This is a genomic window from Thalassotalea sp. PLHSN55, from assembly GCF_052030545.1.
In the GTDB taxonomy this organism is placed as follows: Bacteria; Pseudomonadota; Gammaproteobacteria; order Enterobacterales; family Alteromonadaceae; genus CANMXU01.
Genome location: NZ_JBPDIH010000001.1, coordinates 232,780 through 290,450, shown reverse-complemented (window position 1 = coordinate 290,450; position 57,671 = coordinate 232,780). Strand labels below are relative to the sequence as shown.

Genomic DNA, 57,671 nt, shown 5'->3' with positions numbered 1-57,671 from the left:
GCCAAATCAGCACGCGCTAATAAGCGACCTAAGTTTTTATAGGCGACTAAATCATGACTCATCACCATATATTTGTAATGGCTATGAAAGGTCATTAACTTATGTTTTGTGATCCCTTCTTCAACCAATATTTGCCAATGTCGATAAGCAAAAACACGGGCGACAAAATTTTCGCGAATAATAGGGTCATTTAAACGGCCATTTTCTTCACAAGGTAGTAGAGGGTTGGCTTTCATGATCTCTTGCGCAAACACCCCAACGCCTGTGGCGACCAAAGGATTTCCTTCAGGTGAATATACTTTTACTCGCTCCATGCCGCAGCTTGGACTTTTTGCACAAAAGACATAACCGCTTAAATTGCTCGATAACGCTGCTATTTTTTTGCCGTAGGCTTGCAACGCCTCGGTTACGTCGCCAGAGCCGTCTGGACGTGATACATGAATAACATCGTCTTTTTTAATTTGTCTAATGGTTGGTCTGGGTATTGGCATACCTATCGCCACTTCAGGGCAATAAGCTTTGTAAGTAACATGTTGGCCAAGCTCGTTGATGCAAAAATTTGACGGTTTATTGCTGGCATCAAATCGAACTTTTTCGCCGATTAAACATGCACTAATACCAATCACAATATTTTCTTTATTTATTAGCTTTTCCATAAGTTCACCTACCTTTTTAAACAAAAAACAAACGTTTTGTAGCGTGTTTGCAAAGCGATTTTCGCTATTGCATATTGAGCTTTAGTAAATAAAACTACCAATAGGGTTAAGCAGCTTATTGATCCCTTGCGTAAAATGCAGTGCATCGTTAGCAACGGTAAAACACAAACAGCCTTTTTCTGATACGGGGTGATGGGTATGGTTGCCATCAAGCATAATAAAATCACCAGCGACATACTCACCACTATCATCACTAAAGCTCCCTGCGAGTAACACGGTCAGCTCAAACCCTTTATGGGTATGCTCTGGCACTGAACCACCAGGAGAAATATGCAGTAAACTTGAATGAATTTCACCTTCATTAAGTTGACAGCGTGCACGGGTTAATTTGCCAATGTTAGCAGAGCCGGCTAATTCCACATGGGTAAGCGCTTTAGGTAAGGTGTATTGTTCGCCGCCTAAACTCACTTGTTTAAGAGGTTTAGCCACCACAGCATCTTGCTGATCAGACTCAGTAATTTCGGCAAGCATTTGCTCAAAATCTGGCTCTGCTACTTGTGCTATGTCGTCACCGTCTTCAACGGCAAAGGTATGTAAAAATGCTTGTTCAAAACTTGCTGATGCCATTTGTTCAGTAAGCTGAGCAATTTTTTCTTGGCAAACAGGACACATATCCGCATGAATTGCGATACCTGCCGATAATGAAGCGGGTAATTCGCCATCAACAAATGATTGAATTAAGGCTAACTTAGGGTGATGCTTAATCATGTTGATCTCCTAACTGCGATTTTAATTTAGCGAGCGCTAACCGTAAACGCGATTTAACGGTACCTAAAGGTAAGTTTAAATGCTTTGCCAATTGCTCTTGAGACATTTCTTGAAAGTAAAATCCTTTCACCACTTGTTGTTGGTTTTCAGGCAACTGCTCAATAATGCCTTTCATTTTACTTTGCTCAAGGTGGTCACTAAAAACTTCAGTGTCACTGGCTGCGCTTTCAGCTAACGGCCAAATATCATCACTAAGGTTATCTTCTCTGTTAGCTTGCACTTTACGCAGCATATCGAAGGTAACATTACGCATAACGGTATAAACCCAAGTTGTCGCAGCGCCTTTGTTTTCATCAAACAAGTGGGCTTTGCGCCAAACATTGCTCATGGTTTCTTGCACCACTTCGTTTGCTTGGCTAGCGTTGTTTAATTTTGCTGTAGCGATGCGCTGAATTTTTTCAGCAAAGAATTTAAACAAGTGAGTAAATGCTTGTTTGTCTCTTTCCTTTGCTACCGCATTAAGCCATTGGCAGAGTTGGGTATGGTCAACAGAATTTGTCATAGTGCTAGATTTAGCAGCTAGCGTACCGTTTGACAAGGCTGTTTGTGCACTTAACATAGTAAAAAACCTAAAATTGGCTTCAATTAATAGGTATTACGCAGTAGGGAAATAAAAGGATCACAATTAATGTAAATTTTTTTGAATTATTTTTGATTTACTGATTAACTCTCGACAGCTTTGCTTTTCAAATACCTTAGAAAGGTTTAATCGACGCATTGATTCACTTGCTGCTCACTTACAATGCTGGTTAAAAATTTAATCGCATTTTCATAGCTATTCGGCTGGAAAAATAACGCCTTACTTGCTAACTCAACCGGTAAAATTTCTAACCAACGGGCGACAACCCACGAGCTTTGGTCAATAAATTTATCTTGGTATAGCCTTGATAACTGATGATTTTTTTCAAAAACACTCAATAACTCTTGAGTTAACTCGTCTTGGTCTAAACAACTAATATCGCTGGTCCAATGGGGTTGCTCTGTCACCAAAGCATAAGCGAGTTTGTCGTTATCAACGGTTTTTTTACCAATGGTCACTAACGACTTGCATTTAACATCAACAATTAAAATGCCATCGTCACCTTGATCAAAGTTAATCACATCGACCCAACTGCCCCACGCTTGTGAATCAGTCACACTAGCGGTTAACTCAATAACAAAGCCGTGAGACTGGGTCGCTATGCTTATCATTTTCAAATACCTCGGTTCAAAAATACGGAGTCGTGTGATCCCGCCAGGTAGCAAAAATACGGGTAATGGGAAAATAGGTAACTGCATGATGCTCTTCTAGTACTTTATAAGTGTGATATTAACTAATACGTACTAAGCAACAAGAAAGTTCAATGCCAGTGCAATTAAAAAACGCCTTATCTGACATGATAAGGCGTTTACATTATGCTTGGTAACAAGCCAAATTAGTCAGTAATTACGGTGTCAATAACATGAATAATACCATTGGCAGTGTAGATATCTGTGGTGGTAATATTTGAGCCGTTAACTTGCAAGCTCACTTGTTCTTGCTCCACAACCCACCACATATCGTTAAGTCCTTGCCCTGTCATATCGCCAGCATTAGTGTCGCCAACGTAAAAGTACAACGGGCGGCCCAAATAAGTTGCCTGCATGGTATTGTCATCACGGGTGATCATGCCAAGCCCAGGAATATTGTCGACTTCGCCATCGCTAACAAGCACAGGTGGCCAGTTTATCGCACAGTCACTATTACAGGTACTTGTCGACGTACCTAAGTCGCCATCAAATACATATAAGGTATTGCCAGCATGGTCTGAATTCATTCCACCGACGAGCTGCTGGTACATGCTGTTATAGGCAACTTCATCATTATCACCGTTCATGGTTTGGATAAAATTCACTAAATTCAAGCTAATGCTGTCTTCACTAGCGGTTTCAATATCGGTATTAAGCGCCCCAAAGGCTGACAAACTATTCACTTGGGCGCCACTAACAACATGTGTTAACAATATATTGGTTAACGCAATCGTATCGGCTAATAAACTTTCAAGCACACTGCTATCAATTTTAGCAAATGCATCGTTAGTGGGTGCAAATACGGTAAATTGTGCGTTTTCATCATCAAGCGTACCCACTAAGTTGGCTGCTGTTAACGCCGACACTAAGGTAGTAAAGCGCTCATCTGCTGCTGCAACGTCAGCAATGGTCATACTCGAGTCGGCAGCCATTGCAGGTGGTAAAATCACTTGGTCAAGCACATGAATAACACCGTTATTAGCCATGATATTAGTTGATGATACCGCAGATTTATTCACATACAACTGGCTATCGCTTAATGAAACCGTCGCCATTTGTTCATTGGCCATTGTTGCCATTGGCATGTCAGATTTGGCTAAATTTAGCGCGCCATCTTGTAAAACACTTGCGCCAGAGATGACATGATAAAGTAGGATATTTGATAAGGTGTCAGTATCAGCTAGCAAAGCTGCGATAGTGTCTGCGCCTAATAAGGCAAATGCTTCATCGGTTGGCGCAAAAACCGTGAAATTACCATCAGCATTGGCCAAAACGCTATCTAATTCTGTCGCTTGCAGCGCTGCCACTAAAGTGTCAAACGTTCCCGCAGCAACAGCGATATCAACGATAGTAGACTCTGGTTCAGGCAAGGCTACTTGGTCAATAATCACGGTGTCGATAACATGAATAATGCCGTTACTGGTTTTGATATCTGTGCTGGTGATTGTTGCACCGGCAATATTAAGGGTGTCATTTTTAGGGTCAATAAAAAGCTCAAGCATCACCTCTGACAAGGTTTGTGCACTTTGACCATTTAAGCTAAATGCAGTGACCGCTGGCACCTCTCCCTCGACAACGTGTTGTAATAAAATACTGGATAAAGTGTCGGTATTTTCAAGCAATGATGAAATAGTTGCTGCGTTGATGGCGGCAAATGCTGCATCGGTAGGCGCAAAAACAGTAAAACTGCTTTCTGGATCAGCTAAGGCCGCGTCAAGTCCAGTTGCCTGTAACGTCGCGACTAAGGTGGTAAAATTCCCTGCTGCAATCGCTGTTTCAACGATATTCATGGTTGGCATTTCTTCAGCCATTGCTGGCGGTAATAAAACTGCATCGATGACATGAATAATGCCATTATCGGTTTCAATATCGGTCATGGTCACCGTTGCCGTATTGACCAGCAGCATCTCTCCTGACAATGATAATCCTACTGAATCGCCATTAGCGGTTTCAACGGTAGTTCCGGCACTCGCAATCGCCGCTGCCGCATTAACTTCTGAGCTAAGAACATGGTATAGCAAAATATTACTGAGCGTATCTGTGTCAGCCAGCAGCGCGTCTATTGTCTTTTGACCTAACAAGGCAAAGGCCGCATCGGTGGGAGCAAAAACTGTATATGATTTGCTAGTATCATCTAAGGTGGCATCTAAGCCCGTTGCTTGTAAGGCAGCAACTAACGTAGTGAAGCCACCATTAGCCACAGCCGCATCAACTATCGATGTCATTTCAACAGGTGGGGTTGGTGTTTCAACCACGTCATCATTGTCGTTATCGTTACAGGCTTGTAGTAAGAACAAGCTGACTGAGGTTATTACTATTTTCTTTATAATGTTCACTTGCTGTTCCTCAATTTAATTTTAGTATTGTGTCTTTCAAATCGAGTTACGGTGAAAAATCATACAAGGTTCACAAAAAGTCGTTAAAATAAAAATAAAGTTTTATTGGTGATCTTTGCCTTTAAGAGCTTCGTATCAATAGGGTTAAACTTAACAATAGCGAATGGTTATCAACTAGGATCTTTTGATCTTTAGAAGTTAAATTTTGTTTAGGCTCTCGCTTTAACGTTAGTAAAAGGACAGATAATGAAAATACTTATTACCGGAGCAACAGGTCTTATTGGTCAGGCACTTGTGCAGGCGCTTAACGCAAAATCAGGAGCGGAGATCACGGTATTTTCGCGCAGCGCAAAACGCGCCGAGACGATTTTTACCGACTCCGTCAAAATAGTCACTCAGTTAAATGTATCCTTAATTGATCAACAAGAGGTTATTATTAACCTTGCTGGTGAGCCAATTGCGGATAAGCGTTGGAGCAAAAAACAAAAAGATAAAATTTGCCAAAGCCGGTGGCAAATTACGCAAACATTAACCACGTTAATTGAGCAAGCGTCAACACCGCCCAAACTTTTTATTTCAGGTAGCGCAATTGGTTATTATGGACGACAAGGCGAGCAAAAAATTGATGAGTCTTTTACTGAAGTTTTTCCTGAATTTTCCCATCATATTTGCCAAAAATGGGAATCCATTGCCTTAAGTGCACATTCAGAAAATACCCGCGTCGCCTTGCTAAGAACAGGCATAGTATTGTCGCCTAATGGTGGCGCACTCAAGAAAATGCTATTGCCTTTTAAACTCGGCGGCGGCGGTTATATGGCAAGCGGCAAGCAAATGATGTCGTGGATCCACTTAGGCGATATGGTGAACGCTATTTTACATATTATTAAGGAAGACGGCCTTAGTGGCGCGATTAACCTAACAGCGCCCAATGCGGTGACCAATCGAGAATTTAGCCAACAACTAGCGACAAGCCTTAACCGACCTTGTTTATTATTGACACCAACTTGGTTATTGAAACTGTTGTTTGGTGAAATGGCTGATTTATTAATTTACGGACAAAATGTTCGCCCTAAAAAGTTACTCGATAGTGGCTTTGACTTTACTTACCCAGAATTAACACCAGCATTAACGCAGTTATTAAAGCACAAAAATTAGCTTTTAGCGGCAGCGCGTTTGCGGACTTTGCTTATCAAAAAACAAGGTAACTTCTGCCACCGTCAGCCCCAATTTTTTCATGGCGGTGCGATTAACGACTCGGTGCTCATCTAACTGATACATCCAATCGTCCATCATAAATTGATAGCTGCTATCCCCCACGGGCACAATAAGCTGATATTGCCAATGAAAAGCAAAACCTTGCTGCTGACCATAAGCACTGCCAACAACATCTTCTGCAGTGCCTTGATAATAGCCATTTTCAAGTTTAGTCAACTGCCAATTTCGGTAACTTATCTCGCCGTCATTAAAATAAAAGGTTTCTGCCAGCAGGCCTTGATTACCCTGCCATGAGCCATTAATTTCAACACAAAACCGCCGTGTTACTTTGTGCTGATAATCTTGCACCATGCCATAGGCGATAACATCACCCTGAAAATATGTTTTCACATCAAACTTTGGTTGAGCATCTTGGTAGTGATTAATATCAGTTGAGCAACTACTCACCAGCAAGGTTAAACTAAAAGCAGTGAGTAATTTTTTATCTTCAATAAAAATTTTCATCTTACAGCTCCTAACAATTGCTGACGTAATTTAGGTTGGCTGGTGTTGGGCGAAAGCCAAATATCGAGAAAAACACGACCAAAGCTACCATTAGGCCCTTGCCCTAGGAATTGGTCATTATAATAAAAGGTGCTGCTTTGGCTATCGAGTAATAGTGCCAAGGAATCTCCTGCTTGAATATTTGGCCACAGCTTTGCTAACGCTTTGGTATAATCGGCAACATCAGCCGATTCAATACCAAGGTGTTGCCATTGCTCTGCGGTGCGCTCGATAAGTTCATCTTTACTAATATCTTTTAAATAATTAATTTTTAGCATTACCGGCTGATTGTGGTCGAAATATGTATACTCCTGCCCTTTCGCAAACAAGGTGCTTTGATAAATATCCCAAAACAAAACGCTAAACTTAGCCTTACCGATTTCATTAAATTGATAATGTTCAACCACGTCAGCAACATTGTGCAAAGTTTCCAATGTTTCAGCGCCGCCAAGTGTATCAAGCCTCTGGTTCATTGATGAGGTCTTAATAGCTAAATTTGCAGAAGCCTCGCTAAAGTCGCCAGTATTGCCTGATTGCACAATTGCTTGCGCACTCAAGGTTTTAGCAAGCGCAATTAATACCAAGCATAAAATGAGTTTAAACATGAGTTTTTTCCTGTTGAAAAATAATGCCTAATAAAGCAAAAAACAGACACATTAATGGTGCCCAAACTAGGCTAAGTAACAGCACGGTCACTATGTTTGAATAGCCAAAATCAACCGCACCTAAGTGGTGCCCGGCAAGGTAACTTAGTGGCGCAAAAACGCCGCCAGCAATAAATTGCCAAGCTGTTTTATGGTGTAAGAACTTAAGACTGTGGGCAATAGTGGCTGAAAAGCACAGCCATAAGGCCATTAGCCAAATTGGCGTATCAATGCCAACCGACGTTAAAAAAGCGTTTAGTGTATTAAAGTGCTCGCCACGATTACTGTCTGAAAAATTAAAAACAGCAAGATCAGTCAATAGGTTATCTAAGCCAATACCAATGGCGCTGACGCTTAGTATCAACAGAGTTTCCGCTTTAGCCTGACCAGAAAAATACAGATGCGCAACTAGCCAAACCAAGGCAGGAATAACAAAGGTATTGCCCAATAACACCAGCGCAAACCAAATCAAATTAAATGCGATTAAATTTAACCACAATGCGTGGTTTATCGTCATAAAGCCCCACTAAACCAATCAACTGCTATGTTAGTAATACGGGAACATGGTCAATCTTGGATCAATTGCAGTTAAAAATTCAGCATAATTTACATGTTCACACCTCTTAATATTGGTGAAAATCAACAATTAAGTGGTTAGATTGACATATTTACTGACATTAATTTTTAGCTAGCGACTAGACCTTTACCCTAAAAACAAAGTAACACCACCAAAGGTATGATGTATAAAAAGGTAGTACCCCAGGGCAAAGGTTTTTAAAAAATAGTTACCCAGTAACAATAACTCAACAAAAAAAATTCAATGAAAAGACCAAGCAGAAGATGAGCATAATGGACAATTTATGGAAAAAAGATTTTCCAGTATTTTCTTTACCAGAACAAAGAAATCTACATTATTTTGATAGTGCGGCTACCTGCTTAGTACCTGAAATTGTGGCACAAAGTAGCTATCAATACTTAACAACCTGCCATGCGAACAGCCATCGTGGTTTATATCAACTGAGTCAACAAGCCACAAACAATATTGAAGAAGCGCGAGTTCAAGTTAAACACTTTATCGGCGCACAGTCAGCAGACGAAATTTGCTTCTGCTCAGGAACAAGCCAAGCGATCAACTTTATCGCACAAGGCTTTATCAAACAAAAATTAACAGCAAACAATACGATTATTATTAGCCAAGCCGAACATCATGCTAACTTTTTACCTTGGCAACAACTCTGTCAGCAAACAGGAGCTAGTTTACAAATAATTGGATTAAACAATGAACGTACCCTCGATATGCAGGCGTTTGAACAAGCCCTAACACCCAATATTAGCCTAATCGCCATCAACCATGTATCAAATGTTCTCGGCACCACGAATCCCGTAAAACAAATTTGCAAGCTTGCCCAACAGTATCATATTCCAGTTCTCGTTGATGGCGCGCAAGCAGCGGCGCACCAGCACATTGATGTGCAAGATATCGGATGTGATTTTTACGCATTTTCAGGTCATAAAATTTATGCGGGTACCGGTTGCGGGGTGTTATACGTCAATAAGCAACATATCGCAGAAATCTCGCCCGTTGTGCTCGGTGGTGGCATTGTAGAAAAAGTCACGGAGCAATCGTGCAATTATATCAATACATTGAAAAAATTAGAGGCAGGCAGCTTATCAAGTGCAAGCATTGCTGCATTGTCCAGTGCCATTAATTATTTAGAGGCGATAGGAAAAAGTGCGATTACGCAACATATCGAAGTACTTAGCGAATACTTACATCAACAACTCGTTAGCTTACCTTTTATCGAGTTGATCTCACCAGCAAGGCAAACCAGCATTGTCAGCTTTAGCGTTAAAGGTATTCATAGCCACGATGTAGCAACCCTGCTCGATGAGTACAATATTGCTGTTCGTGTCGGCCACCATTGTGCACAGCCACTACACCAATACCTAGGAATAAAAAGCTCAGTGCGGGTATCGCTCGGACTTTATAACGACAAAAATGATATCGACGCGCTAATCTCAGCACTTAAACAATGCCAACTGTTTTGGTCGTTAGGAAAATTATGACAACAACAGAAAGTAAAGCCTCAACCACAGCGCTATACCAACAAGCGATGTTAACGCATCATCAAACCCCAATAGGGTTTGAAAAGGTAATTAAAGTCGACCAACAACAATTGGGCGAAAACGCTTTTTGCGGCGACGAAATTAACCTGATGATCAGCTGCGATCACCAACATATTTCTGATATCGCCTTTTCAGGTGACAGCTGTGCCATATGTCGTGCGTCGGCGTCGATATTATGTCAAAGCATTTTAGGGCTATCATTTCACCAAGCATTTAATTTTATCAAGCAAACAAGCCAAGCACTTATTAATAAAGACACCTTAGTGAACAGCCTCGCGCCGTTAAATGGCGTTAAACAGTACCCCGTGCGTTTACAATGCGCCCTTTTACCTTGGCAAACGTTAACTACGCTAATTGAGTCAAAATTTTTTAATTCAGACAGCCCCAAAATAAAGGAATTAGGCTAATGCAAGAAAACTGGTTAGCACTTGCTAAGGCATTTAATTGCCAACAATCATTTATTTTGGCAACCATTATTAAAACGCAGGGTCCGACGTATCGTAAAGCAGGCACCATGATGTTAATTTCAGAGCAAGGTGAATGCACTGGCTTATTAAGCGGTGGCTGTTTAGAAGCCGATATTGCTCTGCATGCCAAAAACGTATTACAACAAAATAAAGTACAGTTACTGCATTACGATTTAAAAGCTGATGCAGAATTATTGTGGGGCCTAGGTTTAGGCTGCGACGGAATTATCACCTTACTATTACAGCCATTAACGGTTGAGAATAATCACCTTGAGTTTGGACAATTACTCGCCGCCATCAACAAAAGAGAAAGTGGGGTTTATCGACAAAGTATTCCAAACAACTTCCATCTTGAAGATACTGCTGCTGAGCTTAGCGTTGAATGTGGAATTGGCTTTGGACAATTTATTCCTCAAGAAGCACTGAGCATAAGTAACAATCAAAAAAGCAATAACCTAAAAAACTCAACCGTTAAAGATCTTAGCGCAGAAAAACATCACCCCGTATCAATCACTGATCAATACATCGATATTAAGGTCACCCCTCCTATTAGCGTAACAATATGCGGCGCGGGCCCTGACGCCCAGCCGTTAGTCGCAATAGCAGCTGAGTTAGGTTGGCGCATTCATTTAATTGATCACAGAAATCAATACTTAAACCAAGACTGTTTCAAGCAGTGTCAGCACAAGCAAAAACTCCGTGCAGAGCATTTGAGTAATGACGATTTAGCGCAAACCGACGCACTCGTTATCATGAGCCACAATCTCGTGTTTGATAGCCAATTTTTAGCAAACGGCTTACGCGCAAATATCTCCTATATTGGTTTACTTGGCCCAGCAAGTCGCCGCGACAAAATATTTAAAGAGCTAGGCATTTGTCATAGCGATGTACAAGGACAAGTGTACGGACCTATTGGTTTAGCAATTGGCGGGAGAAGCCCACAAGCAATAGCTTTATCGATTGTCGCGCAAATTCAGCAGCACTTTCATCTAGATCATCATCCCGACCTTCAATCTAAATAAGGCAAGATAAAGATGCTGCAAGAAAATAAAGATAAACGTATTGCGCTGGTATTACTGGCGGCGGGCGAGTCAAAACGCTTAGGGCAACCTAAGCAGCTCATTGATGTTGCTGGTGAAAGTTTGCTCACGGTGCAAGCAAATTCGTTAGTTAACACAGGTTTTGCTAGTCACTGCGTATTAGGCTTTCGTGCTAAAACCATGGCACAGGAGCTTAAGCAACTACCAATCACCTTGCACATCAATGCAGCTTTTAAACAAGGTTTAGCAAGTTCAATTGCTTATGCCACTCAGCAGCTTGAAAACGATTACCAAGCGCTATTGTTTATGCAAGTCGATCAATGGCGGTTAACAAGTCATGATTTAATCGCGTTGATCAATTGTTGGCAAAATGCCCCAGACAAAATTCACCTGTGCCAAGACAATGATGAGAATTTCGGACCGCCGGTTATTTTCCCAAAAACCTACTTTAGCCAATTAACTCAGCTCTCTGGTAAACAAGGGGCAAAATCAATTATCAAACAAGCCATAGACAATTGTCAGTTTCATTCATTGGCCAAAGCTTTTGACGACATAGATACACCACAACAATTACAAAAATTTAATCAACAATTAATTAAAACAAGCAACTAATACAAGCAACTAATACCTGCAACTAACAACAAGCGGAGACAGACATGATCACCTTAAACATTAATGGTATAACCCATCAAGTTGATGAAGATGGCGACATGCCACTACTTTGGGTTCTTAGAGATATTTTAAAATATACCGGTACCAAATATGGCTGTGGCAAAGGTTTGTGTGGTGCTTGCACCGTTCATATCGATGGCATGGCAACGCGGTCATGTTTATTACCCATTTCAAGCTTAGCTGACAGCAAAATTACTACCATTGAAGGTTTATCTGAGCATGGCGATCACCCAGTGCAGCAAGCATGGCAATCGTTAAATGTACCGCAATGTGGTTATTGTCAATCAGGACAAATGATGAGCGCTGCAGCTTTATTAGCCAGTAATGCCAGTCCTAACGACAGTGATATAACACAAGCGATGAGTGGCAATATATGCCGCTGCGGTACCTATCCGCGTATCAAACAAGCGATTCATTTAGCTACCGAAATTAGCGGAGAGAAATAATGAATAATAAAAAAATTAATAATGTGAGCCGCCGTAAATTTTTAAAGGGTCTAGGTATTTCCTCTTCTGCTTTGGTGTTGAGCATTAATTTACCGCAACTTTCTTTATTGCCAAAAGCAATTGCTCAAACCGTGCCCGCTGAAAAGTTTTCACCCAGTGTCTACTTGGAAATTAACCACGATAATAGCGTTGCTGTAATAGTGCACCGCTCGGAAATGGGGCAAGGTATTCGTACCAGTATTCCAATGGTTGTTGCCGATGAACTTGAAGCCAATTGGCAACAAATTAAGGTAATACAAGGTTTAGGTGATAAAAAATATGGCAGCCAAAATACCGATGGTTCACGTTCTATTCGCGACTTTTATCAACCATTAAGAGAAGCAGGCGCTACCGCGAAGCTTATGCTAGAGCAAGCTGCGGCGCAATTATGGCAAGTGCCGGTAAAAGAATGCCAAGCAAAAGCAGGAAATATTCATCATATACCGAGTGAGAAGATAGTCAGTTTTGGCGAACTCGTTGATATTGCTGCCAAGCTGCCCTTGCCTGACAAGTCGACGTTAACCTTAAAAAACAAAGAAGACTATAATTTTATTGGCAATAAAAACATTAAGTTAGTTGATAACTACGACATAGCCACAGGCAAAGCTGTTTACGGTTTTGACGTTGAACGAGAAAATATGCTTTATGCCGTTATTGCTCGCCCACCAGTATTGGCAAGTACAGTTAAAAGTTTTGACGCCACTAAAGCGTTGGCGGTTAAAGGGGTAAAACATGTTATTAAACTCGACGACATTAAAGAGCCCGTCGCCTTTAAAGCACTTGGCGGCATTGCGGTTATTGCCACCAATACTTGGGCGGCAACTAAAGGGCGAGAACTATTAGATATTCAATGGCAGGTAAATGAACGCCATAGCCAATATCAGTCGAGTGACTATAAAGCTGCGTTACAGTTAAGTTGCGAAAAGCCTAAAAAAACCTTACGCGAAAAAGGCGATGTGCACCTTAATTTAACCAACGCCAAAAAAGTATTAACCGCCGATTACTACGTACCTGCGCTAATACATTCACCAATGGAGCCACCCGCAGCAACGGCTGATTATCAAGACGGCAAAATAGAAATTTGGGCTTGTACCCAAACGCCCCAGTCAGCACAAAATGTGGTTGCTAAAACATTAGATATTGCGCCAGAAAATGTTAGCGTCAATGTCACACTGCTTGGTGGTGGTTTTGGGCGAAAGTCGAAACCTGACTTTGTTGTTGAAGCAGCAGTTTTATCGAAAAAACTTAATCTGCCGATAAAAGTATTGTGGACGCGTGAAGATGAAATAAAAAATGGCTATTACCACGCGATCAGTTATCAAAAGCTCACCGCAGGTATCGACGATAACAATAACGTTAACGCATGGCACCACACGAGTGCTACACAACCGATTGGCGCAACGTTTAATACCAAAGCAAAACTTATTGGCTCGGAAGCAAGTTTAGGCATGATAGACATGCCCTTCGATATTGGTGCAATTAAATGTGATGTCGCCGAGGCGCCAGCACATACGCGCATAGGCTGGCTTCGCTCAGTGACCAATATCAACCACGCATTTGCCATTAGCTCGTTTGTTGACGAAATAGCCTATCAGCGAAAGCTAGATCCGGTTGATAACCTGCTGCAATTATTGGGTAAAGACCGTAACGTTAATCCCAACAAAGATAACGCAAAGTATGGCAACTATGGTGAAAGCCTAGATGAATATCCCATTGATATCGCCCGCTTTAAAAATGTGATAAAAACCGTTAAACAACAAGCAAACTATCAAGACAACCCTGGTAAGGGCAAAGGTTTTGGCATCGCAGTGCATCGCAGCTTTACCTCATATGTGGCGAGCATTGTTGAAGTCAGCAGTAATGAGCTGGGAAAAATCTCAATTGATAATATTTTTATCGCGGCCGATTGTGGCACGATCGTCAATCCAGAAAGAGTTATTTCACAAATGGAAGGAGCGGCAATCTTTGCACTATCGCTAACCTTATATGGCGAGGTAACGGCGACTGATGGCGTTATTGACCAAGGAAACTTTGACGATTATCCGTTAGTACGAATCGGTGAAGTTCCCACGATTGATGTCGCAATAATTAACAGCGATGCGCCTCCTGGTGGTGTTGGCGAGCCGGGTGTTCCCCCTATCGCGCCGGCAATTTGCAATGCAATTTTTGCAGCAACGGGCAAGCGTTATAGAGAGCTACCCTTAGCTAAACAAGGCATTATTTAGCTTTACAATTCACAGTAACCTTAGTGCAAGCATCTAAAGTTACTGTGAATTAATTTTATACATGTATTGGTCAATATTTCTCGGAAAACTAGGCGCTGCAGAATTTTCCAACTCAAAAATAATGCGGTTGTTGAGGTCTGCTTCATTTATCATATCAAGGTAAAAGTCTTGCCAAAGCTGCATAAATGAACCATCTTGCCACGCTATATTTAGCCCTTTCTCTATTCGGCGCAAACCATTTAAGTTCTTACTGCGCGTATAAAAAAAACGAGGAAAAGGATAATGCAATGCAAATTTTTGGTCTAACCTTAGTGTTGGAATATGAGTTTTGAATCGCAAAAATTCATCACGGTATTCACTAATTGCACGAGGGAATAAATTGGCGCGGTTGTGCGCAACAAACCAGAATAAGCTTGAGTAGTTAGACAAAGTGCTTACACTAAAACCATTCTCTCTTAAAATAGTGACGTCTGACCAACCTTCGCCTTGCACAAGAGATAAACGTTTTAGCTGGTCAAAGGTGTCTATCTGTTTAAGCGTATTTTCCCCGCTTTCAGAAGTAATAAAAACGCGATAGCCCATTATGCCCCTTTGCGCTGGAAATGGTATATAAGACAACCCATTAGGAAGTGACTGATTGTAAGAAGCCAACATAAAAAAATTGGGATATTGATCACTATCTAAACTATTTATTGCGCGAGTGAAATTCATCGCTGGACTCGGTTTTAAAATAAAAGGGCCAAATTCAGCAGTAGTTTTTTCAAGTGCCAACTTTAATAACTGATATTCGTATTGAAAGCGAACATCAAAGCCACTTTCTGAACTTTTATAGGTGAACACGTTTTCTGCTGCGCTAAAGAACGAGCAACATAATAAAACAATCGCAAAAAATTCACCTCGACATGCCTTCATTTATTGCCCTATGTTCATACCGAATACAATTCACTGTTAAAGATGGCTAACTTATTTACATCATATACAAAGATATCAATTAAGCACAGACACTTAACTTAAAAGTGCATTTGTAGCTGAGCGCCAAAATAGCGATCCGCATCACGGGCAACTTGATAACGAAAGTTGTCGCCGCTATAGCTTGAATAATAGTGTTCATCTGTTAAATTTTTTCCAATAATGGATACTCGGTACTTATCTTCATTAAACGACAGCGTTAGGCTGGCATTTACAATGGCGTAGTCAGGTAAAATAACCGCAGGGCTATACTCGCCGTTATCGTTTGGTAAGCTTGCCACTTGTTGGTCGGTATAAACATAATTAGCATTTAACAATAAAGTCGCCACCTCAAATTCCGTAATGTAATCAGCATTTATCGAATACTTCACATCTGGAGAATACGGTACAGGCAAGCCCGAACGCTCGGTACATTGCTTATCTTTGGGGCAATAAAATTTATCTATTTGCGCATCAACTAACGCCAAACCACCAGACAAACTAAGCGCATCATTTGCCTGCCACATAAAATCAAGCTCGATACCTTGGGTAGAGACGTCACCGGCATTGGTTAAGCGCGTAATTGTTGTGCCATCAGAGTCATCAAAATTATTGGCTTGAAAGCCAGAGATGCAGGTTTTAAAAGCGGCGATATTGAGCATTAACGCTTGGTCAAAATACTTAAGGCCTAATTCAAAAGCGTCCGAGCTTTCTTCTTTGATTGGCCGCCGATCTTTGTCATGCATATTATAAAACACGTTGAAACCAGGCCCTTTGTAGCCTTGAGAATAGGTTCCATAGAGCATACTAGCGTTAGTCAAATCGTACTGCCCGCCAAGTTTTACTGAAATATTATTATTGTCGGTACTTCCGACATAATCAGTATTTAATGCAGCTTCTCGAACGCCAACGCCTTTTCTGCCATAAACGTCGTGATTTGTTCTTTGATGGCTATAACTGACTTTATCAAAAGTATAACGCCCGCCAAACAATAGACGAAAATCTTCTGTTAGCTGATACTTGCCATCGCCAAATATTGCCCAATTATTAAATTTTGTTGTCATATTTGCCGTCGCACTCACAATATCATTGGCATTGCAGCTAATATTTTCTTGTTCAATAACGTCTGCAATATCTTGCGCAGACGGAGACTGATTAATGTTATTAGTGATTAAATAATGCCTAATCGACTGCGCTAATTGGCCATTGTTATTTTGGCAGCTAGCCGCTCGGGTAAAACTGCGTTTAGCATCCATTTGCCAAAAAAACAGCCCTGCTTGCCAATCAAAGCTTTCGCCGACTTGTGAGGCAAGTCTTAATTCTTGTGACAACTGCCGCCATGTTTGCGGACCAACATCGTGCAGTTGAAAAGGCACTGCAAAGACAGGTTCACTGGCTAAGCCGCCAATTGAGGTAAAATCACCCTCTCGGTATTCGGTATTTTTCCACTGACGAAAGGCGGTAATAGAGGTCAGTGAGTAGTCGCCTAGTTCAGTATCGAATAAAGCAGAAAACGCTTTGGTATTATCTAAAGTACGAGTGGTAAAATCGTGATCTACTTGTCGCTGTTGTAGGTCAAAATCGGCAACACCGTCAACTATGCCTTCACTGTCAGGTACAGCAGCAGAGTCAGGATTTCTTCCGCTAGGTAAACCTTCAATATCCGCACAACAGTCGTCATCAGCATCGTTTAGTTCAACGGTAAATAGCGCATTAGTATTGTCGCTAACAACATAATCAAACATGGCACGTAGGCCTTTGCTTTCGTATCCGTTAATTGCTTGTTGATTAAAAGTGTTATCTAAGTTTCCTTGATAACTTGATTTACCAACAAATAAACTTGCTGCTAAATCATCGTTAAGCTCACCCTGAAACTTTGCCCGTAAGCGGTACTCGCTACCTTGAAATACGCTTGCCTCAACCATGCCTTCATTACTGCTTGTCGGACGCTTAGTGGTAATATTAAGTACGCCTGCAGAGGCATTTTTTCCAAAGAGTGTGCCTTGTGGCCCGCGCAATACTTCAACCCGATCGAGGTCATATAAATATGAAAACGCCTGTCCTGAACGCCCAAGTACTACACCGTCAACCACGGTTGAAACACTAGGTTCTGCTGCGATACTAAATGAAATCGTACCTATGCCTCGAACCGTAAGCGCAGAGTTTCGATTGGTATTGCCTTTTCGGTAACTTAACGATGGAACAAGAGATTGTAAGTTTTCAATATTGTTAGCAAATGCGGCATCTATTTGCTCACTTGTTAATACTGACACAGCCACTGGAACTTCTGACAAGGGTTCTGAGCGCTTTTGCGCTGTTACCGTAATCACCTCAATAGCACTTTCACTATTTTTAGTTTGTTGAGCAAATACCGCTTGTGTGAATGAAGATAAAAGTACATATAAGACTAAACGTAATAAACGCGTATGTTGTTTATTCACTTTATCTCCCTTTTGTACTAGTTAGTTTTGTAAATGGTTAACTTGTGTACGCTTACGGCGGCAATTAAGGCACAATTTCCTTTACTCTTTTCATCACACGATTGACGAAAAAAAGAGTAAATCACAATGAAAGCAGCTGTATCTTGAAACGGCTAAATATTATTAATAAAAGCCTCCTTGTAACCATAGCAAAAAAAAAGCGCCTTAAGGCGCTTTTTTAAAAGAAGTCGTTGTTAAAACGGCATTTTCATGCCCGGAGGTAATTGCATACCGCCAGTTAACGCGCCCATCTTTTCTTTGTTTTGTTCTTCAACACGACGTACGGCATCGTTAAAAGCTGCAGCAACTAAGTCTTCGATCATTTCTTTTTCGTCTTCCATTAAACTTTCGTCAATGTCGACGCGACGAACACTGTGGCTGCCTGTCATAGTTACTTTAACCATACCAGCACCAGACTCACCAACAACTTCCATTTGCGCTAATTCTTCTTGCGCTTTTTGCATTTTTGCTTGCATTTGTTGGGCTTGTTTCATTAAGTTGCCCATGCCACCTTTCATCATAATAATTCCTATGCTAACTACAAAATATAAGGGTAAAACTTTCTATGTCGCCACCTTAGTGGCTTCTGCGAAAAAATTCAAGTAACAGTTATAGTGGCTGAATTGAATCTTCATCAATCTGAGCTTGAAATTGCTCAACTAATTGCACAACAACTGGGTCTGATTTAATCAGCTCTTTGGCATAATCTAAACGTTTGTCATTAATATGTGCTTGAATTTGATATGGATCTGCAACCGTTTTTTCAACGATCTCAAGCTCAACTAAAATAGAGCGTCCTAAATATTCACTTAAACTTGCTTCTAGTTGCTTGTGCGCGGCATCAGAATTTAAATGTTTAATTGACTGATCCAGTTTCAATCTTAAAATATCATCCGTTGAACTTTCATCGATTGTTGCATGCAATGCCAGTTGCCTAACGCGGGCAATTAACGACATGGCGTCAATCATATTCGCCCATTTGTCGACTTGGTTAGCAGAACGAATAACCGTTGGGTCGATAATTTCAGGGCTAAATGGCTGCTCAGGTATGGTGTTAATATCGGGCACCTGAGGTTTGTTGTCTTGTGTTGCCGTTTCATCTGCCAAAGGTGCGTCTTGTTGAGTTTGACGCCCTGAGACGCCACTAGACTTTTTTGAGTCTTTCTCCAACTGCTTTTTTCGACTTCTCAGCATATTTCTAGTCGCTAAAGCCGCTTCAATTGGTGATTTATAGCTCGCTGCCGAGTTAGCCTGTTGTTGCGCTATCGGCTGAACAGGATTTTCTTTTGCTTGAACTTGTTGAGCCTGATGCTCGGGTTGAGCTATCGCATTATTTTCAAACTCAGTTGGCTGATGATGATTATTCTCAAGCTCTGGCGCTAATTCAGCATTAGCTGCCGACATTGGCTCTTGCACAGGTGCGTTAGCAAACATGTCATCTTCTAGTCCTGCTGCATGTGGTTGCTCAATCGCTTGTTCAACTTGCGGCTCTGCCAAGGGGGTATTTTCAGCATTTGGCATAACATGACCATGTTGCTGCGCTAATTGCTCAACATCTCGCAATTGCGCATCAAGGTCATCTAATGTTTGATTTACAGTCGCGTCAGCATTTTCATTGCTCGGCTGAGCTGGCATTGGTTGTATTGATGTTTGTTCGACTGGCTTTATTTCATCGGCATGCACTGCCTCTGTTGGCGCAGCTTTTATAGATGAGGTATTAACATTGCTAGCTTTTAGTTCAACGTCATCAAAGCTAACTTGCGTTGTTTGCTGAGCGGTATCTGATGTATTTGCATCAACCTGTGCCATAGGTTTAAAGGCAAGTAAGCGTAGTAATACCATGTCAAAAGCGGCTTGTTCATCACACGCATAAGGTAAATCTTTACGGCCGTTTAATGCGATTTGATAATAAAGTTGCACATCTTCAGGCGACATTGCCTGACAAAGCTTTTGCAATAATATTTCATGCTCTGGCGATAAATCAAAATGATGCTGAACAACTTGCGCTAATGCAACTTGATGTAGCAATTGAATAAGTTCAGCTAACAGTCGGCTATAACTTGGCGCAAATGAGGCGATTTCTTGTGACAATTGCATCAACGCTTGCGCGTCTTGTTTAACCAAGTGAATGAGAATTTTAAAAGGCCAGTTTTGGTCAATCCCACCAAGCATTTGCTGAATATTAGCAATGTTTAATGCGCCTTGTCCTTGCGCGATAGCTTGGTCAGTTAAACTTAATGAATCGCGCATACTGCCGCGAGCAGCTTTTGCTAATAAAGTTAATGTGCCCGCTTCGTGAGTTACTTGCTCATCTTGCAATATTTGCTCAAGTTTCGACTCAATTTGCGTAACCGTTAAGGCTTTTAAATGAAACTGTAAACAGCGCGACAAGACCGTAACAGGTAACTTTTGCGGATCTGTTGTCGCCAAAATAAACTTAACGTGCTCTGGTGGCTCTTCCAGTGTTTTTAACAAGGCATTGAAGCTGCTACGAGACAGCATATGCACTTCATCAATCAAATACACTTTATAGCGACCACGGCTAGGCGCGTATTGCACGTTATCTAAAATCTCGCGCGTATCGTCAACCTTAGTACGAGATGCGGCATCAATTTCTAATAAATCAACAAAACGCCCTTGGTCAATATCTACACAAGTATCACACACACCACATGGCGTAGCGCTTATGCCTTGCTCGCAATTTAAACTTTTAGCAAAAATACGCGCAATTGTTGTTTTACCTACACCACGAGTACCAGTAAACAAATAGGCATGATGTAAACGTTGTTGGCTTAATGCATTAACCAATACAGTAACAACATGCTCTTGCCCTACCAATTGTTCAAAATTTTTCGGGCGCCATTTTCTGGCTAATACCTGATAACTCATGATGTTTTCCTACTCACCTTCGTATTGAATTAACGATGTTACCGCTAAGCCTAAATCTGCTAAACGTTTTTCGCCGCCCAAATCAGGTAATGAAATGATAAAACCCGCATCGGCTACTGTTGCGCCAAGTTTTCTAATTAATGCGGTAGTTGCTTCTATGGTGCCACCTGTGGCAAGTAAGTCATCGATGATCAATACTTTATCGTCGGCGGTTAGAGCGTCTTGATGAATTTCTAACGTATCATGACCGTATTCAAGTTGATAGCTTTGGGCAAACGTTGCTCGTGGAAGCTTACCCGGCTTACGGACCGGCACAAAACCAATATTTAGTGCTAGTGCTAAAGGCGCACCAAACAAAAAGCCTCTTGCTTCGGTGCCAACAACTTTAGTAAAACCACAATTTGCAAACTTTTCGCTCAGTAGGTCAATCGATAATTTAAACGCTTCGCCATCATCTAAAATTCCGGTAACGTCGCGAAACATGATGCCCTCTGACGGGTAATTTTCAATGGTGTGTACTGCGCTTTTAAGAAGGGTTGTTTGTTGATGATTCATTTTTAACAAATAGTAATTCTAGATTGTTAAAGAATAAAGCAATTCGAGATGTTTTTATAGTGACTGATGTTGAGTATTTTGATCTAACAAACGATAAACATGAGAAATAAATTCATTTTCATCTATTGGTTTAGTAATTAACGCATTAACCAAAGCAGCTTCCGCGGTATTTTTAATCACACCAATATCTTGTGTACTCATAAATAAAATCGGTGTTTGTGCCGTATTGGGATTTTGGCGAAGATTTTTTGCTAATTGAAAGCCATTCATAATTGGCATTAAATGGTCGATGATAATTAACTGATAATGGCTTTGTTGCGCTTTTTCAAGGCCGTCTAAACCATTTGATGCGGTAACACTTTCAAAGCCACGTTCAATCAAAAGTGACTGAATGTGTTCTAATACCGGATTATTATCATCAACAATTAATATTTGCATTTTTCTATTTCAGGTCTGATTAAGACAATACCGTAAACCAACCCATCAACATAGGTAATAATGGCATAGCAAACAAAGCGAGTATTGCACCAAACAAGTGACGCTTTGAACTAGAGTCTTTAAAGTTTTCGTGGTTTGACATTTTTGTGGACCTTACACTACAGAATGAAAGGCGCGCATTCTAGCTGAAAAATAGCCGATTGAACAGAAAAACTTGATCTAGATCAATGAAATCAACGTTGCTTCTTTAGAAAAGAAAAACGGGCTGAACGCCCGTTTAAGTTTAGTTAGGCGTAACTGTTATTTACCTTCACCACATTTACCTTCGCCACACTTACCTTTTTTCTTAGCTTTACCTTCGCCACATTTACCTTTTTTCATGGCTTTGCCTTCACCGCATTTGCCTTCGCCACATTTGCCTTTGGCTTTACCTTCACCACATTTGCCTTCGCCACACTTACCTTTGGCTTTAGCTTTACCTTCGCCGCACTTGCCTTCGCCACATTTACCTTTAGCTTTACCTTCACCGCATTTGCCTTCGCCACATTTACCTTTGGCTTTAGCTTTACCTTCGCCACACTTGCCTTCGCCGCATTTGCCTTTGGCTTTGGCTTTACCTTCGCCGCACTTGCCTTCACCACATTTATCTTTGTGATCATGGGCAACAAAGTTAACTTGATCAACAGAAGCAAAAGGATTAACTTCGGCTTTTGCTGGTAGTGAAGCAACGAGTGCTAATGACACAAGTGCCAATAATGCTGAAATTTTAGATTTTTTTATAAGATTCATGTTTTATCCTTCCAATGTTTATTTGATCATCACATTTAACATAACGTAACTTTTTACAAAGACCCAAGGTATAGCAATAAAATTTCAACTTTTCACAGTTTTTTCATTTACACTAGGGGCATAAGCTAATTCTAGCGCTTAAATTTAACACGACCAAGTAAAAAAATTCACCTTAAACTTATGAAAAACTTTGAAAACATGGTGCTACTTGCGCCCATGGAAGGCGTATTAGATGCCTTGATGCGAGATTTGCTCACTTCAATAAACTGTTACGATTTATGTATTACTGAATTTGTTCGCGTGGTTGACTCACTTGTACCTAGACATATTTTCAATAAAGTATGCCCTGAGCTTAGCGTTGGCGCGGTGACTTCTGCTAATACGCCATTGCGAATGCAGCTGCTTGGCCAAAATCCACCTTGGATGGCAGAAAATGCAGTACGTGCAACTGAAATGGGCTCGCATGGTATTGATCTTAATTTTGGCTGCCCAGCTAAAACCGTGAATAAAAGTAAAGGTGGTGCAGTACTGCTTAAAGATCCGGAAAGAATTTATCAAATTGTTTGTGCCGTTAGGGCTGCCGTTGATAGCCGCCAGCCTGTATCTGTTAAAATTCGCTTAGGTTACGACGATACAAGTTTATTAGAAGATGTTGTCTCTGCAATAGACTCTGCAAAAGCAGATATGTTAAGTGTGCATGCACGTACCAAGTTGCAGGGATATAAAGCGCCTGCCCATTGGCAGTACATTACAAAAATAACTGAACGATTGTCTATTCCGGTTGTGGCAAATGGTGAGATTTGGAGTTATCAAGACGCTGAAAATTGTAAAAAAATCACCGGCACTTCAAATATCATGTTGGGCCGAGGCGCTCTTGCTTTACCCAATTTAGCCAATGTGACCAAAAATAACGAAGCCCCCATGAATTGGCAAACGATGAAAACCCTAATACAAGAATACAGCGAGCGGGAACTAATGGGAGATAAAAGCTTTTATTTCTCCAGCCGTTTAAAGCAATGGTTGCGATATTTACGGTTGCAGTTCCCTGAAGCCGAACAGTTATTTCAAGACATCAAATTAATGAAAAATAAAGATGAAATTCTCGCGGTAGTGCACAGATAATACTGTAAATACAATCGCATTTATCATTGCCAATAATTCACCTAGCACTTGTAACAAAAACACTAAAAAACGACCTCTCCGTACACTTTGATACATCGTTTTACTTTGTTCAACTATAGCGTTTTTATATTTGGATTTACTATTGCGCCATGCTTTAACTAAAGCACTTTTATATAGCAAATTAAATGTTTAGCAATAACTCAGGTGAATACAAATGAATAACGTAACCACACAAACAGATTTATCAACAACCAACAACGACCATATTGAAACAACCAACGAGCAACAAAATTCAAGCTCTGCCAATTTAGCATGTGGATACGAATTAAATGACGACACCAGTACGTGTTTCGTTTTAGGTTACAATTAGTTTAAGCTAACGATATTCAGAGCACAGCATGCTGATATCTATCGTTATTTGCTAATCAATTTTCAAAAAAGCTTTCATAATTATCTATTCACCATGATATTTGAAAGCTTTTTTAATGCCTTCGTTATTTTCATTTAATTAGCTCAATCTTGCGATAAAAACGCTAAAGTTAGCGAGTAACTCGTACCCCCTTATAGTGCTGGTATTAACTAGTTTGAAATGTCGAAAAATGTAGAACGAGGCAGTTCAGTACATCAAATAAAAACGCCACGCTAAGTAGTTTTACTTAGCGCGGCGTATACGTCGAAATTAAAATGTTCAGCAACTACAATTTAAATTGCGCAACGATACTCGCAAGTTTATGTTCAAGTTCAGACAGCTCCGTTGAAGTTTCCGTTAGTTCAGCAACATTTTCAGACGATTCAGCGGCAATATCGGCAACCTGTTGAACATTTTGGCTAATTTCATTAGCGACCGAGGTTTGCTGTTCAGCAGCAGTCGCAATTTGAGTATTCATATCGTTGATAACACTTACCGACTCAGTAATCACTTCAAGCGAGCTTCTCGCATTCGATGCCATATCAACAGTAACACGTCCTTGTTCTTGGCTGCTTTCCATAACCACCACCGCTTGACCAGCCCCTTTTTGCAGTCGCTCAATCATTTCTTGAATTTCTTCAGTACTTTGTTGGGTTCGATTGGCAAGTGTTCTAACTTCGTCGGCAACAACAGAAAATCCTCTACCAAGTTCACCAGCACGGGCTGCTTCAATGGCAGCGTTTAGCGCTAATAAGTTGGTTTGATCGGCAATATCTTTAATCACGTTTAAGACGCTGCCTATTTGATCAGCATCGCTGCTTAGTTGATTAATCACTTCTGCAGCGCCAATAATTTCAGTCGATAAACTGGCAATTGAATCAATAGTATCTTCAACAATTTGTTGGCCTTTTGACGCTTCAGAATCAGCTTCTCTTGCTGCATCGGCAGCGCCAGACGCACTTGAAGCGACCTCTTGTGCAGAAGCAGCCATTTGATGAATAGCTGTTGCAGCTTGTGTTGTTTCTACATTTTGTTTATCGGTATTTAAGTTTGTATTAACAACAACTTTATCCATACGAGCGGTTGACTTAGTTAACTCTTCTACCCCAGATTTTAATTCAGAAATGGACGTATGTATTTTTTCGACAAATAAATTGAAACCTTTAGAGACACTGCCAATTTCATCATCGGCACGTACTCTCAATCGTTGGGTTAAATCACCATCCCCCTGACTAATATCGTCAAGAGCTTCAGCGGTATCGCTTAATGGTTTTGTGATCCGCCCTGAAATGTATGAACTGAGCAATACGATTAATATCACTAAAATGACACCAAGTACGGCGATAATAATTAACGATTGTTTAATATTTTCATTAACTTCTATTTTCGTTTTGGCAATTTCATCATCTATATCATCGATATAAAAACCGGTTCCCATCATCCATTGAAACTTATCAATCGCTCGCGCATAACTCAGTTTGGTTACTTCCGTTTTTTTAGACGGTTTGTTCCATTGGTACTCCAAAAAACCACCGCCTTCTTTTGCACGGTCAATTAATTCTTTAATCACCATGACACCATCAGGATCTTTTAGATCATAAAGGTTCTTACCTTCCAGTTGAGGTTTTGGTCCCATAATAACGTTGACGCCATCAAACTGATAACCAAAAATATAGCCATCTTTTAGCTCACCAAATCGAATAGTTCGCAGTTGATGTGCAACTAACTCTTTCATTTCAGCTATTGAAATGTCACTTTGATTAAGCAAAGGTTCAACCGAAGACAAGGCAATATCGACATAATTTTTCAATGACTCTCTTTTTTCTTTCAGCATTGACTCTTTAATTTTAACCACTTCTTTTTCACCTAAAGCAGTTAATTGCTGACTTACTACAACCATTAAAATAAATATTAAAATTGTTATTGGTGCGATAGCTAGCAAGAGAATGCGTTTTTTAACCGTCAATTTGATCATAGGCCCCCCAGTAACAAACATTCAGTTCACTTTCAGTATGGCAGGAAATTTAAATATTGGCGGAGATATGTTTGTATTTTTTTTAAACAGTCAATTTTAGGATTTGTTTTTACTTTTCATTAACAAACATAATGGCAGTTGAAGAAAAATAGTGAATTGAGAAGCATAATCATTACCGAAACTTTGAACCATTTCAGCTCAATATTTTACTATTAAAATATTTGGGCTCAACTTGATTATTGCGGCAATAAAGTTAGCTTTAATATCTTTTCATATACCTTAGCCGTTTGTGCTTCCATTTGCTTTATACGAGGCATATATATTGCTTTTTGATGCTTTTCATCACTTAGCAGGTTATTAATGGCTTTAATTACTTGGCGGCCAACATCATCATTAGAGCAGGCAATATAGGTTAGTAGCGTCTTACCTAATGCAGGCTTAAGTGCATAACTCGTCAACGGCTCTGTGCCAAGCAAATTACTTTCTGAATCTAATAACGCCGGTAAAACAATTAACGCATCGATACGTTGTTGTACAAGCATATTAGATAAACGATCATAATTTTTTTTATCTACCGTTATTATTCGATTTGACAGTTCTGAGCCAACCAATTCTCGTACGTTGTTTTCAAGACCAAAACTGTCTTTAACTGCAAGGCGCAAAGTTACATGATGACGCAACAATTGCATAATATTAAGTTTACCATCTGCCAAAAGTGCTGAAATTTGGTTTTCTAATAAACTGTCTTTGGCAATAAAAAGTCGCGGAGCTAAAAAAGCGTGAAAAGCATTTGAGTAAAGAATGTTGTTATTTAGTTGCTCAGGTTTTCGAACGTTAATGGCGCAGCTACCAGGTGTCTGGAGCAGCTGTTTTTTAGTCTCTTTATAATTATTAATTTTAAGATCAAACTTAAATTCGTTAACTTGGCTTGCAATATATTCACTTGTAAAAACCTCCCACGGCATTGCTTCAAGTTTTTTCGTGTTTTTATTGAACGTTTTAGAGATCACATGCCAATTAACCTGCTTACGTGTCGCTGCTGCGTCAATTAAGTTTGCATGATGGTAATCTTCAGGTGAGGCAAAAAAATGTTTTAACAAGTCATTTTCTAGTAATTTAGGCATTTGTTGTTCGAATATAGCTTTTAGTCTATGACCTTGTTCATTCGGGCTAAATGCAATATGTAAAGGCATCGCAGGAATTAATTCAACGGTTGCTAATGATGATTTGGGATCAGCTAAATGTAGGTTATAGCTATAAGTTAATGCACCATCGATGCGTTTATTGGCAATCAAGCGAGAAATATTGCGAATATCATCAACACCATAAAAACTTGTACTGCTAGGTAAGTGTTTTTCTAAGCCCCAACCTCTGCGACCAGCAACTAATTTGTTTGCCAGCTCATCAACATGACGCACGCGAATATTTTGATTGTCATGTAAAAAATAAACGGGGTATTCAGTATCTATATGTTGATTAGAAAATAATAAATGGCCACCGTTGTTAGCGTAGACCCCTACTAAGATGTCTGCTTTGCCTTTTTCCACCAAACTCATCGCGCGAGGCCATGGCATAGTTTTCAACTTTAACTGGTAAGAATCACTATATACCGCTTTAATGATATCCCAATAGGTCCCGGTGCCATCTGCATTTGTTACCCCTAGCCATTCTTCACTCACTACAGTAAGCACTGGCTTATTATTAGCTTGCGCGAAGCTAACAAAAATGAGGTAAAAACAAATAATAAAAATGCGGAGCATCGACCAACATCCAAAACTACGATACTTAAATAATACAGAGTTGAGCATATGAGAAAAGCATTTTTAACTAAATACAAACAAGGTTAAACGTTAAAAGTTATGTTTCTTATTGTTTTAAAAGGGAATTTAAACGAATGAATTATGAGCAGATAGACAAGATTTTTTATAGATAGCAATAGCAAAATACCAAGTTACTAAAAAATATGATGAATGTTTTGATAAAAGAAGATAGTTGGGTGGCAACCCAATCAGCCACACCTCGGCACATGAGTCGTCTGCTGCGGTTGCTTCCTTCCGGACCTGGCCGAGTTCACAGAGTATCATTGCGAAGGGACCGAAAGGGTCACCATAGAATGACTTATCAGGCTGTTCAGCACTAATAAGCGCCGCTGATTATCGCGAATCATTCTATAGGTTGCAAGCATTTGTTGAGAAAAACTAAACTGCTTGCGGATTTTTTGCACAAGTATTGGCAAAACACTGTTTTACCTTGTTCAACTCAGCATCAATGTCATCCGAAATTTGATGTTCAGGTAACAGGGTCACCTCTTTTTTTCCGAAATCGAGACTTACAGGTACCACAGGAATATTGGCTTGGTGGGCAATATGTAAAAAGCCACTTTTCCATTGCCTTGTTTTGCTACGAGTGCCTTCTGGTGCTATACCCAAAACAAAATGTTCACTTTGCTGACACCGATTAACCAATTGCTCAACAACACCATAGTTTTTATCGCGATAAACAGGAATGCCGCCAATATTATTGAGCAGGTATTTAAACGGACCAACAAAAATTGAATGTTTGCCAAGAAAGTTAATTTTAATATCTAAAGCAAACATAACTGAAACACCAACAACAAAGTCCCAGTTAGAGGTATGTGGCGCAACAGCTAAGATAAATTTTTTTTGCTCAGGAAATGTTCCAACGACTTTCCATCCGCGAGATGAAAGATAACTGCGCCCAAGCCAACGTAAAAAACGGCTATTTCGACGAGGAATGCAATCATTAACAACCGGTAAATCCACTAATTAACCGCTCTCGAGAGTTTTTCATTAATTTCTAATAAAATAGATTTGATCACCAGCAAATTCTCACGCCCTAAGCGCAATAATAACTTATCAGTTGCATCAAGGTTTTCTAGATCTTGGTCAGCAAACTGATACATAACACTTGGGCGCGTTAAAACTAACGTGTCTTTAGGGATGTCCATATCAAGCACACGAGTGATAGCAAACTGTAAGGTATCGGTAAACTCTTCATCAGGATAGCCAAGCTCTTGGTAGGCTTCGTCAATTAGCGGCTTCATTTCCACGTACCATTGCACTAACGTATCGGTATCGATTGAACGTAATAGGTCTACGTACAAACTAAATCGGCGGGTAGATTTTTCGTCCCATAGCCATTGTTGCTCGCTGTTGTTGTCTGCTTTTTCAGATTGCTGTGCCGAAAATGAGGTCGCAGGATTAATAAAAGGGCTATGTTCATAAGCAACTAACCCTTGAGAAAAATTATCGGTAAAGACAACAAAACGGCGGATCATGTCCTCATTAATCACTAGCTTTAACAATTCTTTTCGCCAGGTTAAATTAGGCAGTTTTTCTTGAACCCAAACGTCGCTTTCGTTTAGCGCAGGCAAAGGTTCTTTTACTTCAACCACTTCTGGTTCAACTAATTCAGGCTCAGGTTCTTCGATAACAATTGGCTCTTCAATTATCTCAGGTTCAATAACTTCAGGCTCGGGTAAGACTTCTTCAACAACTTCGACAATTTCAACGGGTTCAGGTTCGGGCTCTTTATCGAGTAATTGCCAGACAACGACAGCGACTACAATAGCGATAATCGTGACAATAACGGCCCATGGTGTTTGGTTCTGACTGTTTGTTGAATTTTCCATAACTGCCCTGCTTTCATAGTAACAATGAAGATAATCGAGAAAATACTATGTGTAAAAAGTGAATACTTATTGCAACGTTTTTTTTATGTAGTTGCAACAAGCATTTACTATTTTTTATGTAAAAATGTTTGTTTTGGTTAAAAAACAACCAAAACAGGGCGGTTCTCGCTATTTTGCAATAACGACTGCATCGGGTTGATTTTCAGGTAGCGCATGTTGAAATGCAGCAAGTTGATTACATCGTTCAACTATACCGGTAATTAGCGGGAAAGCGCTCATATCAATGTTAAAGCGATTGGCATTATATACTTGCGGTACTAAACAAATATCGGCTACTGAGACCTTATCATTAAAAGAAAATTCCCCGGCAGTTTTGTTTAGTTTGGCTTCTAAGGCACTGAAACCTAGCTGCATCCAATGTTGAGTCCAGTTAAGCTTTTCTTGCTCACTGTGACCAAGTTGATTACCCAAATATTGCTGCACCCGTAAATTATTTACCGGATGAATTTCACAAGCTATGTCAAAACTAAATGCCTGAACTAAGGCTTTTTCAACCATTGAGTTTGGGTATAACGCGTTTTGGGGATATTTTGCGTCCAAATAATCAATAATCGCCAATGATTGGTTAAGCACTACCTCGCCGTCAACCAGCGTTGGCACCAAGTGATTTGGATTAAGCTCGCCATAGGCATTAAGATGTTGTTGGCCACCATCTTTGATTAAGTGAACCGCTTTAGATTCAAAATCAAGTTGCTTTAAATACAGTGCGATGCGCACACGATATGCTGCTGATGAGCGCCAGTAACCATAAAGTTGCATAATATCCCTTATAAAATCTCTAACTTTTATCGCCTAAAGTACAATTAAAGGTGTTTCATACTAAAAAACAAAACACCTTTTAAACATACCCATAGGTATTAACTACTTCTTGTATTCAGTCACTTGCTGGTCGATAGCGCCAAAAATACTATCGCCATTGCTATCAAACATTTCAATGCGCACTTGATCACCAAACTGCATAAACGGCGTGGTTGGCTTGCCATCAGCAACAATTTCAAGCATACGTTTTTCCGCTAAACAACTAGAACCTGCAGAGCGATCATAGTTTGAAATTGTACCTGAGCCTACGATACAACCGGCTGTTAATGGTCGAGTTTTTGCTGCATGTGCAACGATAGTTGGAAAATCAAAGGTCATGTCAACGCCACAGTTAGGTTGACCAAATAGCTCACCATTTAAATGCGTCGTTAACGGTAAATGCAATTTTTTTCCGTCCCAGTGCCCTTCTAGTTCGTCTGGGGTTACGGCAACAGGAGAAAACGCACTTGACGGTTTTGAACCAAAGAAACCAAAACCTTTAGCAAGCTCGGCTGGGATCAAATTACGTAATGACACGTCATTCACTAACATCAGCAGTTTAATATGATCTTGGCACTCTTGTGCTGTTGCCGCCATTGGAACATCATCCGTAATTACGGCAACTTCTGATTCAAAATCAATACCGTAGTCAGTTGAGGCAACATCAATATTATCGCGAGGACCAATAAACGCATCTGAGCCGCCTTGATACATTAACGGGTCTGTCCAAAACGTTTCTGGCATTTCTGCGCCACGTGCTTTACGTACTAATTCAACATGGTTTACATAAGCACTGCCATCTGCCCACTGAAAAGCTCTAGGTAGTGGCGACTCACAATCTTCTTGTTTAAAGTCGATGGTATCTTCAATCTCATTATTGTTAAGCTGAAAATAAACTTCTTTAAGCAAAGGGGCAATTTGTCCCCAGTTATCTAATGCTTGTTGCATTGTATTGGCGATATCACTAACAATTACCGCTTTGGTTAAATTCTTATTTACTACGACCAACTGGCCATCGCGCGTATTATTTTTTAAGCTTGCTAACTTCATCAAAAAACCTTAACGATAAGTGAAATTAAATTAAGTGTAATTGACCCAACTGTTTTTGCCAGACAGAAAATATTGTCGCTGTGCATGTTGGCGTCGTTTGAATTTATCTTACGGCAATAAAATCCGTTGCAGAAGAACACAGCTTAAAGAAGCAAAAAACTGAGTGTTTTATTATCTTTACATGCAAATTGTGAGTTAGTCGAAGCTAAGGAGTATGAGGCGTTAAATAATGAAGAGAAGTAACACCTAGGCCAGTAAAATTAGCCTAGATGCTTATTTTATAATACGTAACTAAATTTTTACGGTCTTTTTATTAATATCGTATTCACGCAATTTATTCGCAATTGCGGTATGGCTTAACCCCAGTTTTTTCGCTAATTGACGAGTGCTTGGATACGCAGGATATAGCTTTCTTAGTAAGTCAGCTTCAAAACCTTTAACGGCGGCATCAAGCGTGCCTTCAAACTCTTGTTCAAGGTAGCCATGTTCTCGTGTATAAGCTGGCAGTTGCAGATGTGAGGTAAGTACTTCGTTACCTTCCATCAATGAAATTGCGCGAATTAACACATTCTCTAGCTGACGAACATTGCCCGGCCAAGGGTAATGCTCAATAAAATCACGACAATCATCGGATAAACTAATATTGTACTTACCAATACGTTGGCCAAATTTTGCGATAAAGTATTCTGCTAATGGAATAATATCCGTTCGACGTTCACGTAAAGAAGGCACATTAAGCCCTAATACATTTAAGCGATAATATAAGTCTTCACGAAATTCACCTGTTGAAACCATGTTCAATAAATCGCGGTTTGTTGAACTTATAATGCGAATATTGACGTTAATTTCTTGCTCGTCATCTACCCGTCTAAAACTACCATCTTGTATGACACGTAGTAGTTTAGTTTGCAGTTTTGGCGACATTTCGCCAACTTCATCAAGAAATAAAGTGCCGCCGTCAGCCAGTTCGAACAAACCACGTTTGACTTGCTCGCCGCCTTTACCAAATAACTCCGACTCTGCCGCGTCATCAGGTAAGGACGCACAATTGAGCGTCATAAATGCATTTTCAGCACGGTCACTTGCTGAATGACAAGCACGCGCAATTAATTCTTTACCTGTGCCGGTTTCACCAATAATTAGCATCGAAGAGTCGAGTAGCGACATACGTTTTGCTTCACGAATAACTTTACGCATTGCACCACTGCTAGCATGAATGCCTGAAAAGTTATTATCGCTTGCTTGTTTGAAGGCGGTCATTTGCTCGCCTAAACGCAATTCCGATTTTAAAATAATCATCGCGCCAACTAATATTTGCGCACCTTCTTCTTCTGCGACATGAATAGGCATCATATCAGCAACATAATCTTCATCTTGGAATTTTAAGCGACGAGTTTGAGCAAGCACGTCTTTCCCTTCTAACCAACGAGAGAAGTTAAAGCCTTTGATCCACTGACCAATGTTTTCACCTATGATTGCTGTCGAGGTCATGCCCATAACAGCTGAGGCGATATTATTAATTAAACGAATATTGCCTTTAACATCGATTGACATAAAAGGGTCTGGGAAGGTTTTTACTAAGGTTGCCAGTTCGTTGCGTTCGCGTTCAAATGGCATAAAAGGCGCAGTTTTAACATCTGTAACGCCTTCTAATAAACGTAACTTCGGCATAAATTGCTGTAACTGCGCAAAATCAAGGTCAATGATATTAATGTAAATAACACCAGCTTGCTTTAGCTCGATGCCGCGCACATTAATATCATAATCAACAAAAATGCCTAATACTTTTTGGGCTATTCCGACACGATCTTGACAACATATTTCCAAGCGCATTCTGCAGGTCCTCTGATTATTATACTCAAAAGACTATTGTAAACTAATTTTTACAACATGCAAAAGCAAAGTGGAACATCTGTTTAAATTTATTGTTCGAAAACTTGTAACAAAACGCTACAGCAGCTTGTCTGTTTTTGCTGCACAGATAAAGTCATTGCGATGTAGCCCTTTAATAGAGTGACTCCACCATGTTACGACAACTTTACCCCACTCTAATAATATCGCTGGATGATGGAACTCTTCTTCTGCCAATGCTGAAACTTTATTGGCAAATTCCCAAGCAAGTTTATAGTTTTTAAATGTGTACACTCGCTCTAACATCATGATCCCATCTCTAACTTCTGGCACCCAATCTGGAATTTGAGCAAGCAATTCAGGTAATTCTTGATCGGAAACTTTTGGCGCATCTGCATGACATGCTTCACATTTAGCAATTGATAATTGTTCAGTCATTTAACTGTCCTTTAGTTATAAATAATCTATTAATCGTTTAATTAGTGGTTATCAGTGGCGTATTGCTTAGGAAACAAACCAAGCTTTTTGGCTTGCTCTATTAACGCCATAATGTCTTCTACAGACAACTTTCTGACCGTTTTTAAATCACTCACTTTATTTAACATGTAATACACAGGCTGCATTATGTCGATTCGATATGGCGTGCGTAGTACATCGAGCACTTGTAACGCTTTGCGGTCTACGTCCTTATCATTAACGGCATGCTCTGTTTCTAATGGTGAGGATAAAATACCACCGCCATATATTCTAAGTCCTTGAGGCGTATCTAATAAGCCAAATTCAACTGTAAACCAGTATAAGCGCGCAAGGTAAATTCGCTGCTCTTTAGTTGCAGCTAAGCCCATTTTGCCATAGGCCTGAGTATAATCGGCAAAATCACTATTGGTTAACAATGGACAATGGCCAAATATCTCATGAAAAATATCCGGTTCTTGCAGGTAATCGAATTCTTCTCGGGTGCGAATGAAGGTGGCTACTGGAAACTTTTTCTCGGACAACAAGGTAAAAAATTCTTCAAAACCAATCAATGCGTTAACAGGCACACATTGCCAGCCCGTCGCTTTTGTTAAGACTTCATTAACTTCGTATAATTGCGGAACCCGATCACTGGGTAAACCAAGCAGCTTCAGCCCATGAATAAACTCATCACACGCTTTATTTTTTATGCATGCCAGCTGCCTTTTGACCAAATCATGCCAGACTTGATTTTCTTGTTCAGTCCAATGGATATGACCTTGTTCATCCATTATTTTTGAAACGTATTTTGTACCCTTCCCCATGTCAAACAACCTTTAATTATTGCAGCAAATGCTGCCTTAGCTAAATTCATACTAGGGGAATTTTTGTTGAAAAAGTAGACCTTAAAGTGTTGAGTAAATTTTCAACTTAGGTGCTATCGTAAAGATTTTTGAACATGAAAAAGCGCGACTTATAACTATGCATAAATCGCGCGCGCACCTTGATATAACTTGTTTAAGCTTTATTTAAAGCAAGTTGTTTTATTTGTGAAATCATCTCTTTACGGATATGACCAAGCTTAGGCGCATCTTGCTCGAACGGGATAGGTCGAACCAACTGTAACGTTTTTAATCCAAGGCGTGCTGTTAATAAACCGGCACCTAAACCTTGCGCTAGTCGACCGGAAAGTTTTCCTAACATATCGGCGCCTAACATGTCTGCGCCAAAGTCTGCGACTAGCTCGCTTGCGCCAGCATAAACCACATTGATAATGACTTGTTTAATTAATTTTATTCGGCTCCAGTAGCCTAATTTTAAGCCATATAAACCGGCGATTTTGTTCACTAAACGTAAATTACGACTAAACATGATAAACATATCAATGATAGCGACTGGGCTTAATGCAATTAGCACGACAGATTCAGACGAAAACTTAGCAATTTCCGCAACCGCTTTTTGATCAACTTTAGTCAAGACGGTACGTGTATATAATTGCAGGATTTCTTGGTCATTGTAGTCATGCAAGTTGACGTCAGCCCATTGTTGTTCGAGCTCTGACTGCAAATCGCAGGGCAGTTTTGCCGACAACTCAGTACATAAATCTTTCGCTGACTGTTTTTCGTCACCTTTAAGTAAAGCGGTAGTTTTTTGTTTAATTTGTTGTTGTGCTTTTAACTGACGTAATCCTGAAACTTCACGAAAAATCGTCGCACCGACGGTTAACGACAAGCAAAATAGCAGCGCCGCATAAAGCGCTGCAACAATCGGAGTTTGCGAAAATCCTAAAGTAAAAAACTCAACCGCTTCAATCACCACAATCACGCTAAATAGCGCAAATATCATTCGCATTAACCAACGTGGCCGAGTTTCTTGCTCTGGTATGTCATCAACTGAGTTCAGCAATTCGTTATCGGGTTGCCAGTCTTGGTTTTCAAAAACAATTTGCGCACAATCTTCTATTGATTGGCTTTTTAATTGCTCGTCTTCAAATAAAATTTGCTGCTGGTACTTTTCATCAACATCATTCATTTCATTTTATCCCCTAATAAGAATTCAAGTACCTGATCCATTCGTAAATGCGGTAAACACTGATGCGGCGCTAATGGCTCTATTGGTTCAAACGATATAAAATTAAAGCCACCATTTTGCCAATAGTCTGCTTTGGGCAATCGCGCTGGTACAGCACCCGGAAATACGGTAATAAGTTTTTGCTCGTTTGCACTTTTACCTTGAATAACGGGAACCTCCTTACCTTGGTAAATACTTTTACCATTTAGCGTCGTTTTAACCGACGCAACAGCTAGGGTCTCCATTTCGATATTTTCAAAGTTAAGTTGGTGCTTAGTGGTGTGTACTAATTGATTGAGTAAACTCACTAAATTAACGTGTTGCTCTGACGTTACATGATCAGCTTTAGTTGCCGCAAACAACAATTTATCAATTTTTGGCGAAAATAGTCGCGATAAAACACCCGACTTACCATAATTGAAACTTTCTAAAATCTGCGCCGTAGCTTGCTCTAAATCACCAAAAATTTCAGCCCCTTTATTAAGTGGCGTAAGGCAGTCAGCTAAGACAATTTGACGGTCAAAATTAACAAAGTGCTCTTTATAAAATTTGCGTACCACTCTTTCTTTATAACTAATAAACCGTGCGCGCAACATGCCAACCAACGTATCGTCGCCAGCATTTTGATAATCATTACCATCGATTTGTTCAAAAGCGGTATACGGAAAAAACTGTAATATTGGCGCATCGGCAAGTTCACCTGGCAAAATAAAACGACCCGGTTGAATAAGTGATAACCCTAACGTATCACGGTAATAATGTAACAAGTCGGTATATTCTTTGGCGATATCAGCCAATAACTCTTCATTAGCGGGAGCTAAAGGTTCTAGCTGCTCAACTTTTGCTAAAAATGCTTGCGAGTGCTCGCTTCTAGGCGCTTGTTTTAACAAGCTAACCATCTGCATCGACCATTCTTCAAACGTTTGATTTAACATAGGCAAGTCTAACAACCACTCACCGGGATAATCGGTAATATCTAAATATAAGGTTGCAGTTTCAGTCGCATACTTTAACAGCGACTCTTTCGGCTGATACTTTATCGCAATGCGCAATTCGCTAATACCTTGCGTCGGCTCTGGCCATTTGGGCGGCGCTAATGAAAATGCATTCACCGCGCTGTCGTAATCAAAACGACCAATGTGAAAATGCTTTTGTGGAACCCGCTTAGCAGCAATGAATCGCCCTTGATGAACAGGATTAAAAAAACTGAGCTTTGCGCCACTGCCTTCATTGATAAGTTGATTGACTAACGAGGTGATAAATGCAGTTTTACCACTACGACTTAACCCGGTTACCGCTAAGGTAACGTGTTGGTCGAGCGTTCGATTAAGCAGCTCTTCTGCTTTGTGTTTTAACTTTTCTAACTGTTCTTTTTTAAGCAATGCCATAGTAACAATTTTGATTATTTAAAAATAACTAGCAGATACTACTAAGTTATTTATCGAGATAATAGCGATTTGATTTAAAATAGCGTTCAAGAATTTCACCTATTCAAAAAGTTAATGCGCTATTGTGATTAAGCGTTTGGAAAACCGCACGAAGGGTATAGAAAAAAATAAAGACCAATTAAGGTCTTTATTGATACATACTCGCTGACAAGGATTACAGTTTATTAATTTCTCTTGAAACCGTAAACTCTGCCGAGGTTACATATTGCTCCATTTTTCTCAGCTTTTTTTCAAGCGTTGAAAATTTACGTCTAATATCAAACAATGCCTGTTTTGGTGGTTCACCCGCTTGCCAAATTCGCGCTTTGACTTTAATTGACTCATCAGCAAAGTTGCCATTATTTGCATTAGGCGCTGACTGAGGTTGTTGTCCTTCACTTGCATTGGCATTTTTAAACGTACTAACATTTTTAGGTTTTTCGTCAAGAATAAACCAACAGGCAATATAAACCACAATGAACCAGCCCATGCCGAGCAATACCCCAGAAACAACCAAGATACGAACTAACCACGTTTCCCAGCCAAAATAGTCTGCTAAGCCTGCGCATACACCTGCGAGTTTTCCTCGGTCTTTATTTCGAAAAAGCTCACCGCGTTTTATGCTCATAACTTGCTTCTCCAATCTGGTGTTTCAGCATCTAAAATGGCTTCTAACGTCTGAATTCGGTCAGACATTTTATCGGCTAATTCTGAAAGTTCGGATAACTGAATATACTCTTCTTCACTTAACCCCTGGCTTACCTGCCCCTTACTGCGATAATGAAGCACCAACCAAATAGGAGCAACCACTACCATAAATATTATAACGGGTGCCATAATGATATCTTCCACAATACTTCTCCTATAGTCTTATATGCTTATTATTTGTCTTTTTTATCCGCGTTCATTTTTGCTTTTAACTGCGCTAATTCATCATCAACTTTCTCATTAGCTTCAAGTTCAGCAATTTCATCAGCCAACGATTTACTGCCAATATCATATGACTCTACTTGCGCTTCTATATCATCGATTTTTCGCTCATAGTTGTCAAAGCGGCTCATTGCGTCATTAATTTTGTCGCTATGTAGGTTTTGCTTAACTTTTAAGCGAGAATTAGCACTTTTCTCTCGAAGCAATATTGCTTTTTGACGCGCTTTTGCATCAACTAGCTTATCTTGCAATTGCGTTATTTCATCTTGTAACTTAGCAATATGCTCTTCAACATGTGCAAGCTCTTCAGCTAATGCTTGCGCACTGTCTTCACACTTTTTCTTTTCAAGCAAGGCTGCGCGGGCTAAATCTTCACGGTCTTTGCTTAACGCTAATTCCGCTTTTTCTTGCCATTGCTGTGCGTCATTTTCAAATCGTGCACTTTGACGAACAAGATCTTTTTTATCTGCGATCATTTTAGCTGATGATGAACGTACTTCAACTAAGGTATCTTCCATTTCTTGAATAATTAAACGCACCATTTTAGTTGGGTCTTCAGCTTTATCTAATAAGCTATTGATATTAGAGTTAATGATGTCTGAAAATCTCGAAAAAACACCCATAATTACTTCCTCATGCTATGATTAATTTACTGTCTGCTAGATAGTATTCACTTTTTATACCAAGTTTTTATACCGAGATAAACGATTGGTTTAATTAGTTTTATTATAATATCAAAAAAAACTTCAATCCATAGCGTTAATGAAATACACTATTTGTTAGCGAAATAAACCAATTATTAGGTATGAGCATGACCCGCTTCAACCAAAAAGATAATCTTATTGGCCAGTCAAACAGTTTTCTTGAAGTTCTTGAACACATTTCTCAAGTTGCTCCGCTAAGCAAACCAGTACTTATTATTGGTGAACGCGGCACAGGTAAAGAGCTCGTCGCCGCACGCCTGCACTACTTATCGAAACGTTGGGATCAAAACTATTTAAAGCTTAACTGTGCTGCCTTAAATGAAAACTTATTAGAAAGTGAATTGTTTGGTTATGAAAGCGGTGCTTTTACTGGCGCAAATAAACGTCATGAAGGCCGGTTTGAACGTGCTAATAACGGCAGCTTGTTTTTAGATGAAATCGCAAATACCTCAGGTTTAATTCAAGAAAAACTACTACGCGTGGTTGAATACGGTGAATTTGAACGCGTTGGCGGCTCTCGCACCATTAAAACCGACGCACGTTTAATCGCGGCAACCAATGAAGATTTACCAAGTTTAGCTGAATCAGGTGAGTTTCGTGCCGACCTACTCGACCGACTTGCCTTTGATGTGATCACCTTACCGCCATTAAGAGAACGCATAGAAGACATTCTTATTTTGGCGGAACATTTTGCTATTAATATGGCACGCGAATTAGACTTTGAATTATTCAGTGGTTTCTCTGAAAAAGCCAAGCGATCACTGCTTGATTATCATTGGCCAGGTAACGTACGTGAATTAAAAAATGTGGTTGAGCGTAGTGTTTATCGCAGCAACAACCCGCATGTGCCCGTGCATGAACTGGTTATTGATCCATTTGTTTCGGCGTATCGACCACAACAACGGGTGAAAACTCACGACCGCAGCGCTCAAGTTAAAGAAACAGTGAATACTATTGAACCAAACGTAACAGAAAACACTGCTGCCGTTACAACAGTCAGCGCAGAAAAACCTACGTTACAGTTTCCATTGTCACTGAAAAACCTGTCACAAGACTATGAGATTGAATTGCTCAAATCTGCCTTGGCCGCTCATCAATTCAATCAAAAGAAAACCGCCGAAGCCTTGGAGCTAACCTATCATCAATTACGAGGGTATTTGAAAAAATACAATTTACTTGATGGCAGCATGAATGATGAACAATAGATTATTAACACGTTTATTCACTTATAAGCGCATACTCACACTAAGTTTGGCACTGGCCCTAAGTGCGTGTGATTCAGCTAATGACGTGTCTTTAAAAGAGCAAAGTATTATTTATTGTGCGGAAGGCTCCCCTGAGAGTTTTAATCCACAAACGGTAACATCAGGTACCACAGTAGATACCACAGCTAAACACCTTTATGATCGATTGATTGCATTTAACAGTGACGACCATACCATAGTGCCGTCAATTGCCAAATCTTGGCATGTCACCCGCGATGGTAAACGCATTACCTTTTATTTACGCAAAGATATCAGTTTTCACACTACACAGTACTTCACGCCAACTCGGATGTTAAATGCTGATGACGTGATGTTTAGCTTCGAGCGAATTTTAAATGAACAGCATGAATACCATGAGGTATCTGGCGGCAGCTATCCTTTTTTTGAAAGTGTTAGGTTTGCCGAATTAGTGCAGTCTATAGAAAAAATAAACGACTATACCGTTCGTTTTAACTTAAATAATTCAAACAGTTCATTTCTCGCCAACTTAGCGACAGATTTTGCAGTAATTTTATCAAAAGAGTATGCCGAGCAATTAGCTCTAGAAAATCGCCATCAGCAAATTGATTTAAATCCAATAGGTACCGGTCCATATAAACTTATTGAATATCGCCCTGGTTCGTTAATTCGCTATTACCCACATGAAAACTATTGGCAGAATAAAACTGAGCTTTCACAATTGTTATTCGATATCACCCCAAGTAATACCAGTCGGCTAACAAAACTACTTACTGGTGAGTGTGATGTTGTCGCCTACCCAATAGCACATGAAAAAATCAACGAGCGCGACGATCTTATCTTAGAAGCGGTTACTTCATTTAATGTAGGTTATTTAGGTTTTAATACCCAAAAAGCCCCATTTGATAACCAAGAAGTACGATCAGCTATTGCTCACGCCATTAACAAGCAAGCCATCATTGAAGCGGTGTATTTTGGTCATGCCGAGCAAGCAACTTCACTATTACCGACTAACTCATGGGCTTACAATAGCAATATAAAAGACCGAACGTACTCTATCGAGTTTGCACGTTCTTTACTGGTCGCTGCCGGCTACCCCGATGGGTTTACTATGGATATTTGGGCAATGCCAGTGCAGCGAGCTTACAATCCAAATGCTTTAACTATGGCTAAATTAATTCAATCAGATTTAAAACAAATTGGCATCACCGTTAATATTGTTAGCTTTGAATGGGGCACATTTTTACGTAAGCTTGCGCAAGGCGAACATCAATCTGTATTGCTAGGTTGGTCTGCCGATCATCCCGACCCTGATAATTTTTTCACGCCATTGCTTAGCTGTAGTTCCGCTGAGTCAGGCAATAATCGCGTATTTTGGTGTAACGAAGAGTTTGATAAACTATTAAAAGAGTCGTTGGCAACCAATAACATTGGGTTGCGTAAAAAGTACTACGCCAGAGCGCTTGAGATTTTAGCAAAAGAAGTGCCCTTGATTCCTATTGCCCACTCAAAGCGATTTCAAGCAAGAAGCGAAAATGTTGAAGGACAACTACTTCACTCCATTGGCGGCATCGATTTTTCAGCAGTGAGTAAAAAGTAAGATGATAATTTTCACACTACGTCGACTAAATTTATTGCTGTTTACCTTTTTGCTGCTCACGCTACTGTCATTTAGTTTAAGCTACATGTTCCCCGGCGATGCCTTAGTTAATTTAACAGGCCAAATTAATGCCACGCCAGAACAACTTGCACTATTAAGTGACGAATATCGTCAAGATGAAAATATTGTTATCCAATATTGGGCTTACCTTTCGCATATGTTTAATGGCGATTTGGGTTTATCCATGGCTAGCCAATTACCTGTGCTCGATGAAATTAAAACTTTATTGCCTGCGACAATGGAGCTCTCTATTGCTGCGTTATTAGTGGCGATGTTTGTGGGTGTACCAATTGGTTTTATTGCTGCAATTAAGCATGAAAAGCTAACCGACAACCTTATTTTAACTGTGGCAATGTTTGGTTATTCTATTCCTGTTTTTTGGCTAGGCTTACTTGCAATAATGGCGTTTTCTATTCAACTCGCTTGGTTTCCGTCTGCTGGTCAATTAAGTTTGTTGTATGAAATTGAACACGTGACTGGCTTTTTGTTGATCGACATTTTGCTTAGTGACAGTACCTACAAGTGGCAAGCTTTTCAAAATGCTAGCATGCACATGATCTTACCAACCTGTGTGGTCGCATTAGCACCAGCAACTATTTTTATCCGTTTAGCAAGAACTGCGATGTTAGAAGTTCTCGATCAGAGCTATATTCGCGCCGCCAAAGCGAAAGGGTTAACGTTTAAACAGATCATCTACCGCCACGCTATTCGAAACGCGCTATTAAAAGTAATTCGCGATGTCGGCTTACAATTTGCGAACTTAGTCACCATTGCGATGGTAACAGAGGTTATTTTTAGCTGGCCCGGCATTGGCCGCTGGCTAATAGAAAGTATTTACCAGCGCGATTACACCGCTATTCAAAGTGGGCTATTAATGCTTTCAAGCTTTATTTTTGTCGTGCATATTTTTACCGACTTTATCTACGGCCTATTAAATCCATTGGCTAGGGAGTCTCGCCATGGCGCGTGATAAAATTTATCAAGAAGAAGAGTTTCCTTCACCACTGCTACAGTTATGGCATAACTTTAGACAATCTCCTGTGGTAATGATTGGCTTCTCAAGTTTTATATTTTTAACCTTATTAGCCATTTTTTCTCCGATATTAACGCCCCACTCATCAATAGAGAATCATTTAGACCAACTTTTATTGCCGCCAGCGTGGGATAAAGATGGCGATATCAGCTTTTTATTAGGCACCGATAATTTAGGTCGTGACATGCTATCTCGATTAATGCATGGCGCGTCACTGACCTTTGGTTTAAGTTTTATCGTGGTTATCATTTCATTAATCATTGGCGTACTTATTGGCTCGTTATCAGCATTGTCACGAGGCATAAAATCAAGCTTTCTTAACCATTTTTTAGATGTTATTTTATCAATTCCGTCGTTATTACTCGCCATTATCATTGTCGCTATTCTAGGGCCGGGGTTAAATAATACCTTGTGGGCCATTGTTATGGTGTTGATCCCACAATTTATTCATATCACCAGAAATGCAGTGGAAGAAGAGTTTACTAAAGACTATGTATTAGCATCGAGGCTTGATGGCGCAAGTTCACTACGGATTTTACGCTATTCGGTATTTCCCAATATTATTGAAAAAATTATCAGCTATGCAACTTTAGCGCAATCGGCGGCAATTTTAGATATTGCAGCACTCGGATTTTTAGGCTTAGGTGCACCAATTCCTTTACCGGAATGGGGCGCAATGTTATCTAACGGTATTGATTTATTTTATATCGCGCCATGGACAGTATATTTGCCAGGTTTAGCTATTTTATTCTCGGTTATCGCCACCAACTTAGTCGGTGAAGGTATGCGTCATGCTTTAAAAATTGGACGAGGTAACTAATGAATTTAGTTGATATTAGAAACCTTTCCATTGAATTAAAAACGGCAACAAGAAACATTCTTGCCGTTGACCGCGTTAGTTTATCAATGAAAGAAGGTGAAGTACGTGGCTTAGTAGGTGAGTCTGGTTCGGGTAAATCGCTACTCGCACAAGCGATTGTTGGTGTGCTCGATGAGCGCTGGACCGTGCATGCAGACCGTTTTCATTGGCGTGGCATAGATTTACTGCGCTACAGCCCAGACGAAAGAAAAGCGATTATTTCTAAAGATGTTGCCATGATTTTTCAAGAACCTATGGCCTGTTTAGATCCCACCACAACCATAGGCTCTCAGCTTGAAGAGGCGGTCGACACCGCACAATTAACCGGTAACTTTTGGCAACGACGCAAGCAACGAAAATTGGCGGTGGCAAATTTACTGCATAAAGTTGGCATTAAACATCATGAGGTGTGTGTAAAAAGCTATCCGCATCAGCTAACTGAAGCCTTATGTCAACGGGTGATGATTGCCATAGCGCTAGCTCGCCGCCCTATTTTATTGATCGCAGATGAACCAACAGCGGCAATGGAATCCACTAACCAAGCACAAATTTTTAGGCTACTGGCAAGTTTAAATCAACTGAAAAATATGTCGATTTTGTTGATCAGTCATGACTTAGAAAATGTAACTCACTGGACCAATACCATTACGGTGATGTACAGCGGGCAATTTGTCGAAGCTGGCACCACCGAGCAAATATTTACCAAGCCGTTTCACCCTTATACGCAAGCGTTATTAGACTCAAGCCCTAAAGCCAATATGCAGCTGCCGAAAAAGTCGCGACTAGCAACATTGCCCGGCAGTATTCCTATTTTGCAGCATTTGCCCATCGGTTGTCGTCTTGGCCCTAGATGTCCTCGCGCACAACAAGCCTGTGTCCAAGCTCCTAAAGTTAAAAATCACCATGGCCACTTGGTCAGTTGTCACTTTTCTTTAAAGGATGGAAATTAAATGTCAGCCTTATTAGAAGTCGCCAATTTAAGTAAAACCTATCGGCTCAGTAATTATTGGTTCAACAAAAAAGGCTTTTGCGCTTTAGAGCCAATATCGTTTAGTGTTCAAGCCTATAAAACCTTGGCAATTGTTGGTGAAGCTGGTTCAGGAAAGTCGACGCTTGCTAAGCTATTAGTGGGCGCAGAAAAACCAACCACCGGAAAGGTAAAGCTAAACGGGCAAGAGCTGACTTCAGGTAATTTTAAGCAAAGATGTCAGCATGTTCGTATGATCTTTCAAGACTCAGGTACAACATTAAACCCGAGCTTAACGATTCGACAATTATTAGATGAGCCACTAAAACTCAATACTGACTTAGATGAAACGCAGCGCAGCCAACTTATTCGCGATACGCTATTTAAAGTCGGCTTGTTAGCGGATCATATGAACTTCTATCCGCACATGTTCTCGGGCGGTCAAAAACAACGTATATCGTTAGCACGTGCAATTATTTTAAACCCGCAAGTGATCATTCTAGATGAAGCGCTCGCCTCTCTTGATCCATCATTACGTTCACAAATGATCAATCTATTGCTCGATTTACAACAGCAAATGGGCTTAGCGTTTATTCTGATCTCACACAATTTAGGCATTGTACGTCACTTTAGCGATTCGATGATGGTATTGCACAAAGGCAATGTGGTTGAAGAAGGACCAACGTCTCAAATACTGCGCGCTCCTAAAGACAAATATACACGCAAACTTATTATGGGACAGCATTACCACTTATTGCATAACTAATAGCTTAAATGATGCTTTTAACACGCTTACAAGCAGGTTAAAAGTTTGCTACATGCTTAGGATATTAAGCCCTTAAGCGGGCCCGTCATTTATTGCTTTTAATAAAGATAACCAAGTGCGCTTAACCTTAATTATCCCCCGCTTTTCTTTACCCACAAAAAAAGCTGCACTAGGCAGCTTTTTCAATTAACTAAAATATTTATCACTTAGTATTGGTTTTGAACCGTTAAGTTTGAAATATCTTTGGTGGTAATTTTAGCCTCAGCACGTAACGCATCAACAAAGCTCTTATATGCAGATTGAGCAAGCATTTGTACTTGTTGTTGCGCTAAGCTTGGGTCAACCTGAGCAGCGTCTACAGCACTAACTGCTTGAACTTCTAACAAGGCTAAATCGCCATTTGCTAAAGTTACCGTTGCCGCAGAAATATTACCTTCACTTGGGTGAGGCAAGACATAAGCTTCTTTACTGATTGATGAATCAATCGCGCTACCAAAACGAGTAATCGCTTTGTGCTCTTCAAAGGCAGCATTCACTTCAGCTAATTGCGCGCTAATATCTGCACCTGAGGTAAACTCAGCTAATAAATCAGCAGCCAATGTTTGTGCTTCTTCAGTGCTCTTTTGAGCAACTAGTGTCGTTTTAATACCTTCTTGAACTTCAGTTAATGGTTTAACAGTTGCTTCTTGGTATGACTTTAAGCGAACAACTACGGCTAACTTATCGTTGACTTCAACAATATCTGAGTTCAATTGCTCTAAAATCACTATATCTGAAAAAGCGGTCTCCATTAACTGTGCATTATTAAATGGCGCTGAATTGCCGCCACGAGCTAACCAAGGTGAAGTTTGCACAGATAAATCTGCAGCGCTCGCTGCATCTTCTAGGCTATCTGGAAATTCAAAGCTTAAACGAGCCACTTCTTGTTGAAGTTCAAAAAACTTGTCTTGTGCTTTGTCACTGCTAAGTTGTGCATGAAGTTCTTCTTGCACGTCAGCTAATGCTTTCACTTTTTCAGCTTCAATTGCCGTTAATTTAATTAAGTGGTAACCAAAAGACGTTTCAACAACATCACTCACTGAACCAACATCGGTTAATGCAAAAGCACTTTCTTCAAAAGCTTCTTCCATTACACCGGTTTCTAACCATTCAAGGTCGCCGCCATTTTCACCACTAAAGCTATCGTCTGATAATTCTTGGGCTAATGCTGCAAAGTCTTCACCTTGAGCAATACGAGCTGCGATTGCGTCAATTTTTTCTTTGCTTGCGTCTTGGTCATCACCAAATTCAACAAGAATATGAGAAACACGACGTCTTTCTTCTTGGGTATAGCTAGTGATATTTTCTTGATAGAAGGTTTCGACTTCTTCATCAGTGATCGCAATGCCTTTGGCAATTTCATCTACATCAAGGGCAATATATTCAAGCTGTACTTTCTCTTGGTTTTGGAACATCGCTTGATTAGCTTGATAATAGCTATTTAGCTCTTCGTCAGTCACTTCAACTGAAGCTTCAAATTGCTTGGCTGAGATAGTAGCAAAACGAATATCACGTTGTTGATTCTGTAAAGCACTTAGCATTTCTTCTTGGTAAGGTAAGTTAAACTCACTCGCCACTAGAGATTGTGTTAATTGCTGACGTGTCATTTCAACACGTAGATAATCACGAAAATCTGACGACTGATAAAAACCCGCTTGATTGATAACCGCTAAGTAACGATTATTGTCAAATACGCCGTCTGATTGAAATTCTGGCATTTGACGAATAGTTTGCTTTATACGTTGATCAGAAACACGAATACCTAAATCACGACTGCTTTGATCAATTAACTTTTCACTTATCGCATTTTCTAAAACACCTTGGCGAAAGTTAGCCATGTATTCTTTGTTTTCCGATAATGTATTGAACATTTCACCGAATTGCTGCGCCATTCTGTTGCGCTGTGCTGTGTAAGCTTTGTTAAAATCAGCCTGTGAAATCTTCTCACCGTTTACTTCAGCTACGGAAGTATCAACAGCAGTTGTGTAACTGCCAATACCTGCAACAGCAAAGGTTAAAATAATAAAACCTAGGATGATTTTAGCAGTCAATCCTTGAGAGCTTTCTCTTATATTTTCTAGCATTTTTGTCTCTATTACGTCAGCTATATTTCTTTGTGCGCGATTTTAGCAGATGCTAGGCATTGCTAGAAGTCACAAAATGAAAAATATTTTTTATAATTGTCAGTTATACCAATTACATTAATAAATTAGTCAACTTAGAACTCGATTATCGACCTTAGAACAAACAAAATTACTTAAACATAGTCTTTCTATATTTCTTTAATTTTGAGCGGTTATCAGTTCGCTAATCAGTTCCCAAAGGGCGATTTTAAAAGTCTTATATCCATCGTTATTGATTTTGACAAGGGAATAACCATTCTCTTCAATCAACGCCTTGCCTACATGGATGTAGGTACTTAGGTTATGCACGGAGCATATAACCTGTGCCTATAAGACTTTTAATTATCGCTAAGTGAACAATTTATTAATGCACTTGGTATTAGACCAATCCAGTAAACTGGCAGTAGATAAAAAAAGACCACCGAAAGGTGGTCTTTAAATATTCTTATTTATAACTGTGATTAGTTACAAGCATCTTTTAATGCTTTACCCGCTTTAAAAGATGGGATTTTAGCTGCTGCGATTTCGATTGTCGCACCAGTTTGTGGGTTACGACCAGTACGTGCTGCACGGTCACGTACAGAGAAAGTACCAAAACCAACTAGAGCAACTTGCTCACCACTTTTAAGTTCTTCTGTAACTGCTTCAATAAATGAATCTAATGCACGACCTGCAGCAGCTTTAGAAATATCTGCACCAGCAGCAATCTTTTCGATTAGTTGAGATTTATTCACAGTGTTTCCCCTTCAATTGTTATTATTCAGCGCCATCTTTTGTTTAACGTCCTGTGAAACATATTCTTACGTTTCTATCGAACATCAAGCGCCGAGTTAAAGAAATCAAAAATTAAAATTAAGCGATTATTTTTTGTTAGACCCCATATCTATTGGGGTCTAGCGATATCAGCGTTGTTAACTTACCATAGTTTCGTCGTTTGAAAAGCGAAATTTTGCGTTTTTTACACTTTTTTTCACCTTTTTTGACTTTTTTCCTGAAAAAACAACATTTTTTGCTGATTTTTTATTCAGCCTGCCATTTTTCAACTGGCTGTTCAAGCGCAATGGCTAGAACATCATCAATCCATTTTACTGGGTGAATTGCGAGGTCAGCCTTAATATTGTCAGGAATTTCTTGTAAATCACGCTCGTTGTCTTTTGGAATTACCACAGTTTTAATACCACCGCGATGTGCCGCCAGTAGTTTTTCTTTTAAACCACCAATGGCTAAAACTTCACCACGCAAGGTAATTTCACCTGTCATTGCAACATCCGCTTTGACCGGATTACCCGTTAAGCTTGATACTAATGCTGTGCACATGCCAATACCAGCACTTGGACCATCTTTAGGCGTAGCACCTTCAGGCACATGAACATGAATGTCACGTTTTTCGTAAAAGTCGTCATTTATGCGCAGTTTTTCAGTTCGACTTCTAACCACTGTCATTGCCGCTTGAATTGACTCTTGCATTACATCGCCTAATGAGCCGGTATAGGTTAGTTTTCCTTTACCCGGTACAGAGGCTGTTTCTATAGTTAATAGCTCACCACCAACTTCTGTCCATGCAAGACCAGTGACTTGGCCGACACGGTTACTATCTTCTGCTTTGCCATAATCAAAACGTTGTACACCTAAATAGTCTTTTAAGTTGTCTTGGTTAATAACGATTTTCTTCAAACTCTTGTCGAGCAAGATAGCTTTAACCGCTTTACGACATAGTTTGGAAATCTCACGCTCTAAACTACGTACGCCAGCTTCACGAGTGTAATAACGAATAATGCCAATAATTGCACTATCTTCTATCTCAATCTCTTTGGTTTTTAAGCCATTGCGCTCAATTTGTTTAGTGACTAAGTGATTACGCGCGATATTGAGTTTTTCGTCTTCGGTATAGCCTGATAAACGAATCACTTCCATACGGTCAAGTAACGGCCCTGGAATATTCATGCTGTTCGATGTAGCAACAAACATCACATCAGATAAGTCGTAGTCAACTTCAAGATAATGATCGTTAAAGCTACTGTTTTGCTCAGGATCTAATACTTCTAATAAAGCAGATGCTGGATCGCCGCGCATATCAGAGGCCATTTTGTCGATTTCATCTAACAAAAACAGTGGGTTTTTAACGCCCGCTTTTGAAATTTTTTGGATAAGCTTACCCGGCAATGAACCAATATAGGTACGGCGATGACCACGAATTTCTGCTTCATCACGTACGCCACCTAAAGCCATACGCACGTATTTACGACCCGTAGATTTCGCAATCGATTGCCCAAGCGAGGTTTTACCCACACCTGGAGGACCCACTAAGCACAAAATTGGCCCTTTTAATTGGCTAACGCGCTGTTGCACCGCTAAATACTCTAAAATGCGCTCTTTTACTTTATCTAAGCCGTAATGGTCTTTATCAAGTACTTCTTCAGCAAGCTTCAAATTGCGCTTTAATTTACTGCGCTTTTTCCAAGGCACATTGGTCATTACATCGATGTAGCTGCGAACAACGGTTGCTTCAGCAGACATTGGTGACATCATTTTTAATTTCTGCAATTCAGCTAAGGTTTTTTCCTTGGCTTCTTTTGGCATTTGCGCTTCTTCAATTTTTTTGGTGATTTGCTCAGCTTCATCTGGCACATCGTCCATATCACCTAATTCTTTTTGAATGGCTTTCATTTGCTCATTCAAATAGTACTCACGCTGGCTTTTTTCCATTTGCTTTTTAACGCGAGTACGAATTTTTTTCTCAACTTGTAGTAAGTCGATTTCACCTTCCATTAACGCCATCAAGTATTCTAGGCGTTTGGCAATATCAGTAATTTCTAAAACTTTTTGCTTTTCAACAAGCTTCAGTGGCATATGAGCCGCCATGGTATCGGCAAGCTGTTCCGCATCATCAATTCCTGACACAGAGGTAAGCACTTCTGGCGGAATTTTTTTGTTAAGTTTGACGTAACCTTCAAACTGAGAGATTGCTGAACGAATTAAAATTTCGATATTATCGATATCGCCACCTTCTGCGGCGAGGTAATTTATATTGGCGGTAAAATATTGCTCTGTTTCAACAAAATTATCTATTTGTGCACGTTGAGCACCTTCAACCAATACCTTTACGGTACCGTCGGGTAATTTCAGCATTTGTAAAATAGTCGCAACGGTGCCGGTTTCATAAACATCGTCAGCTGTTGGATCATCAACAGCGGCATCTTTTTGCGCCACGAGGAAAATTTTCTTGTCATTTTCCATCGCAATATCTAAACAACGAATTGATTTTTCTCTGCCAACAAATAAAGGAATAACCATTTGCGGGTAAACAACAACATCGCGCAAGGCTAGTACGGGGATTTCAGATACACCTGATAACTCATCGGTCATTTGTTACTCTCTCGGAAATCAGCACTGTAAACATACTGATGGAAAATAATTAGAAGTTAAAAACTATATGGGGATATTGAAGAAGCTTTCAACAGAGAAATAAAAAAAAGAGCCTAATTGGCTCTTTTATAATCAATTCTTCGTATTATCGAAGTTAATTTTCAGATGCAGCTTGCTCTTGTGGTGTTTCATAAATAATTATCGGCTTAGACTCACCTTTAATTACCGTTTCATCAACCACAACTTTGGTCGCATTTTCCATTGAAGGCAGCTCATACATAGTATCAAGCAATACGCCTTCAACAATCGAACGTAAACCACGAGCACCGGTTTTGCGTACCATGGCTTTATTAGCGATCGCCAGTAAGGCGTCTTTTCTAAACTCTAGCTCGACATCTTCCATATCAAAAAGTGCAGTAAACTGTTTAGTTAAGGCATTTTTTGGCTCTTGAAGGATTTGAATTAATGCATCTTCATCGAGTTCACTTAAAGTAGCAACAACTGGTAAACGACCAATGAATTCAGGAATTAATCCGTATTTCACTAAATCTTGTGGTTCAACTTCTTGGAAACGCTCGGTTAATGATTTTTCTTCATCTTTACCACGTACCTCAGCGCCAAAACCAATACCTGTACCTGTATGACAACGCTGTTCGATTACTTTATCAAGGCCGGCAAATGCACCGCCACAAATAAACAAAATCTTAGACGTATCTACTTGTAAAAACTCTTGCTGTGGATGTTTACGACCACCTTGTGGTGGTACAGAAGCGATAGTACCTTCAACAAGTTTTAACAGTGCTTGTTGAACACCCTCACCTGAAACATCACGCGTGATTGATGGGTTATCCGATTTACGTGAAATTTTATCAATTTCATCGATGTAAACGATACCACGTTGTGCTTTCTCTACATCATAATCACACTTTTGCAGCAGTTTTTGAATGATATTTTCAACGTCTTCACCAACATAACCTGCTTCGGTTAACGTGGTTGCATCGGCCATAGTAAATGGCACATCTAACAAGCGTGCTAAGGTTTCAGCAAGTAAGGTTTTACCGCTACCTGTAGGGCCAATAAGTAAAATATTACTTTTGCCTAACTCAACACCATTGTGAGAGTCACCATTGCGCAAACGCTTGTAGTGATTGTATACCGCTACCGCTAATACTTTTTTCGCATGGTCTTGACCAATAACGTAATCGTCTAAACTTTCACGAATTTCAATTGGCGAAGGCAAACTTTCTTTATCTTGCTTTGGAGAAATTTCTTTTATTTCTTCACGAATAATGTCATTACACAGCTCCACACATTCGTCGCAAATGAAAACAGAAGGGCCTGCAATCAGTTTGCGCACTTCATGTTGGCTTTTGCCACAGAACGAGCAATATAATAACTTTCCGTTTTCACCGTCACCTTTTTGAATATCGGTCATACGGTACCTCTAAAATCTAATAAATTTGTCATTCGATACTATTAAGTATTTCATAAAATCGGCAGATAACAACGCCAATTCGCCAGAAGTTACTTATTTATCGGTTCTCTGTTCTAATATGGCGTCAACTAATCCATATTCAACCGCACTTTCTGCACTTAAGAAATTATCTCGGTCGGTATCTTGTGATACTTTCTCTAAAGATTGGCCAGTATGCTCAGCCATTAAGCGATTTAACTTCTCTTTGATGTATAAAATTTCTTTTGCATGAATTTCAAAATCAGACGCTTGACCTTGGAAACCACCTAACGGTTGGTGGATCATCACACGTGCATTAGGCAGACAGTAACGTTTGCCCTTTTCACCACCAGAAAGTAAAAATGCACCCATGCTAGCCGCTTGACCAATACAAACCGTACTGATGTTTGGCTTAATAAACTTCATGGTATCGTAAATTGCCATGCCTGCCGTTACCGAACCACCTGGCGAATTAATATAAAGATAAATATCTTTATCAGGGCTTTCTGACTCTAAGAATAATAATTGCGCAACAATTAAGTTAGCCATATGGTCTTCCACTTGACCACATAAAAATATGACGCGTTCTTTTAGTAAACGAGAATAAATATCGTAAGAGCGCTCACCTTTAGATGTTTGCTCAACTACCATAGGCACTAATGCACTTTCGGTAATGCTGGTTAAATCATGAGAATTATTTTGAGAAGTAAACAAGGCTTAATCCTTAATATAAAAAAATGGCTCGTATGTCTCCATACAAGCCATTTAAGCTATTGCTTGACAAGATGTCAATCTAAAGCTGCACTATTATTTACTAGAAAGCTAAATTGAGTAATATATCGACAAAATTTCGCTTATTTTAGTGTTAACGCAGCAAAGAGATTACTTACCTTCTGGGTTCATAATTTCTTGGAAAGACGCTTTTTTGTCAGTTACTTTTGCAGAAGCTAATACTAATTCAACTGCTTGCTCTTCTAATGCAACGTTTTGCATTTGTTGAGAAAGCTCTTTGTTTGTTTTGTAGTATTCGATAACTTCTTGTGGATCTTCGTATGCTGAAGCTGCTGATTCAATAAGCTCAGTGACTTTCGCTTCGTCAACTTTTAATTCGTTAACTTTGATCACTTCACCAAGTAGTAAACCTACAACAACGCGACGCTTAGCTTGCTCTTCAAACATTTCTGCAGGAAGTTCAGGCATGTTCTTAGGATCCATTTGACCACCAAAACGTTGCATTGCTTGCTGACGTAATACGTCAACTTCTTGTGCAATTAACGCTTTAGGAACATCTAATTCATGCGCTTCAACTAAACCGTTGATCACTTGCTCTTTTACTTTGGTTTTAACCGCTTGGTTAAGTTCACGCGACATGTTCTTACGTACTTCAGCACGTAATGCTTCAACGCCACCTTCTTGAATACCAAATAATGTTGCAAACTCGTCATCAATTTTCGGCACTACTGGGCCTTCAGTTTTATGAACAACGATGTCGAACTCAGCTTCTTTACCTTTTAGGTTTTCAGCGTGGTAATCTTCTGGGAAAGTAACAGTGATAGTTTTCTCTTCACCAACTTTCATACCGATGATGTCTTTTTCAAAACCTGGGATCATACGACCAGCACCAAGTTCTAATTCAAAACCTTCAGACTTGCCGCCTTCAAACTCTTCACCGTCAACACGGCCTGTAAAGTCGATAGTTAACTTATCGCCTTTTTTAGTTTTACGCTTGTTTTCTTTCCAAGTTTTATGTTGGTTTTGAAGCGTAACAAACATTTCGTCTAAATCTTCATCAGAAATTTCAACGTCTGGACGCTCAACAGCGATATCTTCTAAGCCTTTTAATTCTACTTCTGGGTATACTTCAAAAGTAGCATCAAATTCTAACGCTTTGCCATCTTCGTTGCTTTTAGCAACAAACTCTGGACGGCCAGCAGGTGTTAACTTTTCAGCAACAATGGCTTCATAAAAGTTACGTTGCATTAATTCACCAGCAACTTCTTGACGTACAGATTGACCGTAACGCTTTTGAATTACTGACGGTGGCACTTTACCTGGGCGGAAGCCATTAATACGTTGTGTTTTCGCGATATGGCGAAGACGATTTTTAACTTCAACATCTACGGTTTCGGCAGGAACAGAAATGGTTATACGGCGTTCCAAACCTTGTGTAGTCTCAACTGAAACTTGCATTTACTTACCTCAAAACTTAGCGCTATACGCTATTTACAATGCACCTATATATAGAAGAAAAAATACAGTTATTTTAACTTCTAGCCCATACAACGTCAGGTGTTTAGGCCCGGAAATTCCGGATAAAAGATGTCTAGATTAAAAATAATGACGACGAATTATAGCGGTGCTTAAGCGTAGAGTCGAGTAGTTAAGCAAAATTTATTTACTCGTCTATTTATCGACCAAAAAACAGCGCACATTTTAACGTTATTTTCTTCTCGAATTCATAGTTTACCGGGCGCTAATGGTAAATGTGCCAACAAGTTGTTGCAGTTTATTCGCGGTTGAGTCAACCATGTTAGAGCTATGTGTTAACTCTTCAATTGAATGTGTCATATTTTTAGTGACTTCAGTTACTGTTCGCGCAGTCTCACCATTTCGGGCACTGTTTTGCTCGATAACGCTAATGGTTTCAAACATTTCATCAACTATTTGATGTAACTCTTGATTCTCATTTGAAGCGGCTTCGGTAAGTTTAAGGTTTTGATCAACATTTTTAACACCCGACTCCATAAAGCTTACCGCTTGTTGCGTTTGTGACTGCAAGCTTTGGATCATCGTTTGAATATCTTGTGCTGCCGTAGCGGTTCTTGCAGCTAATCCCCTAACTTCATCAGAAACGACGGAAAAGCCTCGACCATGCTCACCGGCGCGGGCTGCTTCAATGGCTGCATTCAGAGCGAGTAAATTGGTTTGGTTGGTGATGTCTGTGATCACACTAATAATATTGCCAATTTCCTCCATTCGAGCATCAATAGATTGAACAGAGCTAGCGGTTGTATCGACAACATCTCTTATTTCTTGCGTTGCTGCCCGTGCATCTAAGTAATCTTTTTTCGCTTTTTCAACGACTGTAGCCATGGTCGATTTCATGTTCTCAGCGGTACTGGCGGCTTGCAATATAACCTGACTTTGATTTTCGATTAATTGCTGCATGTGTTCCATTGATTGATGCACTTGATGGGAGCTTGAATGGGCTTCTTCATTGCGTGACAACATTGTCTCATTCGTCGCCTTTACATTGCCCGACGCTTGAATAACCTGTCCGACAATACCGTCTAAATTATCAATAAAACTATTAATCCAGCGACTCATATCTCCCGTTTCGTCATGTTTAATTTTATCGGCATTTAATCGTTGCGTAAGGTTACCTTCGCCTTCAGCAATAGTACGTATCACTTCCGTCATCTTATTAAGGCGTTTAGAAATGCGGTTGGTACCTAGTTTTGAAAATACAAAACAACTGAGCAAGGCAAAAAAGACTGTAATAGTGCCAACAACAACATCAGATAAGCCAGTGAAAGTCGTTAAACCGGCATGAATACCTAAAATGCTACTAACCATAACAAAATAAATTTGCATTAAACCAAGGTTAATTGAACGCCTGCGATATACTTCTTCAAGATCCGCCTCGCACATCATTCCCCAAGTATCTAACGATCCTGGCACTTTAAAGGTCACCCCCTTACCAATAACAGGAATGTGACGATAGTCTGAATATCCTGGGTAAGTCACAAACAAGTTCTCTCCATGTGAAATGGTTTCACGAACCCCTGGATGCAAATCATTGGTGGCAGGATCCGTAAAACGAATTTCAAATTCAGTATGTCGATTTATTTTTACTGTCCCGTATTCTGTGTTCACACCCGATTTTAAGTTCTCTCCATGACTAAAGGTATTGTCTTCAAACCGAGAGCGAGATAATGCTGTTCCTTTCATTATTTGACGGTCAAAATTCGACTCCACCATAAATAAATAGTTATCGCCAGATTCAGGATATATATGACCGGCTTCACGCTGAATTAAGTCCCCTAGCACATCATTTGGTACGCGGCCGCATAAAAAGCCAATGGTTTTCCCTGCCATTTTAATCGGTTGATAAAACATTAACGTCACTTCATCATGAAATTGAGAGGAGGAAGCGCCGATAGTTAAGGTAACGTTATCGATATAAGGACCGTGTAAAAAAGCATTTTCTGTTGCTTGCTGCATCGCTTGAGTTTCTTGGTGCTTTTGCCCTATTCTTTTTGAGAATGTACTTGTTAGTATTTTGCCTTCAACATCGATAATAAAAATTTCGGAAAAGTCGGCAGTACTTTGTAATTTATCCGTTAATAGGCATTGATTGCTTTCTAATTGCACAAGATCGATTAAGTTCAGTAACGATTTAAGATGATCCCACTGATTATTTGCCCAATTTTGTAATAGCTTTACTCGGGTAGCAGCTATGCCCTCAAATGCTTGCTCAACAGCGCTGTAGGTGCTGTTATTGACTAAGCAAGACCAACCAAGCTTAAGCTTACCAGTGCTGCCAAACCAAGGTAACCAGCGTTTTTCTTTAGGTGTTAAATTCATTAAGGCACTTTTCAAGCTCATAAACTTTCTCTACTCAAATGATATAAATTATTGTTAGTATTTTTAGAGGAGGTAGTCGCAGCATGTCTTACACAAAAAACATTATTTTGGACACAACAACGCAGCCGTTCACAGCCACCAGCAAAAAAAGTGCCTGATATAATAAATTTATAACCACCCTTCACCCAAGCCTTTCCAAGCCAAATTAAAACAATAAAAATCAGACGCTTACGAAAAATTACAAGCCAGCGACTTTGTTAATAAATTGTACCGAAAAACAATAAACAAACGAACATCCATACGTAGAAATACTCATGAACCACCTTGGTGCAGATGCACACCTTAAGTGCAATTGCACCATAAAGGTGTTCGCAGACATTAATTGCAATAAAGGTTCTGTATTGGTTCAGGCCTAGTTTAAGGCGCAGCAGAGTTTTAGAGTTGTAGAGTTTTAGAGTTTTAGAGTTTTAGAGTTGTAAAATATT

At 39.9% G+C, this 57,671-nt stretch carries 52 protein-coding genes and 1 other RNA gene (1 of these 53 running past the window's edge); 15 read left to right on the top strand and 38 right to left on the bottom strand.

The window, feature by feature from the left end:
• The 5 genes from ACRRSQ_RS01440 to ACRRSQ_RS01420 all read right to left on the bottom strand — a co-directional run.
• A protein-coding gene (locus tag ACRRSQ_RS01440; protein ID WP_440873902.1) for a YbgA family protein crosses the window boundary here: on the bottom strand, positions 1-656 show its 5' portion. 304 nt of this gene lie to the left of the window's left edge; the window shows 656 of its 960 coding nt (coding positions 1-656); the start codon lies at positions 654-656; its stop codon lies off the left edge, out of view.
• Between the two features lie 81 nt (positions 657-737).
• Positions 738-1,424 carry a ChrR family anti-sigma-E factor gene (locus ACRRSQ_RS01435; protein ID WP_440873901.1) on the bottom strand — a complete coding sequence of 229 codons (687 nt, stop codon included), beginning with the start codon at positions 1,422-1,424 and terminating at the stop codon, positions 738-740.
• Entirely contained in the window at positions 1,417-2,043 is a 627-nt protein-coding gene (locus ACRRSQ_RS01430; RefSeq protein ID WP_440873900.1) for a sigma-70 family RNA polymerase sigma factor, read from the bottom strand. The genes ACRRSQ_RS01435 and ACRRSQ_RS01430 overlap by 8 nt, the downstream gene beginning before the upstream one ends.
• A 146-nt stretch (positions 2,044-2,189) precedes the next feature.
• Positions 2,190-2,762, bottom strand: a complete 573-nt coding sequence (locus ACRRSQ_RS01425; protein ID WP_440873899.1) for an LON peptidase substrate-binding domain-containing protein — start codon at positions 2,760-2,762, stop codon at positions 2,190-2,192.
• 137 nt (positions 2,763-2,899) lie between these two features.
• Positions 2,900-5,089, bottom strand: a complete 2,190-nt coding sequence (locus ACRRSQ_RS01420; protein ID WP_440873898.1) for a fasciclin domain-containing protein — start codon at positions 5,087-5,089, stop codon at positions 2,900-2,902.
• A gap of 246 nt (positions 5,090-5,335) precedes the next feature.
• On the opposite strand from ACRRSQ_RS01420, the gene ACRRSQ_RS01415 reads away from it, so the two are divergent.
• Entirely contained in the window at positions 5,336-6,244 is a 909-nt protein-coding gene (locus ACRRSQ_RS01415; RefSeq protein ID WP_440873897.1) for a TIGR01777 family oxidoreductase, read from the top strand.
• Between the two features lie 3 nt (positions 6,245-6,247).
• On the opposite strand, the gene ACRRSQ_RS01410 is transcribed toward ACRRSQ_RS01415, so the two are convergent.
• Genes ACRRSQ_RS01410 through ACRRSQ_RS01400 form a run of 3 tightly spaced genes read right to left on the bottom strand, consistent with a single transcriptional unit; the run spans position 6,248 to position 8,008 of the window.
• On the bottom strand, positions 6,248-6,808 hold the full coding sequence (locus ACRRSQ_RS01410) for a DUF3833 domain-containing protein (RefSeq protein WP_440873896.1): 561 nt from the start codon (positions 6,806-6,808) through the stop codon (positions 6,248-6,250).
• Positions 6,805-7,452, bottom strand: a complete 648-nt coding sequence (locus ACRRSQ_RS01405) for a chalcone isomerase family protein (protein ID WP_440873895.1) — start codon at positions 7,450-7,452, stop codon at positions 6,805-6,807. Before ACRRSQ_RS01405 ends, ACRRSQ_RS01410 begins: the two co-directional genes overlap by 4 nt.
• Positions 7,445-8,008: a DUF2878 domain-containing protein gene (locus ACRRSQ_RS01400; RefSeq protein WP_440873894.1), complete on the bottom strand. Its 564-nt coding sequence runs from the start codon at positions 8,006-8,008 to the stop codon at positions 7,445-7,447. Before ACRRSQ_RS01400 ends, ACRRSQ_RS01405 begins: the two co-directional genes overlap by 8 nt.
• A 332-nt stretch (positions 8,009-8,340) precedes the next feature.
• On the opposite strand from ACRRSQ_RS01400, the gene ACRRSQ_RS01395 reads away from it, so the two are divergent.
• The 6 genes from ACRRSQ_RS01395 to ACRRSQ_RS01370 are packed head-to-tail and all read left to right on the top strand — an operon-like array spanning position 8,341 to position 14,507.
• Positions 8,341-9,558, top strand: coding sequence for an aminotransferase class V-fold PLP-dependent enzyme (locus ACRRSQ_RS01395; RefSeq protein ID WP_440873893.1), 1,218 nt, complete (start codon positions 8,341-8,343; stop codon positions 9,556-9,558).
• Positions 9,555-10,025: a Fe-S cluster assembly sulfur transfer protein SufU gene (sufU, locus tag ACRRSQ_RS01390; protein ID WP_440873892.1), complete on the top strand. Its 471-nt coding sequence runs from the start codon at positions 9,555-9,557 to the stop codon at positions 10,023-10,025. Before ACRRSQ_RS01395 ends, sufU begins: the two co-directional genes overlap by 4 nt.
• Positions 10,025-11,107, top strand: a complete 1,083-nt coding sequence (locus ACRRSQ_RS01385; protein ID WP_440873891.1) for an XdhC family protein — start codon at positions 10,025-10,027, stop codon at positions 11,105-11,107. The genes sufU and ACRRSQ_RS01385 overlap by 1 nt, the downstream gene beginning before the upstream one ends.
• Positions 11,108-11,119: 12 nt before the next feature.
• A complete protein-coding gene (locus ACRRSQ_RS01380; RefSeq protein ID WP_440873890.1) occupies positions 11,120-11,737 on the top strand; it encodes a nucleotidyltransferase family protein in 618 nt (205 codons plus the stop codon).
• Between the two features lie 44 nt (positions 11,738-11,781).
• A complete protein-coding gene (locus tag ACRRSQ_RS01375) occupies positions 11,782-12,243 on the top strand; it encodes a (2Fe-2S)-binding protein (RefSeq protein WP_440873889.1) in 462 nt (153 codons plus the stop codon).
• The gene (locus ACRRSQ_RS01370) at positions 12,243-14,507 is read left to right on the top strand and encodes a molybdopterin cofactor-binding domain-containing protein (RefSeq protein WP_440873888.1); all 2,265 of its coding nucleotides are present in this window, start codon (positions 12,243-12,245) and stop codon (positions 14,505-14,507) included. Before ACRRSQ_RS01375 ends, ACRRSQ_RS01370 begins: the two co-directional genes overlap by 1 nt.
• Positions 14,508-14,546: 39 nt before the next feature.
• Here ACRRSQ_RS01370 and ACRRSQ_RS01365 read toward each other — a convergent pair whose 3' ends face one another.
• From ACRRSQ_RS01365 to ACRRSQ_RS01330, 8 genes are all read right to left on the bottom strand, one after another.
• The gene (locus tag ACRRSQ_RS01365; RefSeq protein WP_440873887.1) at positions 14,547-15,419 is read right to left on the bottom strand and encodes a hypothetical protein; all 873 of its coding nucleotides are present in this window, start codon (positions 15,417-15,419) and stop codon (positions 14,547-14,549) included.
• 98 nt (positions 15,420-15,517) lie between these two features.
• A complete protein-coding gene (locus tag ACRRSQ_RS01360) occupies positions 15,518-17,896 on the bottom strand; it encodes a TonB-dependent receptor (protein ID WP_440873886.1) in 2,379 nt (792 codons plus the stop codon).
• A 233-nt stretch (positions 17,897-18,129) separates the two neighbouring features.
• Positions 18,130-18,459 carry a YbaB/EbfC family nucleoid-associated protein gene (locus ACRRSQ_RS01355; protein WP_440874252.1) on the bottom strand — a complete coding sequence of 110 codons (330 nt, stop codon included), beginning with the start codon at positions 18,457-18,459 and terminating at the stop codon, positions 18,130-18,132.
• Between the two features lie 85 nt (positions 18,460-18,544).
• Positions 18,545-20,824, bottom strand: coding sequence for a DNA polymerase III subunit gamma/tau (gene dnaX, locus ACRRSQ_RS01350; protein WP_440873885.1), 2,280 nt, complete (start codon positions 20,822-20,824; stop codon positions 18,545-18,547).
• Positions 20,825-20,833: 9 nt separating this feature from the next.
• Positions 20,834-21,379 carry an adenine phosphoribosyltransferase gene (gene apt / locus ACRRSQ_RS01345; RefSeq protein WP_440873884.1) on the bottom strand — a complete coding sequence of 182 codons (546 nt, stop codon included), beginning with the start codon at positions 21,377-21,379 and terminating at the stop codon, positions 20,834-20,836.
• 54 nt (positions 21,380-21,433) lie between these two features.
• Entirely contained in the window at positions 21,434-21,817 is a 384-nt protein-coding gene (locus tag ACRRSQ_RS01340) for a response regulator (protein ID WP_440873883.1), read from the bottom strand.
• A 19-nt stretch (positions 21,818-21,836) separates the two neighbouring features.
• Entirely contained in the window at positions 21,837-21,959 is a 123-nt protein-coding gene (locus ACRRSQ_RS01335; RefSeq protein ID WP_440873882.1) for a hypothetical protein, read from the bottom strand.
• 158 nt (positions 21,960-22,117) lie between these two features.
• Positions 22,118-22,606: an HvfA family oxazolone/thioamide-modified RiPP metallophore gene (locus ACRRSQ_RS01330; protein WP_440873881.1), complete on the bottom strand. Its 489-nt coding sequence runs from the start codon at positions 22,604-22,606 to the stop codon at positions 22,118-22,120.
• A gap of 180 nt (positions 22,607-22,786) precedes the next feature.
• Here ACRRSQ_RS01330 and ACRRSQ_RS01325 point away from each other — a divergent pair, with 180 nt between their 5' ends.
• Both ACRRSQ_RS01325 and ACRRSQ_RS01320 read left to right on the top strand, forming a co-directional pair.
• Positions 22,787-23,728 (top strand): tRNA-dihydrouridine synthase, encoded by a 942-nt coding sequence (locus tag ACRRSQ_RS01325; RefSeq protein ID WP_440873880.1) that lies wholly within the window; start codon positions 22,787-22,789, stop codon positions 23,726-23,728.
• 214 nt (positions 23,729-23,942) lie between these two features.
• Complete coding sequence (locus ACRRSQ_RS01320) at positions 23,943-24,098, top strand: hypothetical protein (protein WP_440873879.1); 156 nt, start codon at positions 23,943-23,945, stop codon at positions 24,096-24,098.
• A 325-nt stretch (positions 24,099-24,423) separates the two neighbouring features.
• Here the strand turns inward: ACRRSQ_RS01320 and ACRRSQ_RS01315 are convergent, their stop codons facing one another.
• The 15 genes from ACRRSQ_RS01315 to pspA form a co-directional block, all read right to left on the bottom strand.
• Positions 24,424-26,112 carry a methyl-accepting chemotaxis protein gene (locus ACRRSQ_RS01315; protein WP_440873878.1) on the bottom strand — a complete coding sequence of 563 codons (1,689 nt, stop codon included), beginning with the start codon at positions 26,110-26,112 and terminating at the stop codon, positions 24,424-24,426.
• 236 nt (positions 26,113-26,348) lie between these two features.
• A complete protein-coding gene (locus tag ACRRSQ_RS01310; RefSeq protein WP_440873877.1) occupies positions 26,349-27,872 on the bottom strand; it encodes a substrate-binding periplasmic protein in 1,524 nt (507 codons plus the stop codon).
• Positions 27,873-28,115: 243 nt separating this feature from the next.
• Positions 28,116-28,212, bottom strand: an RNA gene (ffs, locus tag ACRRSQ_RS01305) — signal recognition particle sRNA small type.
• Between the two features lie 98 nt (positions 28,213-28,310).
• On the bottom strand, positions 28,311-28,895 hold the full coding sequence (locus tag ACRRSQ_RS01300; protein WP_440873876.1) for a lysophospholipid acyltransferase family protein: 585 nt from the start codon (positions 28,893-28,895) through the stop codon (positions 28,311-28,313).
• A complete protein-coding gene (locus tag ACRRSQ_RS01295; protein WP_440873875.1) occupies positions 28,895-29,764 on the bottom strand; it encodes a DUF3014 domain-containing protein in 870 nt (289 codons plus the stop codon). The genes ACRRSQ_RS01300 and ACRRSQ_RS01295 overlap by 1 nt, the downstream gene beginning before the upstream one ends.
• A gap of 168 nt (positions 29,765-29,932) precedes the next feature.
• Entirely contained in the window at positions 29,933-30,583 is a 651-nt protein-coding gene (gene maiA, locus ACRRSQ_RS01290; RefSeq protein ID WP_440873874.1) for a maleylacetoacetate isomerase, read from the bottom strand.
• Between the two features lie 102 nt (positions 30,584-30,685).
• Positions 30,686-31,672: a fumarylacetoacetate hydrolase family protein gene (locus ACRRSQ_RS01285; RefSeq protein ID WP_440873873.1), complete on the bottom strand. Its 987-nt coding sequence runs from the start codon at positions 31,670-31,672 to the stop codon at positions 30,686-30,688.
• A 291-nt stretch (positions 31,673-31,963) separates the two neighbouring features.
• Positions 31,964-33,505, bottom strand: a complete 1,542-nt coding sequence (gene tyrR / locus ACRRSQ_RS01280) for a transcriptional regulator TyrR (protein WP_440873872.1) — start codon at positions 33,503-33,505, stop codon at positions 31,964-31,966.
• A gap of 117 nt (positions 33,506-33,622) precedes the next feature.
• Positions 33,623-33,961 (bottom strand): 4a-hydroxytetrahydrobiopterin dehydratase, encoded by a 339-nt coding sequence (locus tag ACRRSQ_RS01275; RefSeq protein WP_440873871.1) that lies wholly within the window; start codon positions 33,959-33,961, stop codon positions 33,623-33,625.
• A 41-nt stretch (positions 33,962-34,002) separates the two neighbouring features.
• Complete coding sequence (gene phhA, locus ACRRSQ_RS01270; protein WP_440873870.1) at positions 34,003-34,803, bottom strand: phenylalanine 4-monooxygenase; 801 nt, start codon at positions 34,801-34,803, stop codon at positions 34,003-34,005.
• 193 nt (positions 34,804-34,996) lie between these two features.
• A complete protein-coding gene (locus ACRRSQ_RS01265) occupies positions 34,997-36,010 on the bottom strand; it encodes a YcjF family protein (protein WP_440873869.1) in 1,014 nt (337 codons plus the stop codon).
• Complete coding sequence (locus tag ACRRSQ_RS01260; protein ID WP_440873868.1) at positions 36,007-37,437, bottom strand: YcjX family protein; 1,431 nt, start codon at positions 37,435-37,437, stop codon at positions 36,007-36,009. Before ACRRSQ_RS01260 ends, ACRRSQ_RS01265 begins: the two co-directional genes overlap by 4 nt.
• A gap of 214 nt (positions 37,438-37,651) precedes the next feature.
• Positions 37,652-38,104: an envelope stress response membrane protein PspC gene (gene pspC / locus ACRRSQ_RS01255; protein ID WP_440873867.1), complete on the bottom strand. Its 453-nt coding sequence runs from the start codon at positions 38,102-38,104 to the stop codon at positions 37,652-37,654.
• Positions 38,101-38,313 (bottom strand): envelope stress response membrane protein PspB, encoded by a 213-nt coding sequence (gene pspB / locus ACRRSQ_RS01250; protein WP_440873866.1) that lies wholly within the window; start codon positions 38,311-38,313, stop codon positions 38,101-38,103. The genes pspC and pspB overlap by 4 nt, the downstream gene beginning before the upstream one ends.
• Positions 38,314-38,357: 44 nt before the next feature.
• Positions 38,358-39,029 (bottom strand): phage shock protein PspA, encoded by a 672-nt coding sequence (gene pspA / locus ACRRSQ_RS01245; RefSeq protein WP_440873865.1) that lies wholly within the window; start codon positions 39,027-39,029, stop codon positions 38,358-38,360.
• A gap of 188 nt (positions 39,030-39,217) precedes the next feature.
• On the opposite strand from pspA, the gene pspF reads away from it, so the two are divergent.
• Genes pspF through ACRRSQ_RS01215 form a run of 6 tightly spaced genes read left to right on the top strand, consistent with a single transcriptional unit; the run spans position 39,218 to position 45,618 of the window.
• Positions 39,218-40,315, top strand: a complete 1,098-nt coding sequence (pspF, locus tag ACRRSQ_RS01240) for a phage shock protein operon transcriptional activator (protein ID WP_440873864.1) — start codon at positions 39,218-39,220, stop codon at positions 40,313-40,315.
• Positions 40,302-41,933, top strand: coding sequence for an ABC transporter substrate-binding protein (locus tag ACRRSQ_RS01235; protein ID WP_440873863.1), 1,632 nt, complete (start codon positions 40,302-40,304; stop codon positions 41,931-41,933). Before pspF ends, ACRRSQ_RS01235 begins: the two co-directional genes overlap by 14 nt.
• A gap of 1 nt (position 41,934) precedes the next feature.
• On the top strand, positions 41,935-42,963 hold the full coding sequence (locus ACRRSQ_RS01230) for an ABC transporter permease (protein ID WP_440873862.1): 1,029 nt from the start codon (positions 41,935-41,937) through the stop codon (positions 42,961-42,963).
• The gene (locus ACRRSQ_RS01225; protein WP_440873861.1) at positions 42,953-43,846 is read left to right on the top strand and encodes an ABC transporter permease subunit; all 894 of its coding nucleotides are present in this window, start codon (positions 42,953-42,955) and stop codon (positions 43,844-43,846) included. Before ACRRSQ_RS01230 ends, ACRRSQ_RS01225 begins: the two co-directional genes overlap by 11 nt.
• Positions 43,846-44,835, top strand: coding sequence for a peptide ABC transporter ATP-binding protein (locus ACRRSQ_RS01220; RefSeq protein WP_440873860.1), 990 nt, complete (start codon positions 43,846-43,848; stop codon positions 44,833-44,835). Before ACRRSQ_RS01225 ends, ACRRSQ_RS01220 begins: the two co-directional genes overlap by 1 nt.
• The gene (locus tag ACRRSQ_RS01215) at positions 44,836-45,618 is read left to right on the top strand and encodes a peptide ABC transporter ATP-binding protein (protein WP_440873859.1); all 783 of its coding nucleotides are present in this window, start codon (positions 44,836-44,838) and stop codon (positions 45,616-45,618) included.
• A gap of 206 nt (positions 45,619-45,824) precedes the next feature.
• Here ACRRSQ_RS01215 and ACRRSQ_RS01210 read toward each other — a convergent pair whose 3' ends face one another.
• The 7 genes from ACRRSQ_RS01210 to ACRRSQ_RS01180 form a co-directional block, all read right to left on the bottom strand.
• The gene (locus ACRRSQ_RS01210) at positions 45,825-47,741 is read right to left on the bottom strand and encodes a SurA N-terminal domain-containing protein (protein ID WP_440873858.1); all 1,917 of its coding nucleotides are present in this window, start codon (positions 47,739-47,741) and stop codon (positions 45,825-45,827) included.
• Between the two features lie 500 nt (positions 47,742-48,241).
• Positions 48,242-48,514: a nucleoid-associated protein HU-beta gene (gene hupB, locus ACRRSQ_RS01205; protein WP_074499445.1), complete on the bottom strand. Its 273-nt coding sequence runs from the start codon at positions 48,512-48,514 to the stop codon at positions 48,242-48,244.
• A gap of 286 nt (positions 48,515-48,800) precedes the next feature.
• A complete protein-coding gene (lon, locus tag ACRRSQ_RS01200; protein ID WP_440873857.1) occupies positions 48,801-51,146 on the bottom strand; it encodes an endopeptidase La in 2,346 nt (781 codons plus the stop codon).
• A 154-nt stretch (positions 51,147-51,300) separates the two neighbouring features.
• Entirely contained in the window at positions 51,301-52,581 is a 1,281-nt protein-coding gene (clpX, locus tag ACRRSQ_RS01195; RefSeq protein ID WP_440873856.1) for an ATP-dependent protease ATP-binding subunit ClpX, read from the bottom strand.
• Between the two features lie 93 nt (positions 52,582-52,674).
• Entirely contained in the window at positions 52,675-53,313 is a 639-nt protein-coding gene (gene clpP / locus ACRRSQ_RS01190) for an ATP-dependent Clp endopeptidase proteolytic subunit ClpP (protein ID WP_440873855.1), read from the bottom strand.
• A gap of 168 nt (positions 53,314-53,481) precedes the next feature.
• Positions 53,482-54,789 carry a trigger factor gene (gene tig / locus ACRRSQ_RS01185; protein WP_440873854.1) on the bottom strand — a complete coding sequence of 436 codons (1,308 nt, stop codon included), beginning with the start codon at positions 54,787-54,789 and terminating at the stop codon, positions 53,482-53,484.
• Between the two features lie 273 nt (positions 54,790-55,062).
• A complete protein-coding gene (locus tag ACRRSQ_RS01180; protein ID WP_440873853.1) occupies positions 55,063-57,207 on the bottom strand; it encodes a methyl-accepting chemotaxis protein in 2,145 nt (714 codons plus the stop codon).
• Positions 57,208-57,671 lie beyond the last annotated feature (464 nt).

What these genes read in the sequence shown, in the direction of transcription:
- ACRRSQ_RS01410 (WP_440873896.1), bottom strand. Translation starts at nt 6,808, where the DNA reads ATGAAAATTTTTATTGAAGATAAAAAATTACTCACTGCTTTTAGTTTA.
- ACRRSQ_RS01295 (WP_440873875.1), bottom strand. Translation starts at nt 29,764, where the DNA reads ATGGAAAATTCAACAAACAGTCAGAACCAAACACCATGGGCCGTTATT.
- lon (WP_440873857.1), bottom strand. Translation starts at nt 51,146, where the DNA reads ATGACCGATGAGTTATCAGGTGTATCTGAAATCCCCGTACTAGCCTTG.
- pspC (WP_440873867.1), bottom strand. Translation starts at nt 38,104, where the DNA reads ATGAGCATAAAACGCGGTGAGCTTTTTCGAAATAAAGACCGAGGAAAA.
- ACRRSQ_RS01215 (WP_440873859.1), top strand. Translation starts at nt 44,836, where the DNA reads ATGTCAGCCTTATTAGAAGTCGCCAATTTAAGTAAAACCTATCGGCTC.
- ACRRSQ_RS01235 (WP_440873863.1), top strand. Translation starts at nt 40,302, where the DNA reads ATGATGAACAATAGATTATTAACACGTTTATTCACTTATAAGCGCATA.
- ACRRSQ_RS01220 (WP_440873860.1), top strand. Translation starts at nt 43,846, where the DNA reads ATGAATTTAGTTGATATTAGAAACCTTTCCATTGAATTAAAAACGGCA.
- ACRRSQ_RS01340 (WP_440873883.1), bottom strand. Translation starts at nt 21,817, where the DNA reads ATGCAAATATTAATTGTTGATGATAATAATCCGGTATTAGAACACATT.
- ACRRSQ_RS01430 (WP_440873900.1), bottom strand. Translation starts at nt 2,043, where the DNA reads ATGTTAAGTGCACAAACAGCCTTGTCAAACGGTACGCTAGCTGCTAAA.
- ACRRSQ_RS01275 (WP_440873871.1), bottom strand. Translation starts at nt 33,961, where the DNA reads ATGACTGAACAATTATCAATTGCTAAATGTGAAGCATGTCATGCAGAT.
- ACRRSQ_RS01380 (WP_440873890.1), top strand. Translation starts at nt 11,120, where the DNA reads ATGCTGCAAGAAAATAAAGATAAACGTATTGCGCTGGTATTACTGGCG.
- pspA (WP_440873865.1), bottom strand. Translation starts at nt 39,029, where the DNA reads ATGGGTGTTTTTTCGAGATTTTCAGACATCATTAACTCTAATATCAAT.
- sufU (WP_440873892.1), top strand. Translation starts at nt 9,555, where the DNA reads ATGACAACAACAGAAAGTAAAGCCTCAACCACAGCGCTATACCAACAA.
- ACRRSQ_RS01225 (WP_440873861.1), top strand. Translation starts at nt 42,953, where the DNA reads ATGGCGCGTGATAAAATTTATCAAGAAGAAGAGTTTCCTTCACCACTG.
- apt (WP_440873884.1), bottom strand. Translation starts at nt 21,379, where the DNA reads ATGAATCATCAACAAACAACCCTTCTTAAAAGCGCAGTACACACCATT.
- tyrR (WP_440873872.1), bottom strand. Translation starts at nt 33,505, where the DNA reads ATGCGCTTGGAAATATGTTGTCAAGATCGTGTCGGAATAGCCCAAAAA.
- ACRRSQ_RS01385 (WP_440873891.1), top strand. Translation starts at nt 10,025, where the DNA reads ATGCAAGAAAACTGGTTAGCACTTGCTAAGGCATTTAATTGCCAACAA.
- ACRRSQ_RS01265 (WP_440873869.1), bottom strand. Translation starts at nt 36,010, where the DNA reads ATGAATGATGTTGATGAAAAGTACCAGCAGCAAATTTTATTTGAAGAC.
- ACRRSQ_RS01435 (WP_440873901.1), bottom strand. Translation starts at nt 1,424, where the DNA reads ATGATTAAGCATCACCCTAAGTTAGCCTTAATTCAATCATTTGTTGAT.
- ACRRSQ_RS01320 (WP_440873879.1), top strand. Translation starts at nt 23,943, where the DNA reads ATGAATAACGTAACCACACAAACAGATTTATCAACAACCAACAACGAC.
- pspB (WP_440873866.1), bottom strand. Translation starts at nt 38,313, where the DNA reads ATGGCACCCGTTATAATATTTATGGTAGTGGTTGCTCCTATTTGGTTG.
- ACRRSQ_RS01315 (WP_440873878.1), bottom strand. Translation starts at nt 26,112, where the DNA reads ATGATCAAATTGACGGTTAAAAAACGCATTCTCTTGCTAGCTATCGCA.
- ACRRSQ_RS01335 (WP_440873882.1), bottom strand. Translation starts at nt 21,959, where the DNA reads ATGTCAAACCACGAAAACTTTAAAGACTCTAGTTCAAAGCGTCACTTG.
- ACRRSQ_RS01325 (WP_440873880.1), top strand. Translation starts at nt 22,787, where the DNA reads ATGAAAAACTTTGAAAACATGGTGCTACTTGCGCCCATGGAAGGCGTA.
- ACRRSQ_RS01285 (WP_440873873.1), bottom strand. Translation starts at nt 31,672, where the DNA reads ATGAAGTTAGCAAGCTTAAAAAATAATACGCGCGATGGCCAGTTGGTC.
- ACRRSQ_RS01260 (WP_440873868.1), bottom strand. Translation starts at nt 37,437, where the DNA reads ATGGCATTGCTTAAAAAAGAACAGTTAGAAAAGTTAAAACACAAAGCA.
- ACRRSQ_RS01415 (WP_440873897.1), top strand. Translation starts at nt 5,336, where the DNA reads ATGAAAATACTTATTACCGGAGCAACAGGTCTTATTGGTCAGGCACTT.
- clpX (WP_440873856.1), bottom strand. Translation starts at nt 52,581, where the DNA reads ATGACCGATATTCAAAAAGGTGACGGTGAAAACGGAAAGTTATTATAT.
- phhA (WP_440873870.1), bottom strand. Translation starts at nt 34,803, where the DNA reads ATGGGGAAGGGTACAAAATACGTTTCAAAAATAATGGATGAACAAGGT.
- ACRRSQ_RS01400 (WP_440873894.1), bottom strand. Translation starts at nt 8,008, where the DNA reads ATGACGATAAACCACGCATTGTGGTTAAATTTAATCGCATTTAATTTG.
- ACRRSQ_RS01395 (WP_440873893.1), top strand. Translation starts at nt 8,341, where the DNA reads ATGGACAATTTATGGAAAAAAGATTTTCCAGTATTTTCTTTACCAGAA.
- pspF (WP_440873864.1), top strand. Translation starts at nt 39,218, where the DNA reads ATGACCCGCTTCAACCAAAAAGATAATCTTATTGGCCAGTCAAACAGT.
- ACRRSQ_RS01310 (WP_440873877.1), bottom strand. Translation starts at nt 27,872, where the DNA reads ATGCTCCGCATTTTTATTATTTGTTTTTACCTCATTTTTGTTAGCTTC.
- ACRRSQ_RS01370 (WP_440873888.1), top strand. Translation starts at nt 12,243, where the DNA reads ATGAATAATAAAAAAATTAATAATGTGAGCCGCCGTAAATTTTTAAAG.
- maiA (WP_440873874.1), bottom strand. Translation starts at nt 30,583, where the DNA reads ATGCAACTTTATGGTTACTGGCGCTCATCAGCAGCATATCGTGTGCGC.
- ACRRSQ_RS01230 (WP_440873862.1), top strand. Translation starts at nt 41,935, where the DNA reads ATGATAATTTTCACACTACGTCGACTAAATTTATTGCTGTTTACCTTT.
- ACRRSQ_RS01330 (WP_440873881.1), bottom strand. Translation starts at nt 22,606, where the DNA reads ATGAATCTTATAAAAAAATCTAAAATTTCAGCATTATTGGCACTTGTG.
- dnaX (WP_440873885.1), bottom strand. Translation starts at nt 20,824, where the DNA reads ATGAGTTATCAGGTATTAGCCAGAAAATGGCGCCCGAAAAATTTTGAA.
- ACRRSQ_RS01405 (WP_440873895.1), bottom strand. Translation starts at nt 7,452, where the DNA reads ATGTTTAAACTCATTTTATGCTTGGTATTAATTGCGCTTGCTAAAACC.
- ACRRSQ_RS01425 (WP_440873899.1), bottom strand. Translation starts at nt 2,762, where the DNA reads ATGCAGTTACCTATTTTCCCATTACCCGTATTTTTGCTACCTGGCGGG.
- ACRRSQ_RS01375 (WP_440873889.1), top strand. Translation starts at nt 11,782, where the DNA reads ATGATCACCTTAAACATTAATGGTATAACCCATCAAGTTGATGAAGAT.
- ACRRSQ_RS01365 (WP_440873887.1), bottom strand. Translation starts at nt 15,419, where the DNA reads ATGAAGGCATGTCGAGGTGAATTTTTTGCGATTGTTTTATTATGTTGC.
- tig (WP_440873854.1), bottom strand. Translation starts at nt 54,789, where the DNA reads ATGCAAGTTTCAGTTGAGACTACACAAGGTTTGGAACGCCGTATAACC.
- ACRRSQ_RS01180 (WP_440873853.1), bottom strand. Translation starts at nt 57,207, where the DNA reads ATGAGCTTGAAAAGTGCCTTAATGAATTTAACACCTAAAGAAAAACGC.
- ACRRSQ_RS01210 (WP_440873858.1), bottom strand. Translation starts at nt 47,741, where the DNA reads ATGCTAGAAAATATAAGAGAAAGCTCTCAAGGATTGACTGCTAAAATC.